Annotated in this window: 52 protein-coding genes (1 of these 52 only partly in view); 27 read left to right on the forward strand and 25 right to left on the reverse strand. The window is 52.9% G+C overall.

Annotated features, from left to right (window positions below):
• A protein-coding gene (locus tag F7231_RS09025) for a PepSY-like domain-containing protein (protein ID WP_166691680.1) crosses the window boundary here: on the forward strand, nt 1-734 show its 3' portion. 91 nt of this gene lie to the left of the window's left edge; only the last 734 of its 825 coding nucleotides appear in the window; the start codon falls outside the window, past its left edge; it ends in the stop codon at nt 732-734.
• A 64-nt stretch (nt 735-798) separates the two neighbouring features.
• Here F7231_RS09025 and F7231_RS09030 read toward each other — a convergent pair whose 3' ends face one another.
• The 4 genes from F7231_RS09030 to F7231_RS09045 form a co-directional block, all read right to left on the reverse strand.
• Nucleotides 799-2,658 (reverse strand): family 10 glycosylhydrolase, encoded by a 1,860-nt coding sequence (locus F7231_RS09030; protein ID WP_166691681.1) that lies wholly within the window; start codon nt 2,656-2,658, stop codon nt 799-801.
• A gap of 89 nt (nt 2,659-2,747) precedes the next feature.
• Complete coding sequence (locus F7231_RS09035; protein WP_166691682.1) at nt 2,748-3,629, reverse strand: bifunctional 5,10-methylenetetrahydrofolate dehydrogenase/5,10-methenyltetrahydrofolate cyclohydrolase; 882 nt, start codon at nt 3,627-3,629, stop codon at nt 2,748-2,750.
• Between the two features lie 122 nt (nt 3,630-3,751).
• Entirely contained in the window at nt 3,752-5,197 is a 1,446-nt protein-coding gene (locus tag F7231_RS09040) for an ATP-binding cassette domain-containing protein (protein ID WP_166691683.1), read from the reverse strand.
• Between the two features lie 42 nt (nt 5,198-5,239).
• On the reverse strand, nt 5,240-5,725 hold the full coding sequence (locus F7231_RS09045; RefSeq protein WP_085410744.1) for a DUF4385 domain-containing protein: 486 nt from the start codon (nt 5,723-5,725) through the stop codon (nt 5,240-5,242).
• 218 nt (nt 5,726-5,943) lie between these two features.
• Between F7231_RS09045 and egtB the strand changes: the two genes are divergently transcribed.
• The 3 genes from egtB to F7231_RS09060 all read left to right on the forward strand — a co-directional run bounded on the left by egtB (nt 5,944) and on the right by F7231_RS09060 (nt 9,225).
• Nucleotides 5,944-7,122, forward strand: coding sequence for an ergothioneine biosynthesis protein EgtB (gene egtB / locus F7231_RS09050; RefSeq protein ID WP_166691684.1), 1,179 nt, complete (start codon nt 5,944-5,946; stop codon nt 7,120-7,122).
• Between the two features lie 17 nt (nt 7,123-7,139).
• A complete protein-coding gene (egtD, locus tag F7231_RS09055; RefSeq protein WP_166691685.1) occupies nt 7,140-8,135 on the forward strand; it encodes an L-histidine N(alpha)-methyltransferase in 996 nt (331 codons plus the stop codon).
• 67 nt (nt 8,136-8,202) lie between these two features.
• Nucleotides 8,203-9,225 (forward strand): SDR family NAD(P)-dependent oxidoreductase, encoded by a 1,023-nt coding sequence (locus F7231_RS09060; RefSeq protein WP_229369756.1) that lies wholly within the window; start codon nt 8,203-8,205, stop codon nt 9,223-9,225.
• Between the two features lie 6 nt (nt 9,226-9,231).
• Here the strand turns inward: F7231_RS09060 and F7231_RS09065 are convergent, their stop codons facing one another.
• Nucleotides 9,232-9,732 carry a c-type cytochrome gene (locus F7231_RS09065; RefSeq protein ID WP_229369758.1) on the reverse strand — a complete coding sequence of 167 codons (501 nt, stop codon included), beginning with the start codon at nt 9,730-9,732 and terminating at the stop codon, nt 9,232-9,234.
• Between the two features lie 179 nt (nt 9,733-9,911).
• On the opposite strand from F7231_RS09065, the gene F7231_RS09070 reads away from it, so the two are divergent.
• The 8 genes from F7231_RS09070 to F7231_RS09105 all read left to right on the forward strand — a co-directional run bounded on the left by F7231_RS09070 (nt 9,912) and on the right by F7231_RS09105 (nt 15,625).
• Nucleotides 9,912-10,550, forward strand: a complete 639-nt coding sequence (locus tag F7231_RS09070; protein ID WP_166691686.1) for a Crp/Fnr family transcriptional regulator — start codon at nt 9,912-9,914, stop codon at nt 10,548-10,550.
• A gap of 108 nt (nt 10,551-10,658) precedes the next feature.
• Nucleotides 10,659-10,871 (forward strand): YgaP family membrane protein, encoded by a 213-nt coding sequence (locus F7231_RS09075; RefSeq protein ID WP_166691687.1) that lies wholly within the window; start codon nt 10,659-10,661, stop codon nt 10,869-10,871.
• 287 nt (nt 10,872-11,158) lie between these two features.
• Entirely contained in the window at nt 11,159-11,395 is a 237-nt protein-coding gene (locus F7231_RS09080) for a hypothetical protein (protein ID WP_166691619.1), read from the forward strand.
• Nucleotides 11,364-11,687, forward strand: coding sequence for a thioredoxin (gene trxA / locus F7231_RS09085; protein ID WP_085410751.1), 324 nt, complete (start codon nt 11,364-11,366; stop codon nt 11,685-11,687). The genes F7231_RS09080 and trxA overlap by 32 nt, the downstream gene beginning before the upstream one ends.
• A 107-nt stretch (nt 11,688-11,794) precedes the next feature.
• On the forward strand, nt 11,795-12,775 hold the full coding sequence (locus tag F7231_RS09090) for a c-type cytochrome (RefSeq protein ID WP_166691688.1): 981 nt from the start codon (nt 11,795-11,797) through the stop codon (nt 12,773-12,775).
• Between the two features lie 268 nt (nt 12,776-13,043).
• Nucleotides 13,044-13,616: a YeeE/YedE family protein gene (locus F7231_RS09095; protein WP_166691689.1), complete on the forward strand. Its 573-nt coding sequence runs from the start codon at nt 13,044-13,046 to the stop codon at nt 13,614-13,616.
• A gap of 12 nt (nt 13,617-13,628) precedes the next feature.
• A complete protein-coding gene (locus tag F7231_RS09100) occupies nt 13,629-14,114 on the forward strand; it encodes a YeeE/YedE family protein (protein WP_166691690.1) in 486 nt (161 codons plus the stop codon).
• A 98-nt stretch (nt 14,115-14,212) separates the two neighbouring features.
• The gene (locus F7231_RS09105; RefSeq protein WP_166691691.1) at nt 14,213-15,625 is read left to right on the forward strand and encodes an MBL fold metallo-hydrolase; all 1,413 of its coding nucleotides are present in this window, start codon (nt 14,213-14,215) and stop codon (nt 15,623-15,625) included.
• Between the two features lie 72 nt (nt 15,626-15,697).
• Here F7231_RS09105 and F7231_RS09110 read toward each other — a convergent pair whose 3' ends face one another.
• The 4 genes from F7231_RS09110 to F7231_RS09125 all read right to left on the reverse strand — a co-directional run bounded on the left by F7231_RS09110 (nt 15,698) and on the right by F7231_RS09125 (nt 18,200).
• Nucleotides 15,698-16,003 carry a rhodanese-like domain-containing protein gene (locus F7231_RS09110; RefSeq protein ID WP_166691692.1) on the reverse strand — a complete coding sequence of 102 codons (306 nt, stop codon included), beginning with the start codon at nt 16,001-16,003 and terminating at the stop codon, nt 15,698-15,700.
• Nucleotides 16,004-16,254: 251 nt separating this feature from the next.
• Nucleotides 16,255-16,623, reverse strand: a complete 369-nt coding sequence (locus F7231_RS09115; protein WP_229365012.1) for a hypothetical protein — start codon at nt 16,621-16,623, stop codon at nt 16,255-16,257.
• Between the two features lie 152 nt (nt 16,624-16,775).
• On the reverse strand, nt 16,776-17,486 hold the full coding sequence (locus F7231_RS09120) for a head GIN domain-containing protein (protein ID WP_166691693.1): 711 nt from the start codon (nt 17,484-17,486) through the stop codon (nt 16,776-16,778).
• Between the two features lie 12 nt (nt 17,487-17,498).
• Nucleotides 17,499-18,200 carry a head GIN domain-containing protein gene (locus F7231_RS09125; RefSeq protein ID WP_085410758.1) on the reverse strand — a complete coding sequence of 234 codons (702 nt, stop codon included), beginning with the start codon at nt 18,198-18,200 and terminating at the stop codon, nt 17,499-17,501.
• A 331-nt stretch (nt 18,201-18,531) separates the two neighbouring features.
• Between F7231_RS09125 and mltG the strand changes: the two genes are divergently transcribed.
• From mltG to F7231_RS09150, 5 genes are all read left to right on the forward strand, one after another.
• Nucleotides 18,532-19,575 carry an endolytic transglycosylase MltG gene (gene mltG / locus F7231_RS09130; RefSeq protein ID WP_166691977.1) on the forward strand — a complete coding sequence of 348 codons (1,044 nt, stop codon included), beginning with the start codon at nt 18,532-18,534 and terminating at the stop codon, nt 19,573-19,575.
• A gap of 67 nt (nt 19,576-19,642) precedes the next feature.
• Nucleotides 19,643-20,065, forward strand: coding sequence for an acyl-CoA thioesterase (locus F7231_RS09135; RefSeq protein ID WP_085410759.1), 423 nt, complete (start codon nt 19,643-19,645; stop codon nt 20,063-20,065).
• 53 nt (nt 20,066-20,118) lie between these two features.
• Nucleotides 20,119-21,060 (forward strand): YihY/virulence factor BrkB family protein, encoded by a 942-nt coding sequence (locus tag F7231_RS09140; protein ID WP_310589190.1) that lies wholly within the window; start codon nt 20,119-20,121, stop codon nt 21,058-21,060.
• Between the two features lie 278 nt (nt 21,061-21,338).
• Nucleotides 21,339-22,310, forward strand: a complete 972-nt coding sequence (locus tag F7231_RS09145; protein WP_166691694.1) for a glycosyltransferase — start codon at nt 21,339-21,341, stop codon at nt 22,308-22,310.
• A gap of 122 nt (nt 22,311-22,432) precedes the next feature.
• A complete protein-coding gene (locus F7231_RS09150) occupies nt 22,433-23,071 on the forward strand; it encodes an L-threonylcarbamoyladenylate synthase (RefSeq protein WP_085410762.1) in 639 nt (212 codons plus the stop codon).
• An 18-nt stretch (nt 23,072-23,089) separates the two neighbouring features.
• Here the strand turns inward: F7231_RS09150 and F7231_RS09155 are convergent, their stop codons facing one another.
• The gene (locus F7231_RS09155) at nt 23,090-23,848 is read right to left on the reverse strand and encodes an HpcH/HpaI aldolase family protein (protein ID WP_166691695.1); all 759 of its coding nucleotides are present in this window, start codon (nt 23,846-23,848) and stop codon (nt 23,090-23,092) included.
• Nucleotides 23,849-23,947: 99 nt separating this feature from the next.
• Here F7231_RS09155 and F7231_RS09160 point away from each other — a divergent pair, with 99 nt between their 5' ends.
• Nucleotides 23,948-24,922 carry a DUF6624 domain-containing protein gene (locus F7231_RS09160; RefSeq protein WP_166691696.1) on the forward strand — a complete coding sequence of 325 codons (975 nt, stop codon included), beginning with the start codon at nt 23,948-23,950 and terminating at the stop codon, nt 24,920-24,922.
• 75 nt (nt 24,923-24,997) lie between these two features.
• Nucleotides 24,998-25,879, forward strand: coding sequence for a sugar phosphate isomerase/epimerase family protein (locus tag F7231_RS09165; RefSeq protein WP_166691697.1), 882 nt, complete (start codon nt 24,998-25,000; stop codon nt 25,877-25,879).
• A 72-nt stretch (nt 25,880-25,951) separates the two neighbouring features.
• Here the strand turns inward: F7231_RS09165 and F7231_RS09170 are convergent, their stop codons facing one another.
• From F7231_RS09170 to F7231_RS09185, 4 genes are all read right to left on the reverse strand, one after another.
• Nucleotides 25,952-27,190 carry a 3-phosphoshikimate 1-carboxyvinyltransferase gene (locus F7231_RS09170; RefSeq protein WP_166691698.1) on the reverse strand — a complete coding sequence of 413 codons (1,239 nt, stop codon included), beginning with the start codon at nt 27,188-27,190 and terminating at the stop codon, nt 25,952-25,954.
• A gap of 90 nt (nt 27,191-27,280) precedes the next feature.
• Nucleotides 27,281-27,718, reverse strand: coding sequence for a response regulator (locus F7231_RS09175; RefSeq protein WP_085410767.1), 438 nt, complete (start codon nt 27,716-27,718; stop codon nt 27,281-27,283).
• A 143-nt stretch (nt 27,719-27,861) separates the two neighbouring features.
• Nucleotides 27,862-28,503 (reverse strand): hypothetical protein, encoded by a 642-nt coding sequence (locus F7231_RS09180; RefSeq protein ID WP_085410768.1) that lies wholly within the window; start codon nt 28,501-28,503, stop codon nt 27,862-27,864.
• Nucleotides 28,504-28,581: 78 nt separating this feature from the next.
• Nucleotides 28,582-29,136, reverse strand: coding sequence for a DUF502 domain-containing protein (locus F7231_RS09185; protein ID WP_166691699.1), 555 nt, complete (start codon nt 29,134-29,136; stop codon nt 28,582-28,584).
• Between the two features lie 124 nt (nt 29,137-29,260).
• On the opposite strand from F7231_RS09185, the gene F7231_RS09190 reads away from it, so the two are divergent.
• Together F7231_RS09190 and F7231_RS09195 are read left to right on the forward strand one after the other, a co-directional pair.
• On the forward strand, nt 29,261-30,328 hold the full coding sequence (locus tag F7231_RS09190; protein ID WP_166691700.1) for an Ldh family oxidoreductase: 1,068 nt from the start codon (nt 29,261-29,263) through the stop codon (nt 30,326-30,328).
• A 319-nt stretch (nt 30,329-30,647) separates the two neighbouring features.
• Complete coding sequence (locus tag F7231_RS09195) at nt 30,648-30,965, forward strand: hypothetical protein (protein WP_166691701.1); 318 nt, start codon at nt 30,648-30,650, stop codon at nt 30,963-30,965.
• A 612-nt stretch (nt 30,966-31,577) separates the two neighbouring features.
• Here the strand turns inward: F7231_RS09195 and F7231_RS09200 are convergent.
• The 3 genes from F7231_RS09200 to F7231_RS09210 all read right to left on the reverse strand — a co-directional run bounded on the left by F7231_RS09200 (nt 31,578) and on the right by F7231_RS09210 (nt 36,657).
• Nucleotides 31,578-33,992, reverse strand: coding sequence for a penicillin acylase family protein (locus tag F7231_RS09200; protein ID WP_166691702.1), 2,415 nt, complete (start codon nt 33,990-33,992; stop codon nt 31,578-31,580).
• A gap of 113 nt (nt 33,993-34,105) precedes the next feature.
• On the reverse strand, nt 34,106-35,362 hold the full coding sequence (gene fahA, locus F7231_RS09205) for a fumarylacetoacetase (protein WP_166691703.1): 1,257 nt from the start codon (nt 35,360-35,362) through the stop codon (nt 34,106-34,108).
• Nucleotides 35,363-35,487: 125 nt separating this feature from the next.
• Nucleotides 35,488-36,657, reverse strand: coding sequence for a homogentisate 1,2-dioxygenase (locus F7231_RS09210; RefSeq protein WP_166691704.1), 1,170 nt, complete (start codon nt 36,655-36,657; stop codon nt 35,488-35,490).
• Nucleotides 36,658-36,770: 113 nt separating this feature from the next.
• On the opposite strand from F7231_RS09210, the gene F7231_RS09215 reads away from it, so the two are divergent.
• Nucleotides 36,771-38,141: a T9SS type B sorting domain-containing protein gene (locus F7231_RS09215; RefSeq protein WP_166691705.1), complete on the forward strand. Its 1,371-nt coding sequence runs from the start codon at nt 36,771-36,773 to the stop codon at nt 38,139-38,141.
• 47 nt (nt 38,142-38,188) lie between these two features.
• On the opposite strand, the gene F7231_RS09220 is transcribed toward F7231_RS09215, so the two are convergent.
• The 7 genes from F7231_RS09220 to F7231_RS09250 form a co-directional block, all read right to left on the reverse strand.
• Nucleotides 38,189-38,569, reverse strand: coding sequence for a response regulator (locus F7231_RS09220; protein ID WP_085410777.1), 381 nt, complete (start codon nt 38,567-38,569; stop codon nt 38,189-38,191).
• 92 nt (nt 38,570-38,661) lie between these two features.
• Nucleotides 38,662-40,074 carry a sensor histidine kinase gene (locus F7231_RS09225; RefSeq protein ID WP_085410778.1) on the reverse strand — a complete coding sequence of 471 codons (1,413 nt, stop codon included), beginning with the start codon at nt 40,072-40,074 and terminating at the stop codon, nt 38,662-38,664.
• A 15-nt stretch (nt 40,075-40,089) separates the two neighbouring features.
• Nucleotides 40,090-42,303, reverse strand: a complete 2,214-nt coding sequence (locus F7231_RS27375; protein WP_229369761.1) for a sensor histidine kinase — start codon at nt 42,301-42,303, stop codon at nt 40,090-40,092.
• A 121-nt stretch (nt 42,304-42,424) separates the two neighbouring features.
• Complete coding sequence (locus tag F7231_RS09235) at nt 42,425-43,360, reverse strand: phosphatase PAP2 family protein (protein WP_166691706.1); 936 nt, start codon at nt 43,358-43,360, stop codon at nt 42,425-42,427.
• Nucleotides 43,361-43,378: 18 nt separating this feature from the next.
• Nucleotides 43,379-44,668, reverse strand: a complete 1,290-nt coding sequence (locus F7231_RS09240) for a DUF4833 domain-containing protein (RefSeq protein WP_166691707.1) — start codon at nt 44,666-44,668, stop codon at nt 43,379-43,381.
• A gap of 307 nt (nt 44,669-44,975) precedes the next feature.
• Entirely contained in the window at nt 44,976-45,437 is a 462-nt protein-coding gene (locus F7231_RS09245) for a phosphatidylglycerophosphatase A family protein (protein WP_085410781.1), read from the reverse strand.
• Between the two features lie 3 nt (nt 45,438-45,440).
• Entirely contained in the window at nt 45,441-46,766 is a 1,326-nt protein-coding gene (locus tag F7231_RS09250) for an inositol-3-phosphate synthase (RefSeq protein ID WP_085410782.1), read from the reverse strand.
• A gap of 793 nt (nt 46,767-47,559) precedes the next feature.
• Between F7231_RS09250 and F7231_RS09255 the strand changes: the two genes are divergently transcribed.
• From F7231_RS09255 to F7231_RS09275, 5 genes are all read left to right on the forward strand, one after another.
• Nucleotides 47,560-49,902 (forward strand): TonB-dependent receptor, encoded by a 2,343-nt coding sequence (locus F7231_RS09255; protein ID WP_085410783.1) that lies wholly within the window; start codon nt 47,560-47,562, stop codon nt 49,900-49,902.
• Nucleotides 49,903-49,907: 5 nt separating this feature from the next.
• On the forward strand, nt 49,908-51,098 hold the full coding sequence (locus tag F7231_RS09260; protein WP_085410784.1) for a PepSY-associated TM helix domain-containing protein: 1,191 nt from the start codon (nt 49,908-49,910) through the stop codon (nt 51,096-51,098).
• A gap of 326 nt (nt 51,099-51,424) precedes the next feature.
• Entirely contained in the window at nt 51,425-54,598 is a 3,174-nt protein-coding gene (locus F7231_RS09265; RefSeq protein WP_166691708.1) for a cyclic nucleotide-binding domain-containing protein, read from the forward strand.
• Nucleotides 54,599-54,833: 235 nt separating this feature from the next.
• Nucleotides 54,834-55,589 (forward strand): glycosyltransferase family 2 protein, encoded by a 756-nt coding sequence (locus F7231_RS09270; protein ID WP_085410786.1) that lies wholly within the window; start codon nt 54,834-54,836, stop codon nt 55,587-55,589.
• Between the two features lie 7 nt (nt 55,590-55,596).
• The gene (locus F7231_RS09275; protein WP_166691709.1) at nt 55,597-56,808 is read left to right on the forward strand and encodes a glycosyltransferase family protein; all 1,212 of its coding nucleotides are present in this window, start codon (nt 55,597-55,599) and stop codon (nt 56,806-56,808) included.
• Here the strand turns inward: F7231_RS09275 and F7231_RS09280 are convergent.
• Nucleotides 56,805-57,599: a Rossmann-like and DUF2520 domain-containing protein gene (locus F7231_RS09280; RefSeq protein WP_166691710.1), complete on the reverse strand. Its 795-nt coding sequence runs from the start codon at nt 57,597-57,599 to the stop codon at nt 56,805-56,807. The two genes, F7231_RS09275 and F7231_RS09280, sit on opposite strands and share 4 nt — an antisense overlap.
• Nucleotides 57,600-57,671 lie beyond the last annotated feature (72 nt).

Below are 57,671 nucleotides of genomic sequence, written 5' to 3' on the forward strand. Positions count from 1 at the left end.
CGATTTCGTCTGCCCGATTGGGTGGCGACACCACCGGTTTCCACTGCCGTAAGAACATCACCAAGATCGCCGTAACCGAGTTACCCGCCGCGATTACGTCGGTCATCAGCGCATCGTATGCCGGTGCTACCATCGACTATGCTGCGAAAGATGACGCGGGGAATTTCCTGGTGGCCATTACGCAGAACTCGGCCCGCACCACACTGCTCTTCAACGCCGATGGTACGTTCAACAAAGAACTGGCCTTACGCGATGGTCCGGGAGGTAAAGGCCCCGGCGGACATGGTCCCGGTGGATTTGGACGTGGTCGCGATAGCCTGGCTCAGGTAGCCGTAGCCGATCTGCCCGCCGCAATTACGTCGTACATCACGGCGAATTATGCGGGGTCAACGATCAACGTAGCGGGCAAAGACGCCACACGGGGGTACATTGTCATGGTTACGCTGGCTGACGGCACAACCCGTAAGGCGCTGCTGTTCAACGTAGATGGTACATTTGCGCAGGAAGTAGTCCGCGGTCTGAAAGGTAATTACAGCGTGGTGGATGCCGCTACTCTACCCGCCGCCATCACTAGCTACATTACGACCAACTACGCCGGGTCAACAATTAAACTGGCGGGCAAAAACCCAACAGGCCAGTTTAAAGTGATTATCCAGCAAAGTAGTGGCCAGATTGCCGAACTGACTTTCGCTGCCGATGGCACATTTATTCAGGTTCGGAAAGGCCGGAAGTAACGAAATGGAGTAAACAAGGCCTGGTTAGACGCAACGGCAGACCGCCGGGGTGTTTAACCAAGCCTTAGTGCGTTACCAAGAGTCGCCGGGCCAGGCGTTGGCCGTCGGCTTGCAGCACCACATAATACACGCCGTTGGGCAACGCATTGGTGTTGTAGAAAATGTGATACGAACCGGCTTCCTGTTGCTGATCAGGCAATTGAGTGACCACCCGGCCCGATGCATCGCGAATGAGCAGCGTCACGTTGCTGTCCGTTGGCAGCTCATACTCGATCTGCACCCGGTTCGACACGGGATTGGGCGATAAACGCAAATCAAGACGGCTCATGACCGGCTCGGTAGCCAGCAGTGGATCGGCGGTAACCAGGTTCGTTGCCGGACTTTCGGCATGCAACCGTGTCAGAGCCGTAACGAAGTAACGCACCACCTGCCCCGCAGGTACGTTGTTGTCCGTGAAAGCCGTGGTGTCGTTGACCGTTATCGCCCGAATCGCTGTAGCATCTTCTGTCGACGCAGCCTGTCCGTTGTTGAAGCGGTAAATCACGTATTGCCAAACACGTTCCAGTTCGCCGGAGCCGGTCGTCGGTTTTTGCCAGCGAAGCTGAACGGTGTTTCCCAGCCGCTGGGCGATCAGCTGCGTTGGCGCCGGCGGTACCGTACCCAATTTCCAGGGCATGGCGGGTTGCAGGGCTGGCCGACCGTAGAATGCCGTTGTCTGGAGACTATCGCGCAGGCCGAGGGGATTTCTGTTCAGGGTCGTGGTATTGTAGAAAATACTGCCCTGCACACCCACCGTCCGGCGGTTGAGCCGAAGTTGCGCGGGCATATGCCCCGGTTGATTCCAGGTAGCATTTTCGGTAGGCACGCCCACCCGGTACGCCGCCTGCCCAATGTACAAATGCCGATTGATTCCCGCCGTCGACGGACTTCCCTGCACTACGGCCGACCACCACGGCACCAGCACGTCGTAGTTGGCCGCGGCCAGTCCGATGTTCCAGTACAGTTGCGGGGCAATGTAATCGAGCCAGCCCGCCTGCACCCATAGCCGCGCATCAGCATAAATGTCCGAATAACTCTGCAGTCCGCTGGTGGCCGAGCCAAGTGGTTGCGCTGTGCTTTTATTCTGCCAGATGCCAAACGGTGAGATGCCGAACTTCACCCAGGGTTTCACCGCCCGAAGGCTGTCAGCCACTTGCTTTACGAACAGATTGACGTTGTCACGCCGCCAGTCGGCCCGGCTGGTTATGCCCCGGTTCAGGGCCGTATAGGTCGAATCATCGTTGAACGATGGGCCGGAAGCAGGTGGGTACGGGTAGAAGTAATCGTCGAAATGAACGCCGTCGATGTCGTAGCGGCGAACCACATCCATGATTACGCTCGTGACATAGTTGCGCACAGCCGGCAGGCCGGGGTTCAGCACCCGCAACGTACCCTGCGCCAGCAACCACTCCGGATGTTTCCGCACCACATGGTTCGGATCAAGCTGGGCGATCTGAACGTTCGACACGGCCCGGTAGGGGTTGAACCAGGCGTGAAACTCCATACCCCGTTTACGGCACTCGGCCAGCATAAACGCCAGCGGATCGTACCCCGGCGATTGCCCCTGCTTACCCGACAGCACCTCGGCCCACGGTTCCAACGCACTTGGGTACAGGGCATCACATACGCTACGTACCTGCACTACTACGGCATTGAGCCCAGCCTGCTGGTGCTGATTGAGAATTGTGATCAACTCAGCCCGTTGCTGATCGGCCGTCAGCCCCGGCCGCGACGGCCAGTCGATATTCGATACCGTTGCAATCCAGGCCGCCCGAAACTCCCGCTTTGGTGGCGTTTGAGCGATGGAAAGCGTGGAAATAAGCAGGACAATCTGAAGAAAAATGAACAGGTAAAGAAAAGCAGCTTTCCGGAAAGGTATTTTCATACACGTTGAGAATGAATCCACATGGCTGATCAGCGTATTACGTCTGCGTGCTAATTTGCTTTGGCGAGTGAGCGATCAGCGGGTCAAATTTACCCGTACACTTCGCGGCGGGCGGCTTTAACGGTGTTTTGCATTAGTGAGCAGATTGTCATTAAGCCAACGCCTCCGGGAACGGGGGTGATGTAGCTGGTTTTGGGTGCTACCTCGTCAAATTTCACATCGCCTTTCAGAGCAAAGCCGCTTTTCTTGCTCGCGTCGGGTACCCGTTCGAGGCCCACGTCGATGACCACGGCACCGTCTTTCACCATATCGGCAGTAACGAATTCGGGCTTGCCGAGGGCAGCGATCAGGATATCGGCGGTCCGGCAGATTTCGGCCAGATTCTGTGTTTTCGAGTGGGTCAGCGTGACGGTGCAGTTACCGGGATAGCCGTTGCGCTGCATCAAAATGCTCATAGGCAGACCCACAATCTGGCTGCGGCCTACCACTACGCAATGTTTGCCGCTGGTTGGAATATCGTACCGTTTCAGCATTTCCAGAATACCCTGCGGTGTGGCCGATACATAGGCAGGCAGGCCTTTCGCCATGCGACCCACGTTGGTTGGGTGGAACCCGTCGACGTCTTTGGCGGGGTCGATCGCTTCCATCACCTTGTCGGGATCAACCTGCTTGGGTAGTGGCAATTGCACGATCAGGCCATCCATGTCGGGGTTCTTGTTGACACTATCAACGGCGGCGAGTAGCTCGGCTTCGGTCACGTCATCATCGAACCGGATCAGCGTCGAGTGCATACCGACTTCTTCGCAGCTTTTCATTTTGCTGGCCACGTAGGTTTCCGACCGTCCGGCGGTGCCGACAAGAATCGCCACGAGGTGCGGAATTTTACCGCCATTAGCCTTAATCTGTGCGACCTCAGCCGCTATTTCCTGCTTGATCTGCGCAGAAAGGAGTTTACCGTCTAAAAGAATCATGGGATGTTGTCTGCCGGTTGAAGCCGCAAAGGTCGCAAAGAATAGATCAGGTAACTCACATACCGCGGCCTTCAGTCAGCATTTGTTAGTAAAATGCTGACTGAAGGCCGCGGTATGTGAGTTCACACAATTCGTCCAGCATCAAGGCGAAGGGTATGGGTGATTGGGGCCGGCAATTCGTCGAGGTAATGCGTTACATAAATCAGCGTTTGATCCGGATTCACGGCGCAAAGCTGCTCAACGAGCGAACGGAACTGAGCCGTTTGTTCGGCGTCGAGGCCTTGCGTGGGTTCGTCGAGTACCAGTAATGGTGGATTTTTGATGAGCGCGCGAGCCAGCAGCACCCACCGCTGCTGCCCTACCGACAGGGCCGCCAAGGGTTGATCGCGCAGGTGATCGAGGCGGAGTTGCCGGAGTTGGGCTTCGATTTGGGTACGTTGCTCGGGCGTCAGTTTCCGAAACAACCCCATCGTGTCGAACAGGCCCGATGCCACCACATCCCACACCTTTATCTGGCGGGGGAAATACAGATGCAGTTCGGGCGAAACGAACCCGATTTTCGCTTTGATCGACCAGATGCTTTCGCCGGTACCGCGCTTCCGATCAAACAGGTCGAAATCATTGGCATAAGCCTGCGGATTGTCGGCCGTTATCAGGCTAAGTAACGTGCTTTTCCCGGAGCCATTGGCGCCCAGCAGCGCCCATTTTTCGCCCCGCTGCACTGTCCAGTCAATGCCGTGCAGCACCGTTTTATCACCGTACCGAATGGTCACGTTCCGCATCCGCACGGCGTAGGTAAAGGGCGGGGAGCTTGGGGCAAGGGGCACGGGGCTTGGAGTTTGGGGTAACTCCAAGCCCCGTGCCCCTTGCCCCAAGCTCCCCGCCCCAAGCACCAGCCGGTTGGTAATACACGCAGGTACGTCGCGCTCATCGACTACCATTACCAGAGACACCCCAGATTGCGCCACCCGGTTAATAATGGCGTGAAGCTGAGCACGGCTATCGGTATCGAGTCCTACAAACGGATTATCGAGCAGCAACACGCGGGGTCGTTTCAGCAGGGAACGTGCCAGCAGCGTCCGGCGGGTTTCGCCGTTAGACAGCGACGTTAGCCGCCGGTCGAGCAGGTACGTTATGTTGAGTTGCGTGGCAATATCGGCCATCCACGCTTCGCTGTAGGCGGGTGGCGGTACGGGAGCCGAAGCCAGGTCAATGGTGCCGGTGGGACGGACCTGCCCCTGCAAGACGTCGCGGACTGTTGGGGCCGTATCGACGGTTTGGGTATTGTAGCGTTGCTGGTAAAACTGAGCCGCACTGGCAATGCGCCAGTCGAACGAATAATCACGCGCAACCAGTTCGACCGTAGTTTTAAGTGGGCCAACCGGATGAAAGAGCTGACCACGCTGTAACGTCATCCGCCCCGCCAATACATCCAGCAACAGGCTTTTTCCCGAGCCCGACGGACCCATGATGGCCCAGTTTTCCCCGCCGGCAAGAGTAAAGTTGACGGGTGGGTACGTTGTATTTTTCGGATTGCGGAAGCTGGCGTTAATAAGTTGGATGAGCATGAGAAAGAAGTACGACGGAGCGATCCACAAACATCGGAACCTTCATCCATATTTTTCCTGCCATTCCTTTTTTTGACGTTTATACTCGGGGTCTTCGCGGGCTTCGAGGTATTTGGCGTAGAAAATCCGGGCCGATTCTGCTTTCACCGGGTCTTCTTCACTCCGCGGAAGCTGCGCCCGGCCATGCGCGCCCGACTGCCCTTTTTTATCATCAGGTACCGGGCCGTCATACTTCTTCCCGCCCTTATGGTTCGCATACCGCCGTGATCGGGTATAGCCCATCTGTAGAAACTTCCGGGCCATGTCCATGCCGATGAAATCGTTGTTAGCCTTGTAATCCAGAAAGAGCTGGTAAATTTTCTCTGACGATTCGCGGGCTACATCCGGGTCTTTGAATCGCCAAAACGGTAATATCTCAGCCTTGTATGGCATAGCCGTAAGAACCCCCATTTCACCTACACTGACCCGGTATTTTTCGGGTTCCTGCCGGAAGTCGATGTCGTAGTAGTTGGGTTTTGGGGTTGGCATGTCGTTGTGGTGGTCGTATCAATAACTTCATAACGTGGCTGACTCTGAACGGTTATCTCATCTGCGCGTGTGGTCCGCTCCGTATTATTTTTTTGCTTTCTGCATACTATCCAGGCCGCCTGTAGTTTGCAGTATAGCGACCAGGCCAGCTGGTGCCACAATGTACGCTGGCCCTCACCCATCATAAAGCCGCCACGGCTCTTTTAGCCGCTTACAGTATGCTACAGGAAACAAGCACAACGCCCCTGACCCGGGCTTTCCATCAGGTACGTGATCAGTCGGTGCGACTATGTGCAGGACTGGAAACCGAAGATTTTGTGGTGCAGCCCATGGCCGATGCCAGTCCACCGAAATGGCATCTGGGCCATACGACCTGGTTCTGGGAAACATTCGTTCTGATTCCGAACCTACCTGGCTACCAAGTCTTCAACAACCAGTTCAACTTCGTTTTCAACAGTTATTACGAAACCGTTGGCCGGCGTACGCTACGCACGATGCGGGGCAACCTGAGCCGCCCAACCGTAGCCGACGTGTACCGTTACCGCGACTATGTAGACGAGCACATGGCCCGTTTCCTGACCGACAATGAGCTGTCTGCCGAGTTGGAATCGTTGATCGTGCTGGGCTTCGAACACGAAAAGCAGCATCAGGAACTGCTGATTACCGACATCAAATATACGCTGGGCCATAATCCTCTTTTTCCGGCGCTTGACATCCCCGTTTTCGAGCACGAACCAGAGCAGTCAGGCAAGGCCATCGTGACGCCCGAAGGGATTTATACCATTGGTTATCAAGGCGATACCTTTTGCTTCGACAATGAATTGGGGGTACACAAGGTTTACCTCAACGACACCACGCTGGCGGGTAATCTGGTGACGAACGCGGAGTACCTGGCCTTCATGGAAGCGGGGGGATACAAACAGTTTCAGCACTGGCTGGCCGATGGCTGGGCCTGGGTGAATGCCAACAAGGCCGAAGCGCCGCTATACTGGCACCACACCGACGGAACCTGGCATCACTACACCTTCGCCGGTTTGGAGCCAATTAACCTGGATGCACCGGTCAGCCACGTCAATTTCTACGAGGCCGACGCCTATGCCCGCTGGCGGGGCATGCGTCTCCCGACAGAGTTTGAGTGGGAAACCGCCGCGTTACAGGGCAACCTGAACTGGGGACAACGCTGGGAGTGGACCTCATCGGCCTATCTACCTTATCCCGGTTTCAAAACGGTGCCAGGGGCGGTTGGTGAGTACAACGGCAAGTTCATGAGCGGCCAAATGGTGCTGCGGGGCGCCTCAGTAGCTACCCCGCCCGGCTCGTCAAGACCAACGTATCGTAACTTCTTCCAGCCCGATAAACAGTGGCAATACACCGGTATCCGGCTGGTGAATCTATAGTCACCCCCTTCGACAATATGCTTACAGACCATACCGAAACAACATCGCTGATCAGCACGGCCCTGGCCGCGGAGGTACGCACAGGATTGACCCAACAACCCAAACGGTTGTCATCGCGCTTTTTCTACGATGCCGAGGGAAGCAGGCTCTTCAGCGAGATCATGCACCTACCCGAGTACTACCTCACCCGCAGTGAGTACGAGATCATCGATAACTACAAAGATCAGTGGCTCAGCCTGTTCACCGCCGGTAACCGCCCGTTTGATCTGATTGAACTCGGCGCAGGTGATGGCCTGAAAACAAAAGTGCTGCTCACCCATTTTGTAGCCCAGAATGCCCGCTTCACCTACTCGCCGGTCGATATTTCGGACACAGCACTGGATGAACTAACGGAAGATCTGGCCCACAAACTTCCTTCGCTTGCCGTCACGCCCCAACATGGCGACTATACCGACGCGCTGGCTAGTATTGCGCAACGTACCTACACGGGCACGAACCCACCCCGGAAAGTTGTTCTTTTCCTGGGATCGAACATTGGAAATTTCACGCCTGATGATGCCGTAGCCTTCTACGCTCAATTGTCGGCCTCGTTGGCCCCCGGTGATCTGCTGCTGACGGGCTTCGACCTGCAAAAACATCCCGCCGTAATTCATGCCGCCTACAACGACCGGCAGGGCCTGACCAAAGCGTTCAACCTGAACCTGCTCCGCCGAATCAATCGCGAGCTCGACGCTGACTTCAATCTGGTCAACTTCGACCATTACGAGGTGTATGACCCCGAGCGGGGCGAAGCGCGTAGTTACCTGGTGAGCCAGACCAGGCAAACAGTCACTATCGGGGCATTGGACATGGCCATATCATTCGATTACGGCGAGATTATTCACACTGAAATCTCCCGGAAATTTACCCGCGAAGGCATCGATCAATTGGCCGAACAGACCGGATTCTCGCAATCGCACTGGTTCACCGACTGCCGCCATTACTTTGCCGATGTTGTGTATACAAAAAACTAACGGGCCGCTGAGTCACTTCCCGCGCCGCTACTCAACAGGGGTTGTTTCCCTGTAAACAGCTGAGGTTATGGCAAAGAATACATTGCTCTGGAGTGCAGTCGGTGTGGGCGCTCTTATGGCCGTCCGGGCCTTGCAACGCCGCAATCGGAAAATCGATTTTCGAGATAAAGTTGTGGTGATCACGGGTGGGTCGCGCGGGCTGGGGTTGGTACTGGCCCGGCAACTGGCGCGCGAAGGAGCTCGACTGGCGATCTGCTCCCGCACCCAGGAAACGCTCGACGCCGCGGCACTCGAGCTACGTGCTTATGGCGTTGACGTCTACATTCATCGCTGCGACCTGACCAACAAAGAGCAACTAATCAGCTTCTTTGACGCCGTAGGCCAACAACTCGGCCCCGTCGACGTGCTGATTAACAATGCGGGTGTAATCATGGCCGGGCCTTACGCCAACACGACCGACGATGATTTTCACGATTCGATGAATACCAACTTCTGGGCGGCTTATCACACCACCAATGCCGTATTGCCCGATATGCAGGCCCGACAGGCGGGACGGATCATCAACATTGCCTCATTTGGAGGTAAAGTAGCCATTCCGCACCTGCTGCCTTATTCGGCTAGCAAATTTGCACTCGTCGGTTATTCGGAGGGGCTACGTGCCGAAGTGGCCCGTGACAATATTTTCGTCACCACCATTTGCCCCGGCCTGATTCGCACGGGCAGCCCGCGGCAGGCGTTGGTTCGGGGACAGCATGAGAAAGAATATGCTTGGTTTAAGATCGGCGATTCGCTGCCCGGCTTATCGTTGAGCGCCGAAAAAGTAGCGTCTGAGATTATCGAAGCAGCCCGGTATGGCGAAGCGGAGCGCATTGTATCGTTGCCCGCCAAATTTGCCGGGGCCGTGCATGGGCTTTTTCCCGGCCTCACCACCGATGCCCTCGCCTTTATCAACGCATTACTTCCCGACCCATCGCCCGATGGCCAGAATAGCCTGCGCCGGGAGGGTAAAGATCTGGAAACACCGCTAACGCAAAGTGCGCTGACCACCCTTACCGAAGAAGCTGCCCAGCACAATAACGAATTGATCTAACGAAGTTCATTGTACCATCAGGACGACCGGTACATTTTGCGAATCGACGTAGTCCAGCACCTGCTTGATCTGGAGATCAGTCAGGGAGGCGAACGAAGTCATCTGAATTTTGCCGTTGTCGTTGAAAATCTTGACGGCATACACATCTCCGCTAGCAATTACGGCCGACGAATTACGAATCCATTTCTGCAACCAGGCTTCGCCCGGCGCCCGCAGACGGACGCCCGCGAGTCCAGGTCCCAGCAGCTTGTCAGAGCCAACGCTATGGCAAGCTGCGCAATTCCCCTCGAAAACAGCCTTACCCGCCAGTGCATCGGCTGAAAGTACCTTGGGCGCTGAGGTCGGCACTGGAGTACCACCGGCCGACGCTCCAACCTGCGCTACCAGTTGGTCACTCGCCGGCATGTGCCAGGCAAGTAAAATCATCATTAAAAACATAAGTGCCACAGTAACGGCCAGTCCATACAGGACCATGAGCAGCGTTCTAAGTTGGTTATAATCGAGCATCGGATGAGAGGTTTATAGCCTACAAGTACGCAAATGTAGGCGGCAACTTATAGCACAACCTGACAAAAATCAGCAAGCTATCCTCCTTTTTGGCCTGCCCGTGTAGCGCCTTGCCAGCAACTCGACTGACCGGTTTTGTGTTGTTGAGCAGACTCCGTAATACAGATCGCAAACAAGGCATGAAACCAACCGTTGATTTTTTACAGGCAACCCTCAAAGGCCAGTTCGAGTATGCATTGCTTCAGGAATTGGCGGAGGTTGGCCAGCACAAAGTTGCCCCGGTTGGCACGTACCTGATTCGGCCAGGCGAGTTCATCCGGTCAGTCCCCATCATCATCAGCGGCTCAGTCAAGATCATGCGGCCCGACCGTGATGGGCGCGAAGCCTTACTCTATTACCTGGGTGATCTGGACGCCTGTGCCATATCACTCACCTGTTGCATGGGTAGCAAGCCAAGCGAAGTTACAGCTGTTGTGGAAGAGGAAACCGAATTTATTGCCATACCTGTCGCTAACGTTGACAGTTGGATGTGTCAATATTCATCCTGGAAGCAGTTTGTTTTCCAGACGTACCAAAAACGGTTCGATAATTTGCTTGCGACCATTGATGAAGTGATTTTTCATAAGCTCGACGATCGCCTGACAACTTACCTACAGAAGAAAACACAAAGCTGTCAGTGTACGGTTTTGTCAATTACCCACGAAGAGATCGCGCAGGATTTGGCCACGTCCCGTGAGGTTATTTCCCGCTTGCTGAAACAGTTTGAGAAGGCAGGGCAGGTCAAGCTGATGCGCAATAAAATCACTGTGCTCACATAGCTTATTCCAAGATTGCCTATTGTAAGCTGTTGACAGACAGTGACGTGTGTGATTTTTATCACAGACTGAGGTAAAGAAACCTCGTTTCTTCGTAGAAAAAAGACCGTCATGATAAAGAATATGGGTTCACTTGACCGAGCAATTCGCGTCGTCATCGCTATCGGCCTCCTGGTTTTGTTCGCTACTGGCACTACGTCGGGCGTATGGGGCATCGCAAGTCTGGTAGTGGCTGGGGTGTTTCTACTGACCAGTCTGGTTGGTACTTGTCCATTGTACCTTCCCTTCGGTATTCATACAAATTCGCAGCAGAAAGTATCGTAGCACTGATTGGTTAGCTCTAACCGGCTTATTCCATACAGCTATAATTAGTTGCCACAACTATGACATGAGCACAATTAACAAGAAAAACGGGGGAGTTATGCGTATTATCCGGCTTGTAGCTGGCATTGGCATTATCTGGAGCGCATTTGCAGATCAGCAGCCATGGCTAGGCCTTGTTGGTGGATTTTTGCTGCTTCAAGTCGTTACCAATACAGGTTGCGGCGCAGTTGGTTGCGGTGTTTCCGTCTCGCGAAGATCCACACCCAATGAAGCCAGAAAGGTTGAGTATGACGAAGTACGCTGACTGGCTCAAAGCGACCGGTGTAGTGGCTGGCGCACTTGGCGGTTACCTGTATTGGCACAAGATCGGTTGCCTTACGGGCCACTGTCCCATTCAGTCACATTGGCAAACGATGTTGGCTTGGGGTAGTATAATGGGTTTCCTGCTTGTCGATTCAGGACTTGAACTGATACTAACCATCTATCGCCGTTATGGAAACGCAAAAAAGACAACCCTTCAGTGAGCTTATTCAGGGCGAAACGCCGGTGCTCGTCGATTTCTTCGCCGAGTGGTGTGGCCCCTGTAAAACGATGGCTCCCATTCTTAAAGAATTTGCTTCACGCATGGGTGATCGGGTACGTGTGCTAAAAATCGACATCGATAAAAGCCCTGCTGCGGCCAGCACGTACCGAATTCAGGGAGTACCCACGCTAATTCTCTTTAAAAGAGGCCAGATCGTTTGGCGGCAATCGGGAGTGGTATCGGCTAAGCAACTAGAGCAGGTGCTCATGCAGGCTGGTGCGTCTATGGCCTAAGTTTTGAACACAGATAGCCCAAATGCCTGGATCAGTTAGTGGTTTGTGCTGGGAAATGGTTAATTATGACTGTTAAAGCAACCATTCTAATTAACCATTTCCCAATTATGCTAACAGACGGTCACATTGACAGAAGTATTGGGGCGCTGCGCCGCATTTCAATGCTGCTTGCTGGCCTGTTCTGTACGGCTACCCTGGCTGGGTTATCAACTACCGGAGATAAGCCGCGCGGTAAAATGCTTGCCGCAGCCCGGCATTCAAGTTATAACGACCCGGCCCTCGTTCAATATGGTAAAGAGCTAGTCACCCATACGGCAACGTACCTGGGGCCGCGGGGAAAAGTAGCCCGCCTGTCGAACGGCATGAATTGCCAAAACTGCCATCTGGATGCTGGCACCAAATTCTGGGGAAATAACTACCGGGCTGTGGCGGCTACCTATCCTAAATTCCGCGAACGATCAGGCAGCGTTGAAAACGTAGTGAAGCGGGTAAATGATTGCATTGAGCGTAGCCTAAACGGAAAAGCCCTCGATAGCAACAGTCGGGAGATGAAAGCTTTCGTTGCTTACATTATCTCCGTGGGCCAGGATGTACCCAAAGGCGACCTGCCCAAAGGAACGGGTATCTGGCCCCTTCCCTACCTAGACCGGGCGGCCAGCCCTGCGCTGGGTAAGCGGCTTTACAAACAAAAATGCGTGACCTGCCACGGTGCTACCGGGCAGGGAGTCGTGGCTCCTGATGGTACTGAATATACGTACCCACCATTATGGGGATCCAAGAGTTACAATCAGGGGGCAGGCCTGTTCCGGATCTCGCGGCTGGCGGGGTACATTAAAACCAACATGCCGTTGGGTGCCAGTTGGGAAACGCCTCTACTAAGCAACGACGAGGCTTGGGATATTGCTGCCTACATTGAATCGATGCCCCGCCCGACTAAAGATTTACGGCACGACTGGCCAAACCTGGCTGGCAAACCCATCGATCATCCATTTGGCCCCTACACAGATCCATTTCCGGAGGAACAGCATAAGTACGGGCCGTTTGCCCCCATAAAAAAGTGGCAGGATCAGCACAAGGCCAGTCGATAGTCATTGGTTATGTACCAATTGTCACACAGGGGCGGTTTACGGCAGCCTAATTTTGTGACAGCTGGTTAATTATGCCGCTTGCTGGTCGTTTAGAGCGCCGCTTAGCGGCCACCAGGTATACCCTCATTTTCCAGCGCGTATGTACCAATTCCTGAACGGATTCGGTACACAACTGTTATGTATTATTAGGCACGTTGCCCGCGCCACCTGTTGCAGGCAATTACTGCGCTTCAAGACTGGGTTTGTACCTATTGCTTTATCTGACCAAATGGATTTTATTGACCTTATCCGTAAGCCTTGGCCCTGGTATGTGGCTGGGCCGCTGATTGGACTAACTGTACCAACTTTATTGCTGATCGGCAACAAATCATTCGGCATTTCTTCATCATTACGACACATCTGTGCGGCCTGCCTGCCGGCCCATATTCCGTTTTTCCACTACAACTGGCGGAAAGAAATCTGGAATTTACTTTTTGTACTGGGTACGTTGATTGGCGGCTTTGTGGCAACCTATTTTCTGGCAAATCCCTATGCCTTCCAGCTATCAGCCGCAACAATGGCCGACCTACAGGCGCTGGGCATCCGGGACTTCTCGGGATTGATGCCAGCAGACCTGTTCGCCACCGAAAACCTGTTCACCATTAAGGGACTGATCTTCTTCGTCTTTGGTGGCTTTCTGGTTGGCTTCGGCACACGCTGGGCTGGTGGTTGCACCTCGGGACATGCCATAATGGGTATCTCGAACCTACAGTGGCCGTCGGTAGTGGCAACCTGCTGCTTCATGATCGGTGGGTTTGCCATGACTTACCTGCTTTTACCGGTTATTCTGAAGTACGTTTAATTACCGCTCGTTATGCAACAGATTAATGAATTCCCCGATGTGCTGGCGTGCGATGCACCCAACGACATAAAAAAGCCCGAAACAGGTTTTGCCAATACGAAATACCTGGTTGTCGGCATCCTGTTTGGCATTGTCTTCGTAAAGGCCGAAATCATTTCGTGGTTTCGAATTCAGGAGATGTTCCGTCTGCAAAGTTTTCATATGTACGGGGTAATCGGCTCAGCTATTGTAGTTGGCATGACCTCAATCTGGCTGATCAAACGGTTCAATATTAAAACGCTGGCGGGCGAGACGGTAGAGTTTCACCCTAAAAAATTCCATAAAGGGCAGATCTACGGCGGGCTGCTTTTCGGACTGGGTTGGGCTATTACCGGTGCTTGCCCGGGTCCGCTATTCGCACAGATCGGTAGTGGGCACGTTGCCGTACTTGCGACCCTGCTAAGTGCCATTGCCGGTACCTGGGTATATGGGTTAGTTCGCGGTAGGTTACCACACTAAAACCTGATGATAATCAACTGCAGTTTGTAACATATATCACGGAACCAGCATAGCCAGACTACCACTTTTGACCTATCAATTTAACACCCGATTAGGTCATGAACATAGAACAAATTTATACCGGTTGTCTGGCTGAGGCCGCTTATTACATCGAATCAGAGGGCGAAGCAGCGATCATCGATCCACTCCGCGAAACAAAACCCTACCTGGAACGGGCCGCCAAAGACGGAGCCACGATCAAGTACGTTTTCGAGACGCATTTTCACGCCGACTTTGTATCGGGCCATCTGGATCTGGCGGCAAAAACAGGGGCAATCATTGTTTTCGGCCCTACGGCTCAGCCCGGCTATACGGCACATATTGCCGCAGACGGTGAAAGCTTCGCCATTGGTAAGCTAACGATCAAGGCCTTGCATACCCCTGGCCACACGATGGAGTCGACCACGTACCTGCTACTCGACGAGGCCGGTAAAGAAACAGCCATCTTTACCGGCGATACCCTCTTTGTCGGCGATGTGGGTCGCCCTGATCTAGCTGTAAAGACCGACCTCACGCGCGAAGACCTGGCGGGTTATCTCTACGATAGTCTGCATACTAAACTAATGGGGCTACCCGACGAGGTCATTATTTATCCCGGCCACGGTGCCGGATCGGCCTGCGGTAAAAACATGAGTAACGAAACGACGGATACCCTGGGTCATCAGAAACGGGTCAACTACGCACTACGCGCCCAAACCAAACAAGAGTTCATTCGGAAAGTAACCGTTGGTCTGGTGCCACCACCCCAATATTTCCCTAAAAATGCGGTAATAAATAAAATGGGGTACGGCAGTGTCGATGCGGCCATTCGTCAGGGAACACAGGCGCTATCGCCCGCTGCTTTTGAAGCGGCCGCCAACGAGGAAAATGCCCTGATTCTTGACGTTCGGCCTGGACAGACATTCGGGCATGGCTATATTCCAAACTCGATTAACATCGGGCTGGATGGTCAGTTTGCCGCTTGGGTCGGTACGCTTATATCTGATCTGAACCAACCCATTCTGCTCGTTACCCCCGAAGGCAACGAAGAAGAGGCTGTTTTACGACTGGCGCGTGTAGGGTACGATAACTGTATAGGCTATCTGAAAGGCGGCTTCGAGGCCTGGAAAGCCGACGGTCGGGAGATCGACCGTCTTCAGTCGATTTCTGCCGATGAGTTTGCCAGGTTAGCGACAGAAAACCCGGAGTCTCTTCTTCTCGATGTCCGCCGCAAAAGCGAGTTCGACTCAGAACACGTACTTAATGCGGTAAGCTTCCCGTTGGATTTCATTAACGAAAATATGGTACGCATCGACCGCACCAAGTCGTATTACGTGTATTGCGGCAGTGGATACCGCTCAATTATAGCCATCTCCATACTGCGGGCACGCGGTTTTACCAATCTGATTGACGTAGCAGGTGGCTTTGAAGCGATTAAGCAAACCGATAAGCTACAACTAACCGATTATGTGTGTCCAACAACGATGTTGTGATGATGTCACAGATGGTCATTGGGTAGTCATATGGTGTACGACGCATAACTACCCAATGACCATCTGTACCAATTAGCGTAGGGTACGCCAGCTACCGGCATCATACAACCCGGTGATTCCCTGACCCGTTAGTAACGCCTTAGCCCTTGCGCTTCGCACGCCTGACGCACAACACAATACAAGCGGCTTTTTATAACTTTTGATCTGCGACATCTTCGCCTCCAACTGGTCGAGCGGAATATTTATGGCCCCAAAGGCGTGGCCGCTGGCAAACTCACCCGGTGAGCGCACGTCAATAATCACACCTCCCTGCGCGATCACATCTGTGATCTGGCTGTTCTTTCCACTGCCAAAGACAGCTTTGATTAAATTCATCATCTGGATTGCTCGTTAAATTGATGATGTAAATCTCACTGGCTGCCAGTTTAGTATCTGTGATATTTATCACGCAACGGGGTACTGGTAGGTTTTCAGCGACGTGTAGCCTGGATCAATTGCCTGAAGAGACAAACTTAGTTCTGACCTACGTCAGTTGTTCGCTTAGTTGCCATTGTACCTGCATCGTTAAGCACTATAAACGAATAAGCATTGATGAGTCGGCCTATCAGCGCGAAAGACGGTGAGAGAAATTAACCCATTGCAATCAGATGAGCCAGTTGCTGGCTTGCCCGATCAATGTCGGCCCGTTTGGTTGCAGGCTGATCGAACCGGTTGAACGGGCGTAGTTCAAGTACATAGGTTTCTTCAACGGTCTCCTCGTCAATGGGCGTAAACAGCTTATATCCCACCGCTGTAACCGGCATAATGCCGTGCCGGGCTTTGAACCGAGCCAGTAACGTACCCAGCCAGGTATCGATAAGTTGACTACCGGCAGGCAGGTCCGCTATCGCAGGCAGGAATCGAACTTCTGCATGGTTTCGGTCGCGCATCCGTTGCTCGTCGGGGGTGAAATGCCCTTCGCAACTCGAAAATGTGTGTATTAACCCAGTTCGATTCATTGCCTCAACTATGGGCAAAATACCGGGTTCGATGTCAGTCAGCCCCACTGCGTTCTTGGTAGAAAGATACTATGTATGGCTATAAACGCAGTTACCACAGAGCCAAGCCGCTGCGGTAACTGCGTTTACGCGACTCATCAACGGGACTTCTGTTAATTGGCACTGCCACCGAGCGACGTTTTGCGGCTCACGATGCGGCCGGGGCCGCTGTGGTTGACGCTACCCCCCGTAGATGCTTTCAGAAAGAGTTCGTTTTCGGCGTACACCCGCACGCTGGCACCACTGGTCGCTTCAGCCTGGCAGGTCGCCGTAATTAGTTTGTTGGCTTCGATCGTTGCACCACCTGAGGCCGAGGCACTAACCGTTTTTGCCGACCCGGTCAGGGTAGCTGTGGATCCGGCACCTGAACTTAATTCTATATCTGTTGCATTCAGTGCCAGTGTAACCGTTGCTCCTGATTTTGCGGCTACGCCAATTTTTTCTGCTTTGAATGGGGTTTCGCCAGTCAGTTGTGCCCCCGACGACACAACGATGTCGCTTAGTTGCCGGGCTGTTAGGTAGGCTTTTATGTACCGATTCGTGTTTCGATCGGCTTTATTATTACCTAACCAGCCTTGCAGCTTCACGCCAAGTTTTAACTCACCGCCCTCAACGTCGGCAATAATGTCTTCCTTATCAAAACCCCGCGCTTCAATACGCAGCGCTTCCGCATCGCCCTGTGTCAGAAAAACCTGCACGCCTGTGCTTACCTTCAGCGCCGAGAAGTTCGACACTGTTGGATTCAATGTGATATCCTGAGCAGCCAGTTGACTGGCTACTGAGACAAAAAGGGCCACGATCAGGCCAGAAAATGAAGTTTTCATAGGTTCACGCAATTAATCCCGGTTAATATCACCTCCACCGGAGGTTTTACGACTTACTAACTGCCCGGGGCCGCGATAGGTTACGTCGCCCCCGCCCGATGCCCGCAGGTAAAGCTCTTTCTGTCCATATACCCGCGCATCGCCCCCGCCCGATGCGTCAGCATAACAGATGTCGGCAATCAGTTTGTCGGCATTCAAATCGGCACCGCTCGATGACGAAGCGGTTAGCTTACCCGCCGACCCACGCAGCGTTACATCGGCTCCGCTGCTGACTGACACCGTCAGCCGGTTCGCCTTCACGTCCAGTTCCACGTCGGCGCCACTGCTGGTATGTAGCGCCAGATCATTTACAACCAGGTTGGTTTCACCCTCTAGCTCGGCCCCCGACGATACGTCGATGTTGGTCAGGTTTTTCACCGTCACATAGGCCTTGACAGAATTTTTGCCTCCCAGTATACCTTTCCAGCCGTTTTCCCGTCGAATCGAGAGCACAAGTTTATTGCCACGCTGTTCAGAGATGATCTCGTCTTCTTCCAACCCTTTGGCTTCTATGCGTACCGATTCGGTGTTGCCCTGAGTTAGGTACACGCTGATACCCGCACTCACATCAAGGGCAGAAATACCCGCAAAGGTTTGGTCTCGCTTTACACTTTGCGCCGACAGGCATGAAGTAAGGCTTATTGCCAGGTAGGTAATCAGTAAAGGCGTTTTCATGAGTTGTCTGGATGTCTGTAGCCGTAAGATGCAGGACTGCTCTGAAAGGTTGCAGTCATTTATGACAAACGGCCCATTGCGCTGAAAAAGGTCTTCTTGACGGGGTAAACGTAATCTACGAGCCTTTGCCACCTTATCCCTCCGCCAACTCTTGCCGCTGACTGATCCTGTTCCTATCGTTGATCCTGCCAGAAAACTTTTACGGACTAATTGGATCAAAAAAATGGCTGTCGGTACAATGTTGCGTTAGGGCCGTACCTTTGCAGCGTTGTTATACCGAGAACCGTTTTTGGTCCGGCATGACGCATCAGCCCTCTTACATTCAATGACACTGTCGCGCAACACCAAAATCGGCCTGTACATTGCCTTTACGGTACTGTTTGTTTCGTTTACGTTCTACGGCTGGCAACTGGCCAAAACGCCAAATATTAACGCCCATACCGACGACGCAAAACCGTTTTCGCTGTATATTCCCAAGGGAGCCACTTTTGAATCGGTGATCGATACCCTGCAAAAGCACCAGGTTCTGGAGAATGAAATGACCTTTCGGTTTGTCTCGAAATTGATGAAGTACCCTGAGCGGGTAAAGGCGGGGCACTACCGCATGAAACCGGGAACGGGTAATTACGACGCCATCAAGAAGCTCCGCAGTGGTAGCCAGGACCCGATTGAACTGACATTCAACAGCAGCATTCGGCTGAAGAGCGAACTCATCAACAAGGTAGGCAGCAAGTTCGCGTTTGGTCCCGAACCACTGCGCGAACTGCTCGACAACCCCGATACCTGCAAACGCTACGGCCTGGATACAACCACGATTATCTGCCTGTTTATTCCGAACACGTACGAACTATTCTGGACAGCCAAACCCACGGCCCTGCTGAGTCGAATGGCCGATGAGTATAAGAAGTTCTGGACACCCGCGCGAAAGGCCAAAGCCGCCGCCCTGGGCCTGAGCCAGACCGAAGTGCAAACGCTGGCTTCGATCGTACGGGCCGAGACCATCAAATCAGATGAGCAGCCCCGCGTAGCGGGTGTGTACCTGAACCGCCTGAAACGTGGCATCAAGCTGGAAGCTGACCCAACGGTGGTTTTCGCCAATAACGACTTCACGATCCGGCGCGTGCTGAACAAACACCTGGCGTACAACAGCCCATACAACACCTACATGTATGCCGGTCTGCCCCCAGGTCCGATCAATCTGCCGCCGCCCACAGCTATCGACGCTGTACTGAATCCAGAACAGCACGACTATCTCTTTTTTGTTGCCAAAGCTGATTTCTCAGGTTACCACACTTTCTCGCGGAACATGACCGAGCATATAGCCAACGCCCGCATCTACCAGCGCGCGCTGAACGAGCGAAAAATCATGAAGTAAAAAAAGAGTCGTCAGTCCCAAACCGACCGTGCAGACTATCGACTCAGCACTGTCGACGTCCTCCCCTATGTTTACTTTCCTTGTTCCACCTGTCCGGGTGCGGTATGCTGATACCGACCAGATGGGGTACGTGTATTATGGCAACTACGCCCGGTTTTATGAGATTGGGCGGGTAGAAGCGTTGCGGAGCCTGGGCTTTTCGTATAAAGAGATGGAGGCGTCGGGGATTATGATGCCGGTGTACGAAAACACCTCGCGCTACCTGAAGCCCGCCCGCTACGACGACCTGCTGACGGTTGCGGTTACTATTCCTGAACTACCCCGCGCCCGGATCGTGTTTCAGTATGCCATCAGCAATGAAGCAGGTGAACTGTTGCATATGGGACAAACCACGCTGGTCTTCCAGCGGGCCGATACCGGTCGGCTGACGGCCGCCCCGGCTACATTACTGGAGCACCTCAAACCTTTTTTTGCACCGGGCGTTGCTTAACCATAGGTAACCGTAAGCAATGCAGAAAGGCCAGGTATATGTTTGAAAAACTAATGACCCTCAAATCCCTCTCAGGGACTCGGGTTTGGCTACGTACCCACAACGCCTTCAATTCAAAGAAAGATTGGTATAGTTTTCTGAGCCAAATCAGCGATAAGCTGTTCGATAACGACCTTAGCGAACGGGCAGCATCGGTAGCCTACAACCTTATTCTGGCCATTTTCCCGACCGTTATCTTTCTTTTTACGCTGATTCCATTCATTACGTTCATACCTGACCTGGAGCGGCAAATCATGGAATTTTTCGCTCAGATGCTCCCAATCGGGGCGTTTGATACAGTTGGCACAACCCTCAAAGATATTATCAGCCAACCCCGCGGGGGCGTACTTTCTTTTGGTTTTCTGCTGGCTCTGTATTCGGCCACAAGTGGCATGGTGGCGCTGATGAATGCGTTTAATTCATCGTACAAAACGTTCGAGCATCGTAGCTTTCTGGCTAAGCGGGGCATTGCCGTAGTACTGACCGTAGCACTGGCCATCTCGCTTTTTCTGGCCATTGGCCTCCTGGTTGTGGGCGGTGTAGTAATTGACTACCTTCTGAAATTCGGTGTATTCAACAACATCATTTCGTACTATGTGCTCAAGATTGCGCGGTACCTGCTCGTGTTCGCTGTTTTTGTTGGGGTTGTATCGCTTATTTACCGGTATGGACCCGATGTAAATATGAAGTGGACCTTCGTGTTTCCCGGTTCAATAACAGCCTCTGTACTGATTGTGCTGACAACGCTGGCCTTCTCTTATTACGTTTCCAACTTCGGCTCATACAATAAAGTTTATGGCTCCATTGGCACCCTTATCGCCTTGATGATCTGGACCAACCTGATCTGTCTACTAATGGTGCTCGGTTTCGAGATGAACGTTGCCCTGTTCGATCTGGCAGGCGACCGCAACCCGTCTGTTGCCAAGAAAACAACAAATGCCACCTCCAACATGTGAAGTGGCATTTGCGAACCCTAACCCATAAATGTGATCGCAGTCGGCAGGCAGGCACTTTGGCACACTTGCCGACATACGTATACAGTTATATCGAAAAATTGTGCCAAACATTAGTTCGCTTCCAAAATAAATTGGCTATTTCCGGTTACTCAAAAAAAAGCGGTATACCTTCCGCTAAGTGTTACTTTCATATCCAACAGTATTCTTAAGGACTTTCTCCAACATGAATTCACAATATGGATGGGCAACGGATCACCCAAGCAGGCGTCAGCACTCCAATGGCGCCATTTCTGAATAAGCATAAACCCTGGGTATCAGTAATTTGCACTAGTTTTAATCAGGTTACATACATCCAGGATAGTCTCCATTCGGTGGTTGGGCAAACGTACCCAAATGTGGAACTGATTATTGTTGATAATGCCAGTACAGACGGGTCAGCTGAGCAGATCAGATCATTTTGTAAAAAGTACCCGGCCACCCAATTTATTCACAATATCACGAACCGAGGCCTTTGCCGCGCGTTCAATCAAGGGCTGGCGAGGGCAGTTGGCGAATACGTCATCGACCTGTCGGCTGACGACGTTATGTTACCAAATCGAATAAGTCGTCAAATCGAACAATTTTTATCGCTACCTGCCTATTACGGGGTTGTCTTCTCAAACGCGACCTACATAAATGAGTCAGGTGAATTCCTCCGGCATCACCATCCTGTGCGCCCCGACGGGCGCACTACCGAACGTGTTCCGACGGGCGATGTCTTTCAGGAGGTGTTAACACGTTATTTCATCAATACGCCTACTATGATGATGCGGCGTGATATGCTGACCGCGCTGGGCGGTTATGATGAGTCTCTGGCGTATGAAGATTTTGATCTATGGGTCCGTTCGGCACGGCATTACCGATACGCTTACATAGATGAGGTACTAACACAGAAGCGCCTGTTAGCCGACTCGCTGGGCCAGCAGGTAGTCAGGGTAGACAATCAACTGCTCGACTCTACCTGGCGCGTTTGCCAGAAAGCCTACGCACTCTGCCAAACCACCGACGAGTACAAAGCATTAGCCGACCGCCTGAGGCAGTTTATCCGGAAGTGTTTTTATGCCGAGCAATATGAACTGGCTTCTAAATTCGGGCGGCTTCTTGGCAAAATTGAACCCCCTGGTTTGGCCTCGCGGGCTATTCTTCTGCTCTGCCGCATGCATCTGCCTGTAAACGGGATGTATAGACGCTACCGGTTAGCCACCAAATGAAAGTTAGTGAACAATTCTCGATGAACAGGCAGCAATTATCAAGTCTCAATTGTTGTGTACAAGACTAAAGAACGCACCCAAGCGACATTATGCGTGTCGATTGATCATTGATCGTTGTCTGTATGCCTGCTGAACTCATAAAACTATACCCTAAAAACCCTGACCTGACCCTGATTCGGAAGGTGGCGAAAGCCCTGCGCGACGGGGCCGTGGTCATTTACCCAACTGATACCATCTACGGGCTGGGCTGCGATATTCATAATGCGCGGGCGGTTGAGCGCGTAGCGCGCATAAAGGGAATAAAGCCGCAGAAGAACGATTTTTCGTTTATCTGCTACGACCTCAGTCATATCGCCGACTATGCCCGGGTTAGCAACTCAGCCTTCAAGCTGATGAAACGGCTCCTCCCCGGCCCCTACACGTTTATTCTTGACGCCAACAACAACGTCCCCAAACTGTTGAACTCCAGCAAGAAAACGGTAGGTATACGGGTGCCCGACAATGACATTCCCCGGCTGATTGTGCAGGAGTTGGGCAACCCGATTATCACCACGACCCTGCGCGAGGGTGGTCCCGAAGACCTTCCAGAAGGCATTGCCTACAGTACCGACCCCGAACTGATTTACGAAACCTATCGCCACGACGTCGATATCGTAATTGATGGCGGTTACGGCGGTTATGCGCCCTCAACCATCGTCAACGCCACCACCGACGATTTTGAGGTTATCCGGCAGGGACTTGGCGAGGTGGATTGGGAATAGCCATTCGCACCCGATTACTTAGCTGGCCAAGGCCGCTTTGAATGCAGCCAGTGTACGTTGAGCGCCACTCCAGACAAAGAACGTGTCAGTGCCAACGGCCATGAATCGTGTTCCACTGGCTAGCTCGGCGGCAATTTGGTCGGACTGCTGCATGAACAGGCCAACAGGGACACTTTTTCGCGAACAAGCTAACTTCACCGCGCGGATAGCCTGCTGAACAACCGGATTGGCCACATCGCCTAGCTTGTTCATACTGCCCGACAGGTCATAAGGGCCAATAAATACGCCATCGATGCCATCTACGCTCAGGATGTCATCGAGGTTGTTGACTGCCTCCTGGTGCTCAATCTGGATGATAACGGCCACCGACTGATTAGCCGATTGAAGGTATTCCGAAAACTGAAGGCCATACTGATGCGCTCGGGCAATGCCAACGCTTCGTTTTCCCAATGGCGGATACTTCGCAGATTCGACCGCTTGGCGCGCTTCGGCAGCCGTATTTACCAGCGGGACAATCACGCCATCAGCGCCACTGTCCAACGCTTGCTTAATCAAAATCGGGTTGTTGTCAGCCACCCGAATAATGGCGCTACAGTCATTCTTTATAGCTTGCAAGATGCGTTGAGCATCATTGATGGAAAGCGCTCCGTGCTCCATATCAATAAATAGCCAGTCGAACCCGGCTAGTGAGAGTAGTTCGCTGAGTTCGGGCGACGGCAATGAAACTAACGTACCCAGTAATGGCTGGGCACCACGGAGCTTTTCTGCAAATGTCATCTTCCAGGGATAAAATCTAACTTACCTACGTCTTCAAATCAGTGTCACGTTGCCTGCAACGATAGCAACCAACCTAAACCGCTTAACTGCATCTACACCATGAGAATCTTTCTTTGCCTTAGTTTTTGCCTTGGCACCGCATACAGTGCATTCGGGCAAAATGCGACTTATCTGGCACTCGCCAAAAAAGCGGACTCCCTTTATCAAGCAAAAGACTACAAAAATTCGGCCCTCACCTATTCTAATGCGTTCAAAGCGAATGGTTGGGTAGGCCTATCAACGGATCGATATAACGCTGCCTGCTCCTGGGCCCTTGCTAATAATGCTGATAGCGCTTTTTTTCAGCTCAATCGAATTGCTACGAAAGCGGGTTACGCCAATTATAACCACATCACTACAGATGCTGATCTGGTATCGTTACACCGCGACGACCGCTGGAAACCACTACTGGTACTTATAAACCAGAATAAAGAGAAAGCAGAAGCTAACTTCAACAAGCCGCTGGTAGTACAGCTAGATTCCATTTACAAGGACGATCAACAGTATCGGCAACAACTGAATGATGTTGAAAAACAGTATGGCTTGGAGTCAAACCAGGTAAAAGCACTTTGGGCGATCATCACAAAAAAGGACGCGGCTAATCTGACCAGGGTGCGGGCAATTCTGGACAAATATGGCTGGCTTGGTAGTAACGTGATTGGCCAGCAGGGCAATTCAACGTTATTTCTTGTCATTCAGCACGCCGACCAGCAGACCCAGGAGACGTACCTGCCTATGATGAGAGACGCGGTGAAGAAAGGAAACGCAGCAGGCAGCGCTTTGGCGTTGCTGGAGGATCGAGTGGCGCTGGGGCAACACAAACGGCAGATCTATGGCAGCCAGATTGGTAGAAACACCCAAACAAAGCAATATTACGTCCTGCCTTTGGAAGACCCCGATAACGTCGACAAACGAAGAGCCGACGTTGGACTTCAACCGTTGGCTGAGTATGTCAGTCGCTGGCAGATCAAATGGGATGTGGAGCAATACAAAAAAGACCAGCAAGCCAACGAACCGAATCAGGAGCACAAATAGCTGGTGCACAAAGCCAATAAGTAGTCTGTTGACTCGCAGCGCTTTGGCAATTACAGAACGTCCTGCCTATTAGCCATGCCCTCCATCGACCGGAACACATTCCTGAAAGAGATTTCCCTGCTGGCTGGTGCCTCCCTGCTGACGGGACCACTGTTTGGCGCGCCGCCCGTTGTGAAAAAAGTGGCTTATAAGCTGGGTTTTGTTACGTACCTGTGGGGAAAAGACTGGGACTTACCCACGCTGATTACTAACTGCGCCGACGCCAATATATTGGGTGTAGAACTGCGTGTGGAGCACGCCCACAAGGTGATGCCCGACCTAAGCGCGGCACAGCGGCTGGCCGTAAAGAAGCTGTTTACCGACAGTCCCGTTAAGTTGCTTGGTCTGGGCACAAACCAGCAGTTCGATTACGTGGATCAGGCACAAGTAAGGGCTTCGATTGAACGCACGAAAGAATTTATCCGGTTAAGCGCCGATGTGGGCGGAACAGGCGTGAAGGTAAAGCCCAACGCCCTGCATAAGGGAGTACCCGCAGAGAAAACACTAACCCAGATTGGAGAGGCATTGAATGAACTGGCCAGTTACGGCGCCACATTAGGGCAGCAAATCCGGCTGGAAGTACATGGCGAAGAAACGCAGGAGCTACCCAATATCAGGAAAATTATGAACGTGGCCACCCATCCCAACGCTACGATCTGCTGGAATTGCAACCCGCAGGATCTGAACGGCAACGGTTTTCAGGCCAATTTTAATCTGGTCAGTCATCGGCTGGGGGCCACCTGCCATGTGCGCGAACTCGACCGGACCGATTACCCTTATCAGGATCTACTGACCAATCTGGCCAACCTAAACTACACGGGCTGGGTATTGCTGGAGTGCCACACTGATCCAGCCGACAAGGTTGCATCGATGAAGGCGCAACGAGTCGTATTCGACCGCATGACGGGCCGGGTATAATCCACCTAATCGACCGTCAGACTGACTATAAGGCACTTTTCCACAAATGAGTGTGGAAAAGTGCCTTATAGACTAAACTTCGTCTACTGTCGCCACTTTTTTGAAATCGTCCCAGAAAGAGGGATATGATTTAGCCACAACGCCGGGTTCATTGATAATGACCGAACGAAGCATAGCAATAGGCGCAAACGCCATTGCCATTCGGTGATCATCGTATGTGTCAATTTGTACGGGCAAATTACTGATTGGAGCCGTTACTGGCCGCACTTCATACCGCTCGTTTGTCACTACGTCAACCAGATCAGCCCCAAACTTGCGCAATTCGTTTTGGATAGCAACAACTCGATCCGTCTCTTTAATCTTCAAACTTTCGATGCCTGTAAACGTGGCTGGAATTCCTTTCAGCGCGCAACAGACAGCCACGGTCTGAGCCAGGTCAGGGCAGTTTGTGAAATCGACGGTTAGCCGGTCGGCAGCCTCTTTTTTAGTTAGGCGGAACCCCCTACCCGTATACGTTGCCTGCACTCCCAGTTGGTCCATAATACCGACGATAGCACTATCGCCTTGTAGTGATTGCTCTTTCAGACCAAGCAATTCAATGTCGGCATCGGCGGCGAGGGCTACGGTACTGAACCAATAGCTCGCTCCCGACCAGTCAGACTCGATAGCGTAGGCGGTTGGTGTATACGTACCTGCAGGAATCTGAATAACCTGCGCTGCCCAGTCGGCGGTGGCGTTTACACCAAACGCGGCCATTTGCTGCAGCGTCATCGTCATATAAGGCACCGACCCCAGGGCACCCGTCAGGTGAAGGGTCAGGCCAGATGGCAGATATGGAGCCACCATGGCTAATGCCGAAATATATTGGCTGCTCACATCACCCCTAATACTCAGCTCATTAACACCCGTAGACTGAAAACCAGCCGTTTGCAAGGGAGGATATCCCTCCTGCCCCAGGTACGTTACGTCGGCACCCAGGGTGCGGAGTGCCTCGACCAGCAAGCCAATTGGCCGCTCACACATCCGGGGCGTACCGGTCATGATTTTGGTCTGACCCGTCAGCGCAAAATAGGCAGTCAGGAAACGCATGGTTGTACCCGCGTCAAGCACATCGGCCGTAGGCGCATCGGTATCGCGAAGGAGACGAATCATCGTTTGCGTATCGCGAGCCGTCGAGAGGTTATCGAGTTGGCAACGAAATCCGGTCAGTGCATCAAGAATAAGCGCGCGGTTGCTTTCACTTTTCGATGAGGCGAGGGCTATAGTGGCCCGAACGGGCTGATTAGGGGGCGTCAGTAAGAGGGCATTCATGCCGCAAATGAACGCAATTTTCAGCTACGACCCGGCCATTTTTTGACAGTACTGGTCAAACAGGCTAGTTTGGCAACTACGTCCGGCACGTTAAGCAACAGGCCGTTTTTCCTTCGAGAGTTGTGGTATACTGGCTGTAGACAACCAGAACTGCTGGAGCTGCTCAACCGTACGAGTCAGATCTGCATACTGATGTGGCTTGGTAATGAACGAATTAGCGCCCATCGAATAAGCTCTCGTTACATCCTCACGCTGGCTCGACGTAGTCAGTATCAGCACGGGCATCGTTCGGTACGCTTCGGTGTTTCGCAGGTGACTCAACGTCTGGAAACCGTCCATGATGGGCATGTTCAGATCCAGCAGCACCAGCGTAGGTCGCTTTTCGGCTACCGTCAATTCGTTAATCAACTCTTCGCCGTTGGTAAAAAAAACAAGATTGCACGACAAACCCGTGGAGGCAAATGCCGTTTGGAGGAGAAATTGGTCATCCTCGTCGTCTTCAGCCACAAAGATGGTATGCTCGTTCATCTCCCCTTACTTTATCGGTTAACTATCTACGTATAAAGGTACCGTCACCTTCTTATAAATCCAAATTCTATCAAACGGCTATTAATTAAAGTCACAATTGGTTAACATAACCGTTTACGTAGAAACGTGATCGGGCGTTGAAACTACTTAGTCCAGAGCACCTTAATTCGATGGCGATCATTGATTGTATACGTTCGGTGCGATAATTTGTAGCAAATTCCACCGCCTAGCAATAAGAGACCACCGGGTACCAGCGACTTTTTATCGAACTCAAAGCGGCCAGTCCGTCCATCAAGGCTTCGGGGGTTTACAAAGTCAGCAACCATAAACACGACAGCTGCGGCAGGTAGCAGATAGCCCAGTTCGGTAACAAACGGTATCCGGCGTTTCAGATACACACGCTGCACATCGGCTAGTGGAAACGAGAGTGCCTGCGGCTGATCGTATAGTTCATTTTGAAAAGCAATTGTAAACGCAGTATCGCTGACGGCCGTCAGCGGATACCGGTATTTATCGCCGTCTGATTTTACCCGAAAAGCCATTGTTTCGCCAGGGAAAATGCGGTAGCGCCTGAAATGACCAAACATACCGGTAGCATCAATGGCCAGATAACGATTTCGCACAACAGAGGCGGGCTGCCCATCAACAGCCGGGAGCGTATCGGCCACGGCGCGCTGTTCTGGTTCCTGCATACGTACTCCCGGAACGGTAGCAGGCTGCGCTAAACATACACTGACGTTCAGCCACACAACATTGACAAGAAATAGAAAGCGTAGCGTGTTCATACCATCATACCATTTTTATACCTGCTCAACGCGTTGCATGAAGGAAAGGTTATATTAGTACCAGCCCAATGCTACCCCCTACTTGCTGACTCCGCCCGACACGATCAGCTTCATAGCCTCTGAACTAGACATGGTTAGCAACTTAACATTATCGGCAGGGACCAGATAGAGCTCACCCGAAAAAGCGTAAGAATGTGGACAGTAAACCATAACTGCGTCATCGAGGCCGAGGTTGCTTATGTCCGTTTGGGTAATGAAGCCAATCTTACGAATTCCTGACTCGCGATTCATCAGCACCAGAACGGGCTGATTAAACTTCTTTTTATCGCCGACAAACGCCGAAATAAGGTCCTTGACCGAAAAATAGATCAGGCTGACCAGCGGTAAATGCCGAATAGAGCCTTCGAACAGTGAGGCAAACGACTGGGGTATTACGGTTGAAATCAGCAGACCAGACCCTAAAATAATACCGGTCATGATCAGAAAGCCAATGCCCGGAATATTGACGGGTACCAGCCCATCTACCCATACAAACACGCTATAAATGACATAGATGGTCAGGCCCAGCGGAGCAATGGCCAGTAGCCCGCGTCCAAAATAAGCCACCAGCCGACTGATAAATAGGTTAGTCATGCGGTAAAATTAAGTTTCGTGTTCCAGGTTTCAAGATTCAGGTATGTTGTTGGCTGTACGTATGAGGTAAGTGAGCCGTACATCTGAAATCCGAAACTTAACACTTGACCCTTATTTTTACCCCATGATTCATGCCAAGCAATTACGCTCGTTTACCGAGCAGATTTTTCAGGCCATTGGCTGCTCGGAAACCGATGCCCAACTAGCCGCCGATGTATTAGTATCAGCCGATTTGCGGGGCGTCGATTCGCACGGTGTAGCCCGACTGGCCGGGTACGTCCGGCTGTACGATAATGGTCGACTAAATCCCACCCCCGCCATAAGCATCGTACACGAAACTCCTTCTACCGCTGTGGTCGATGGAGACCGGGGCCTGGGCCTGGTAGTGGGGCCGTGGGCCATGCAGGTAGCTATAGAAAAGGCACGTATAGCTGGCACGGGCTGGGTGGCGGTTCGCAACTCCAACCATTTCGGCATCGCGGGCTATCATGCCCTGCTGGCGGCCAAACACGATATGATCGGGCAGGCTATGACCCATGCTGCCCCGCTGGTTGCCCCCACTTTTTCACTCGACAAGTTGCTCGGTACAAATCCAATTGCCGTGGCAATTCCGGCTCAGACCGAGCCGACCTTCCTAGCCGACTTCGCATCGACGGCGGTAGCCTATGGCAAACTGGAGATTCTGCAACGGAAAGGACAGGACATTCCACTTGGCTGGGCGCAGGACGCTAACGGAAACCCAACTACTGACGCCAATGCCGTGAAAAATGGCGGTGCCTTATTGCCGCTGGGCTCTGATCGCGAACACGGCAGCCATAAAGGATACGGGTTAGGTGCCATTGTCGATATCTTCTCGGGTGTATTGTCAGGAGCTAACTATGGCCCTTGGGTACCGCCCTTCGCTACGGCTGGTTTCATGCAGGCTAACGAGGGCGTTGGGTCAGGGACCGGTCATTTTTTCGGGGCTATGCGCATCGACGCGTTTCGCCCGGCCGACGAGTTCAAACAGCATATGGATACCTGGATTCAGCGGTTCCGTTCAGCCAAAGCGGTAGAAGGGCAGCACGTCCTGGTGCCCGGCGACCCCGAGCGAATGCTGGAAGCAGAGCGGCTGCAGAATGGGATTCCCGTGCACGAAACGGTGCTAAAAACGCTTCAGGAATTGGGGGAACGATTTGGGATTAGTTTGTAGGAAAGCGTATGCACTTCCATTAATATAGCATTAAAATAGGTAGAATTAAGGACTTGTCTAGCTACATCAGTAAAAAAAAACTGGGCCGTTGAATCAAGTTCAATATTGTATCTTTTGAGGAACTCTTATTTCCTTAACTAGACAAAAACAGCGAATACAGGCTGTTTTTGGCTTTTTTACTTAATATACAGATTTTATAGAGAATAATTTTTTTTCAATAGTGTCAAAACAACTCGCAATAACAAATTCGGACGGTCACCGTTTTAAATCCAAGAAAGCCTGCCAGACAGGTATTTTTATCACTATATCACTAATCGTTATGAAAAAGTCAATCGTAGTTGCCGCCCTAGCCTTTCTTTGCGCCTCACAGGCCGGATTTGCCCAAGCTGTTCAAAAAGCGAAAGAGGTAAAAAAAGAGATGAAGGCTGAGAAGAAAATGGAGAAAGCCGAAGAACATCGGGAGAACGCCAAGACAGGTAAAGGCCTCGAAATTGCTGGCATTTCCGACAAAAAAACCCGCATGGCAAAAGCTGAACGGAAAGAAGAAAAAGCAGAGAAAAAAGCAATAAAAAGCGACGCAAAAGCGCTGAAAGCAGTGGCCAAACGCAAAACAAAAGTTGCCGCTGGCGTAAATTAGTAAATACAAAGTCCACCATTCGCTCTACAAAAAAAGGCGATCTGCACATATGCAGATCGCCTTTTTCAATTAGCTCTTACAGCACTGCCTCAACCCATAAAATGAGGCCATTCATAGAATATGCACCGAGGTGTTTTGGGGCATCCACTGAAGCTCAGGCATCATGTATGTTGTATTAATCGACAGTGTGGTTTTCAGCGCGTTGGGAGTTTGGCCAGCGCCAGGCTCGGTGGGCTGTATCGTGTTCGGCAGCCTAACGGGCCATACCGCTACGTGACTTTTAATCGTGAACGTGGGGCTGTTCAACAATATGCCATGGTGATAAGCCTGAGTAGTTAGGGGAATGCCGGTTTGGGGTTATAGAAATACGAATGCATGTTCTCCCCCCGGCCCCTGCATAACTGACGGGATACCAATCGAACTACAGATGAACAAGACCATTGATGCACTGAGTGTATACAATCTATTTTTACTGAACCTAGCGGCATAACGCGTTACTGCACCCGCGATGCCAACAATCAGAAGTAAATTAATGAAAGGCCAGATAATAAGTAGTGTAGCTTGCATGCCCTCGATATCGACAAGAAAGTCACCAAATCAAGCTACGACCAATTACGGCTTCAGTACCATCGTTGCTTCGGTAACCTGCTCGATGCGTCTCCGGGAAAAGAAGACCGGAAAATAGCCGTTTTCAGCCCATAGCGGAAACAGATCGCGGTAGTGCGGGCTATCCGGATTAGCCGATTGGCCAGGGCTATTGATCCCCATTGTGCGGTCCCAATCTTCGGTATCGACCACAATGCGGAAGGTGGCTCCGTGCTCCTGATTCAGGCTGCCGCCGGTTGCGTTTACGGTTTCGGCATAGCCACCCCGAACTACCGGACCAATGTTGATTCGCCGTCGCTGCTCATTACTGACGAGCCCGCTTAATGCGTGAGTAAGCTGACTGTGTTTATTTTTTCGCTGGCCGTACACCCAGGTTTCCATGTCGGGGCCAAGCCGTTCGGTCAGGTCAGCCACTGCGCGGGTAACACAGGCCAGGAGCAGGCTATCACGCCAATTCGAGGAATTTATGGGTCGGTTGATAGCCAGTTGCGGCGAAACAGCCCAGTCGAGTATACGCTTCGTGGGAATACTTTTCAGGTACGGCCGGGCATCGGCCGGCACCGCCAGCGTCATGAAAGCCCGGCGAAGCTGGGTTTCGAAACCCACGTAGATCGCCGCTGCTACCGATGACGTACCCAGCTCATAATTCCATTTGCGCAGGTACGTTAAGGCCTGCTCGGTAGGGAGGTCTTCCGACGACAGCGGCTCCAACAAAGGCACCAGCGTGCGGGCAGGCAGCGCAACGTAATCAGCCTGTAGCCGCATAAAGTCGCTCAGGGTTTTGCGTTTACCGTCGGCCAGCACCTCTTCAATCCGATGTGTCCGCGACGGCGATGACCATACCCAGCCAATGGCATTACGGTAAGGGTAGTTGGCCGGTGTCATGTTATTGTTGGCCGTTACGATATAGCCCGACGCTGGGTTTTCGCTATGCGGCAGCTTGTCGATGGGCAAATACCCCGCCCATTCATAGCGCCCATCGCCTGGCACGGGTACCAGTCCCGTCCAGTTTTTGCGGATCGGAGCCAGCCCTACTGCCTGCCAGCCAATGGTACCTTTCGGGTCTGACCAAACCATATTTTCGCCGGGAATACGACTGTACAGACACGCCTGCCGAAACTCGGCCCACGAACGCGCCTGGTTCATGCGCAGGCTCGACAGATAGGGTGAGCAGCCGGACTCGAGCCAGCCCACCCGCATGGCGTAGGCCCGGTGCGCTTTTCCGTCTTCAAACACGACCGGCCCGTGGCGCGTGTATTTCAGCGTTACCGTTTGCGCCGCCATGCCCTTTACGGCAATTGTTTCGCGTCGCATGCGCATGGTTTCCCAACGCCCTTTATAGCGGTACTGATTCGGGTTGGCGGGGTTGGTTTCGTACACGTACAGGTCTTCATTGTCGGTGTCGAAAATCGTCAACCCCCAGGCGCCGTAGTCGTTGTGTCCGATTGAAATACCCGGCAAGGTGGGTTCACCGGCCCCGATCACGTTCCAGCCGGGGGCATTCAGGTGGGCCCAGTACCGCAACGAGGGGGTGCCAACAGCCCGGTGAGGGTCGTTGGCCAGCATGGGATAGCCACTTGCCGACTTTTCGCCCGAAATAACCCAGTTGTTTGAGCCGACAAAGTGTTTTTCGGCCTCGAACCAGTCATTGGCGTCGTCGCGTTCACGGGCGCGCAGTTTTGCTTCTTCCTCATCCGTTGCGCCAAGCGTTTGGTCGGCCGCACTAAAGCGGATAGGCAAGCGGAAGGCTTCATACAATTCCAGAATAGGCTGCATGAGCCCCGCCCCGTCGACGTGCAGGGTCAGATCGGGCGTGGCCTGTTTCGTTGGCGAAGCGTTGGGCTGCGGGTGAAACCATTGCAGGGCCCGCAGGCTATCGGCCCCGATCAGGTGCACCAGCCGTCCGTAGTTCAGTTCGTCGCGGATGTTACTCAGTAAGCCCTGATGCCGGCTGATCACTACCTCAGGGGTCCATAGTCCGGGTTTGGTATTCAGTGTTTTAAATTCGAACGGCAGTTTCTCCGGCGTCCGGTTGATCTCGGTCACGTAGGCGTTGATACCTGCTACAAATGCCCGCACAATCAAGCTACCGTGGGGGTGGTAGTGATTCAATTCAGCGTCGAGATTCTGCGGCCGGAATCTGAACAGCCGGGTGCCTATGTCGCGCTTCAGTTCGCGGGGGCCAAGCAATTCGGCCACGGTGCCGGTTGCCTGTCTACGCCATAGTTCGAGCTGAAACAGCCGATCCTGCGCTGCCAGGTACCCCTGCGCAAAAAACAGATCATGCTCGTTTTTGGCGTAAATATGATTTACCCCCCATTGATCGCGTAAGACCTCGACGGGCTGTTTTAGCCCTTTTACGTTCAGGTCCTGCGTGCAGGCGGTAGTGGCAATCAGTACAAACAGAAGGATAAGGCGCATACGAGATTAAGTTGGACCAAGGTTGGCAGAAGCAGCAGGCGCTACGTTTGCGCTGGAAACAACCGGAAAACCTGTTGATCGCGACAGCAAACACAAACTGCGTTCTGCCGGCTCTAGGAGACAATTTGGCCTGAAACGGTCCCGAAACCAACCCGAATGCCTTCTTTTTCGGCGTAACCGCGGAAAGTTACCGTATCGCCATCCTGTAGAAACGTCCGGGTTTCGCCTGTCGACAGGGTAATCGGTTCGGCACCACCCCAGCAGAGCTCGAGCAACGACCCCCAGGCCGATCGATCTGGTCCTGAAATAGTCCCTGACGCTATCAGGTCACCCACCCGCACGTTGCAGCCGTTGATGGTGTGATGCGCCAGCTGCTGCGCCTGTGACCAGTACAGAAACCGCTGGTTCGACCGTGAAATGATCGTTTCTTTCGAATCGGCGGTGCCGTTTGCCGGCGTCAGGCTCACCTCCAGCTGAATGTCGAGATTGGGTACCAGGCTGGTTTCGCTCAGGTAGGGCAAGGGGGCAGGCTCCTGCACGTACCCAGCCACCCGAAACGGGGCAAGGGCTTCCATCGTAACCACCCAGGGCGACATCGACGAGCCAAAGCTTTTGCCCAGAAATGGCCCCAACGGCACGTACTCCCATTGCTGTATATCCCGCGCCGACCAGTCGTTGAACATCACCATACCAAACACATGCTCGTCGAAATCGGCGGTGGTCAGTGACGTACCCAGCTCGGTATCTTTTCCGACAATAAAGGCTGTTTCCAACTCGAAATCAAGCCGTTGCGACTGACCAAAAACGGGTTGCGTCTCCCCTTTCGGTAACCGCTGTCCGTTGGGCCGCTTAATGGCTGTCCCCGACACCACAACCGACGAAGCCCGGCCGTGATAGCCAACAGGCAGGTGTCGCCAGTTGGGCAGCAGCGCATTGGCCGGGTCGCGAAACATGGCCCCCACGTTGCTGGCATGGTCGATGCTCGAATAAAAATCGGTGTAATCGCCAATCTGAACGGGCAGATGCATGATAGCCTCAGCCTGCGACACAAACGCCTCGTCGGCCAGGCCATGCAGCAGAGAGTTGTCGCTGGTCAGTTCGGTTTGCAAAGCTCGACGTACCTGCTGCCAAACGGGGCGGCCCAGCCGGATAAAATCGTTCAGGTAGTTGCGCCGAAATACGTCGCGCTGTTTGTAGGGCAAAAATGCATCGAAAACAGCCATATCGGCGGCAAAAGCCAGATCGAGGATCTGATTGCCGACAGCCACCCCTACGCGGGGCTCGGGCTGTTGGGCGGTACTGAAAATACCAAAAGGCAGGTTGTAAATCGAAAAATCGGAATCAGCCGGAATAGTGAGCCAGGAAGTCATGTAACAGAACGTATGAAAAATAAGGAGCAAGCGATTGCGGACCCGCTGACTTCAGCCAACGGCAACTGATAAAAAGTCTCAACAGGACTTGTAGTTTTTGCCGTTGGGGTCAGCCAACGGAGTCCTTACTCCCGCCAGGATTGAAAATAAACGCCATCGTCGATGCCGAGCGCCTGATTGGTTAGTTTGAGTGGCCGGAAGGTATCGACCATGACGGCGAGTTCGTCGGTTTTGGTTTTGCCGATGCTTCGCTCCATGGCGCCGGGGTGCGGCCCGTGCGGAATACCACCGGGATGCAGCGTCAGGATGCCGGGCGAAATGCCGTTACGACTCATAAAATCACCATCCACGTAGTAGAGCACCTCGTCGGAGTCGATGTTGCTATGGTTATACGGGGCCGGAATGGCCTCGGGGTGGTAGTCGTAGAGACGCGGCACGAAGGAGCACACCACACACGATTTGGTCTCGAATGTCTGATGCACCGGCGGTGGCTGGTGAATACGTCCGGTAATAGGTTCGAAGTTGTGAATTGAAAACCCATACGGAAAATTATAGCCGTCCCAGCCCACTACGTCGAACGGGTGGGTATCGTATACAAGCGTGTGCAGGATTCCCTCTTTTTTGATCTTCATGACAAAATCGCCGCGCTCGTCATGGGTTTCCAGATTCTGCGGCAATTTGTAATCGCGCTCGCTATAAGGCGAATGTTCGAGCTGCTGACCAAAGTGATTGCGGTACCGTTTAGGCGTGTAGATTGGCGAGGTCGATTCCAGATACAGCAGGCGAGTGCCCTCAGGTACGTCGGTGACGTCGAAATTGATCTGATAGATCATGCCGCGCGGAATGAGCAGGTAATCGCCGGGTACAAAAGCAATGGTGCCGAGCATAGTCCGTAACGTACCCGCCCCCCGGTGCACAAACAGCAATTCGTCGGCATCGGCATTCTTGTAGAAATAGTCGGTGAGCGACGCGCGCGGAGCGGCCACACCCAGCACCACATCGTTATTGAACAGCAGCGGCGTACGGCTTTCCAGGTAATCGTTGGCGGGCGGCACATCAAAGCCAATCAGCTTGCGCGACATAATGTTATGATCGACACCCGCCGTTGGGCGCAAATCAACTGAGTCGAGCACGGCCTTCACCTGCGTGGGGCGGTGAAGGTGATACAGCAGCGATGACATTCCATCGAAGCCGATGGTGCCAAACAGCTGTTCGTAATAGAAGGCCCCCTGCGGACTACGAAAAATCGTATGCCTTTTGGGAGGCAACTGACCAAGACGATAGTAGATAGGCATGATTTGTGATGAAGTAGTTAGCAAGTAAACGCAAAAAGACACGTGTATGGCAAAAGCCGGAGCGTGAATTTCCTTACTGATGCCCATCGAGTGGGACCTTTACGTCCACCACTATGCAACCCATAACAGCCGCTATCTCCCTTTTAATCAGCTTACTACTCCTCTCTTTTAGCCTCGCCAACGGCCAAAGCAAACCAGTTCGCCAGCGCCAGAAAACCAGCCAACCGGCCCTGGCCAGGAAAGCCTGCTTACCGGCCCAGATTACGGCCTCAAAAACGGTACTGTGCACCGGTGAGACAATCGATTTACGGTCTAATATCCTGCCCTCCTACCGTTACCGCTGGTTCAAAGATGGGGCGGTGATCGTGGGCGAAACAACCTACCTGCTTACCATCGACATGCCCGGTATGTATAAACTGGAAGTGACCAACACAGCCGATGTAAACTGCGTGCAAACGGACGAGATCGTGATCAGGCAGAGCCCATTGAAAAAAATATCGATCCTGCCGTTGACCCAGCAAGTAGCTTGCGAAGGCAGTTCACTGGTGGCAGCCATCGACGCCGGAACCGCTACTCCTACAACCGCCAGTCTGACCTACACCTGGCAGCGCAACGGATTCGCCCTTCCGGGCGGTGGGCCAACGCTTCTGGCTGGTGTACCCGGCGTATACACTGCTTTCGTACTCGACGCTGACTGTGCCGTTAGTTCAGCGCCGGTGGAAGTGTTTGCTACGCCTAAACCGACTTTCTCTACCGTACAGCCCCTTTGCAACGGGGTTGATCCGGTTACCCTGAGCGTTACGCCTGCCGGCGGCATCTTTTCAGGAAAAGGCGTTCAGAACGGGCGCTTCAGCCCACAACTGGCCGGTGGAGGTCAACATACCATTACGTACTCGGTCACCAGCACGCAGGGTTGCCCGGCATCCGTTGATCAGACAATCCAAGTTATCGACGTACCTCAACCTGATTTGGGGCCTAACCAAACCATTATTGTTGGCAGCCGCGTGGTCCTGCAAGGGCCAGTTGGCCCAAACCTGGCTTATACATGGGACCCCATTACCAGTCTGTTAATCGACGGCTCCACAATGGGCGGTGGCGGTTCCCGGATTAACTTGCCGCAGGTAACGGCCAAACCCAACGTAACCACTACCTACCACCTCACGGTCAGCGCAGACAGCGAGTGCCCACGGAGCAGCAGCGTGACCATTACCGTATTACCGGGGCTCTTTTACCCGTCTGCCTTTACGCCCAACGGCGACGGCCAGAACGACGTCTGGGCCATTCTGGGTGCCGAAGCGTTTCCGCTCTGTTCAGTACGGATCTACAACCGCTGGGGTGAGCTAATCATGAGTCAGTCGCCCTACGCCCACCCCTGGGATGGGCGCGTTCGGGGCGAGCGCGTGGCTCTGGGACCGTACAGGTACGTTATCAGCCCCGCCCCCTTCCTGCCCGATCGCACAGGTACGTTAACCGTGCTGGATTAGGCTGGTCTTAGGGAAAGGCCAGGGTACAGCCGCGCCACTATGCTTTTTTACACCGGCAGATTAGCTAGCTTCTCCTTTAACGAGTTGAAATCCAAAGGCTTGGCTAGAAAATCATCAGCCCCAAGGTCCATAGCCTGCTGATGGCTTTCGGCATCGCCATAGGCCGTAATCATCATCACCACGGGCGGGCGATCGGGCGTTACCGTACGGATATGGCGCAGTAGCTCCAGCCCACTCATGCCGGGCATATTGATATCCGACAGAATCAGAACGGCTTCGTGCGGGCGGGCATTGAAAATTTCCAACGCCTCTTCGCCCGACGACGCAAAGGTCATGTGCACCGTGCCACTCCGAATTTCGCGCCGGAACCGCTGCTCAAACAAAGGCTGTACATCGGGTTCGTCGTCAACGACAAGAATATGTGTCATGGGAAGGTTGGGTTTGATGTTTGTCGTTTGCCGTTACGCTGTTAGTTCACTGTAATCCGAAATAGCAGCGCAACGACAAACAGCAACCCTTTTCAAGTTGCTGGTAATAAAATGGTAAACGTTGTGCCGACACCGTCTTTACTATCGAGCAATAGAGAGCCACCGTGGCCTTTTGTGATGATGTCGTAGCTTAAACTCAGGCCGAGACCTGTACCGGAGCCAGATGGCTTGGTCGTAAAAAATGGCTGAAAAATCTTTTGTTGCACCTCATCCGACATTCCGGTACCGTTGTCACGTACCTGAATTTCGACGCCAACCGGCGTTTGCATTGTGGTTACCACGACCGTTGGCTGATAAGCAAACCCCTTCAACGTACCCGACTGCCTTTCAGTTACTTGCCGCTGTTGAACGGCATAAAAAGCGTTGTTGAAGAGGTTAAGCAGCACCCGGCCAATATCCTGGGCCACCAAACTAACATTGGGTAAGTTAGGGTCCAGCTCGGTACGGAAGCTGGCGTTGAAGCTCTTGTCTTTCGCCCGCAGACCATGGTAGCTCAGCCGCAGGTACTCGTCGGCCAGGGCGTTCAGGTCGGTAGGCTCCCGCTGGCCGGTGCTGGCGCGGCTGTGCTGAAGCATGTTGCGCACAATGCCCGAAGCCCGCTGGCCATGATGACTGATCTTGGTCAGGTTTTGGCTCAGGTCGGTCAGGAGTTCTTCTTCCAGTCCCGCATCCCGCTCGGCAAGCGGGCGCTGGCGTTCTTCCAACAGTTCATTAACCAGGTCGACCGATACGTCGGAGAAGTTATTAACGAAGTTGAGCGGGTTCTGAATCTCGTGGGCAATCCCCGCCGTCAGCTCACCTAATGAAGCCAGTTTTTCGCGCTGAACAAGTTGCGCCTGAGCGGCCCGAAGTTCGGTGAGGGCCATTTCCAGTTCTTCTTTCTGACGGGTAATTTCTGCCTTCTGTTGCGTCAGTTCCTGGGTACGTTCCTGCACCAGCCCTTCCAGCACTTGACGTTCGCGGCGTTCGGCTTCTTCCCGATCAATGCGGGCCTGGTGTTCTTTGCTGTACGATTTTCGCTGGCGGGCGGCGTAGCCAAATAGCGAGAAAACCCAGATGTAAGCGAACCCGACCGATGTTTCGAACACTTCGCTATAGGGCACGTAGAGTGTTTTCTCCATGAAGCTCCGGATAAACGATGTCGACGCCAGTACCAGCAAAAACGGAATCAGCGACAGCAACAGGGCACGGGCGGGCGGGTAACGTCTGGCACCTACATTGACAACATAGATGTCGAAAGCCAGGGCGACGTAGCAAACCCAGGTTGCTTTCAATTCATACGTTCCGTTGGCATCCAGTATTTGGTCGATCACAAACAGACCGGCCAGCACAATAGCCGCACCAATCAGCCCCCGATCCCAGGCGGGCATCTTCTCCTTGGTAGTAAGGAAGTTGCGCGTCTGCAGCAGAAAGAAGATAGTGACGACTAGAACGGGGACATTCATAGCATTGGTGGTGGCTTAGGCAGCCTGCAAAGGCAAGGTAATACGAAACTCGGTAAACTGCCCCGCTTCTGAGGCTACGTTGATTGTACCGCCATGCCCTTTTGTAATGATGTCGTAACTCAGGCTAAGGCCCAACCCCGTACCCGACCCGGTAGGCTTTGTGGTGAAAAATGGCTGGAATATTTTGCTGCGCACCTCATCGGGAATTCCGATGCCGTTATCCCGTACGCGGATTTCGACCTGCTTGCCAATCTTCGTTGTCTGAACAGTGACTGTGGGCGCATACCCCGCCTCGCCAAGCAAAACGCGTTGCTGAACAGCATAAAAGGCGTTGTTGAAGAGGTTGAGCAGCACCCGGCCAATATCCTGAGCCACCAGCCCCACCTGCGGGAGTTTAGGATCCAGTTCGGCGCGGAAGCTGGCGTTGAAGCTCTTGTCTTTCGCCCGCAGACCATGGTAGCTCAGCCGCAGGTACTCATCAGCCAGGGCGTTCAGGTCGGTGGGTTCCCGCTGGCCGGTGCTGGTGCGGCTATGCTGGAGCATATTGCGCACAATGCCCGAAGCCCGCTGGCCATGATGACTGATCTTGGTCAGGTTCAGATTCAGGTCGGTCAGCAATTCTTCTTCCAGTCCCGCATCCCGTTCGACGTCGGGGCGCTGGCGCTCCTCAAGCAGTTCATTAACCAGATCGACTGACACTTCCGAGAAGTTATTGACGAAGTTGAGCGGGTTCTGAATCTCGTGGGCAATGCCCGCCGTCAACTCACCCAACGAGGCCATTTTCTCTTTCTGAACAAGCTGGTTCTGGGTCGCTCGCAGTTCATCCAGCGACTCCTGCAACTGAGCCGTTCGTTCAGCCACCTGCCGTTCCAGCGTTTCCTTCTGGCGAGCCAACAACGTTTGACGTTCTTTTTCCTGCTCAAATGACTGCCGCGATAAGCGCTGCACTTCCAGCAGTTGCCCCGCCATCCGACGTTGCGTGAACACGAACGAACGGGCAATATAAAGCGAGATCGATAGGGGTATGAAAAGTACAGCGAGGTAATAGATGACCTGCTGCGTAAAATCTGATAGCGGCAGGAGTCGGAGCGGGGTCAGCTGGTCGAATGAATAAATGCAGAACACGGTAAACAACACCAGCGCGCTGAGCATCCCGCCAATGATGAACTCGCCACCCCACTTTTTACGCCCCAACAGCATGATACGGCTGCACTCGGCCGTGCCCAAGAGTGCTGGCCCAAACTCGGCCCAGTCGGCACCGGTGTGAGGAACCAGGAAGACCATAAAGCCGAAACACGCTATTGCCGCCGCGATCAGAAAATAGATCAGCCCAAACGGTTTTTCGTAGATCGTATAGATGGCTGTCACCAGAGCGATATACCCCACCGGATACGCCAGCGTACCCATCAGCGCCCAATTAACGTATGAATCATAGGTCTCGATGATACCCAGAATCTGCATAATGGCCAGAAACGCTATGGCAAAGGCCGCACAGGCCAGAGCCAGCGCACCGTTGGCTCTATCGTTGGTGTTATACGCGAAGAACATGCCGTGCAGCAGCGCCAGCATCACGAATAGGCCGGTCGTGAACGTAGCGATGAGCCGCTGCCAGCGCACGGTAAACGGCTCTACTATCGGTTGATCGCCGTCGCGCAACTGAGCCAGTAGCAGCGACTGGCTGGGGGGCTGATAATTCCCCCAATGAGCCTCTCCACTCACGGCAAACCGAATGGCCAGCACGATGTTTCCGGCCGAATCGGGCTGAACGACCAGGGTGTGTCTGACCGACGAGGATGTAGGTCCGGCAGGGCGGCTCTCATCGGGGAACGTACCTGTCAGGCGCAGCCGCCTGCCGTTTACAAAGAGTTCGGTAGCCGCCGTTTGCCGCCACACCAGCGCCAACCCTTTCTGACGAAACTCGGGTTTTAGATAGAGCCTCAGGCGCAGCCACCCAAGTTTCTCCGGCAGTTGAGGGAGCAGGGCCGAAACAGGCTGGGCGGGGTCAAGTCGCTGCCACGTTGAATCGACCAGATCAGCACGGCTCCACTCCGGGTCGTCGCCCGCCCGAAACGCCCAGCTACTGGTTGGCTTTCCTGCTAGTGTCGCACCAGATTTGGCCGTGCCTGTAAGCGGAAACCCGGTTTCGGGTAAGCTATCAACGACGACGACCTGACCTATCGCCAGCGAAGCAACGAGCCAGCCAATCAGTACGAGCACTAAGCGGGACATAAGATGGGGTTTCAAACACCTAAAGAAACGCCTTTAGGCGCAAAGCGACAAGTCAGATAGTCGCGGAGTGTGCCAGCATTCCATATACGGTCGGGAAGCAGGCCGTGCGGAGGGGCGTTTGTCAAGCTGTCAGCTTTGTCAGGCGTCGAATAAAATTCTGTAGCCAATTGGTTTTTAGCAACAAGCCAAACAGTACGATGCCCGTTAAAGCACACGCAACGCCAGCCAGTACATCAAGGAGGTAGTGGTGGCTAGTGTAGACAGCTGAAAACCAGACACCTACCATGATGACCGCAAAGCCGACGTTTATAGCGCCTAATCTGTTTTTCAGGCCGTAGTATAGCACGATAACCGGGTACGACGAATGAAGCGAGGGCATGGCTGCAAACACGTTTGAGCTCTTAGCATAGATCGCGTTGAAGACCGACAACCCCGTTAGCTGATCGAACTGAGCCAGCCCAGCCGTGTTACCGGGCGTGTTAGCATGAAAAACGAAACCATGCAGCTGTACGTACCAGGGCGGCGCGGCCGGATATAGGTAATACACGACAAAACCTAGCAGGTTGACCAGCACAAACGTAAGGGCGAATGGGAAAAACTGAGCCCGGTTCCGAACAAACAAATAGGCCGCGAAGAGCAACGGAATAGGCACCCAGGTTAGGTAAAACAGACCGGTGGCAAGGGCCAGCGAGTTGGTCCGGTGCCGCAGCCAGTACTCGTTCGGCGTCAGCAGCGCTGCGCCGTCACGGATACCGAACAACTGCTTTTCCAGGTTATACAGCGACTCGATATGAACGGTGGTATACCGGTAGTTCGGGAACGCCTTCATGTAGTCGAAGACGATCCAGTACACCACGAAAATAGAGAAGCCAATGATAAACTTCCGGCTTGGCTCAGACGCGTAGTATAGCCCATTGATCAGGGCCAGCAAGACTAACTGGTCAGTCTTGAAACCAACCAGTTTATACGAAACGAACAGGTACGTTAGCGAGGCCAGGCTGAGCCACAATGCCCCTTTGCCGGGCCCGGAACGGGTAATATCGGTGGGTTGGCTCATGAAACAGGTACGTGCGCGTTACACCGGAATCCGTTCCACCAGCGCTTCTCCCGTCGACGCGTTGGTGCCTTCAAACTGAATGTATTTTACGTTGGGCACCCACATTGTTCCGCCCTCTATGCGCAGGTACACCCGCTTCACGATCACCTTTTTCTTGTTCACCGTAGTGTACACGTAGTAGGTGTTCTGCGCCGTTTTGGCCAGGTGAAAGGGTAGCTTTTTGTAGGAAACAAAACTGAATTCGTACTCCTCATTCCGGAGAGGGCGCGCCTTGATTCCATAGGCAAACGTGCGCTGCACATAGGTTAACTCTTCCTGCTGACTCTGTTCGCCGTACCGAATCCAGTACGCTTTGATCGGATCATCTTTGTCTATTTGCCCGTTCTTCAGGTTCAGCGCATAGATAACTGTATTTGTGTTCGGGTCGCGCTGTAGGTAGAACAACTGATTGGGTACGTTCCTGGGAACCGGAAACGAGGCTGGCACCTGTTGTGGCTCCCGGTTGCCTGCCGGAGGGGTGACAATCCCAACTGACTGACCAGCTATAGGCCCCAGCAGAAGCAGCGCTACCAATAGGGCGGTAGGTGGGGTGGTTCGTTTCTCTTTTTCATCAAGGGCCGCCTTCGAATCGAGCAGCCGGTTGTAGGCGGTAATATTGGTCATCACGGCCATCACGGCCAGTGGAAGGGTAAAAATTGACATGGTTTCAAAGATATGCACCGGAACGCCCGGGACGGTTATCCTGAAGTCGGGACCAAGCAGAGGAGCCAGACAACCGCAGGCCAGGGCCGACACCCCAATGGTGATGACCCGTTCGGGTCGCTGCATCAGTCCGCTTTTACATTCGATGCCCAACCCCTCCGCACGGGCACGGGTGTAGCTAACCATCATAGAGCCAATAAGGGCAATGAATGCGAACAGGGAACTGAAAAAATAATGCTGGGCGATGAGGTAGTAACAAATCCCCAGAAACAGGATGAGTTCGCTGTACCGGTCCAGCACCGAATCGAAAAGAGCACCGTACAGCGAACTCATCTTCCCAAGCCGTGCTACCTGACCATCCAGCATGTCGAATAAACCAGCGAACAGCACCAACGCACCTGCCCAGCCGATGTAGCTAAAATCGCCCCGATGTTCTGGTTCGCCACCAGCGATAAAAATCAGCGCCACGCCAATGTTCAGCACCAGCCCGATCGTGGTGACCATATTTGGAGTTAACCCCAGCCGGATCAGGAGCCTGACAAATGGATTGATGAGTGCATAAATACCCTGTTGAATTTTGGTTCGGAATGGAAGTGCCTGTGACATACCCGGAAGGCGTTAATCATTAAGAGTCTAAAGTGGCGTGGGTACGTATGTTCCACTGCGACACGCTGAAATGAAGGAGGTGATTGAGCCGCTCACCCAGACCGACCCGAAAGCATGTAAACACAGTAGCTTTCGGACACATGCCTGCTTGCGGCGCGTTTGACCCTGCGTAGAGGTAAATAGAACTCCGAAGGCACCTACTGAGAATTGGTACAACGCTGAATTCGGCTTCGGATTGTTGGCATGAGGTCAGTAGCAGCTATAAGGAGTACAGGCCGCTTCGCTGCTGAGAACCTCGCTGTATAGCTCATAAAATGCTGTAGGCCACCACGGTTCGTAGTACTAAATTGGCGTAAAGGCCAGCCAACAGGTCATCGAACATTACCCCCCAGCCGCCACTTAATTTTTCCAATTTTCGAATCCCAAGCGGCTTGGCAATATCGAAAAAGCGAAAAAGAACTAAACCCAGTAAGAGGCTGGTGGCCGTAATTGGAATAAAAAGCAGCGTAAGGCACATGCCCGCCAGTTCGTCGATCACCACCCGGTAATTGTCTTTACCCCAGTACTGCTCAACTACATTAGCCGACCAGATGCCGACAGCCGTTAGCGCAACAGTGACCAGCACTGGTGTATGAATGAGATAGCCACCGGGAGAAACAGCACCCGGCCGGGTCAGGTACCAGACCGCACAACACACGACCGACGCTACGGTGCCCCCGCCTTTGGGGACGTAACCGATACCCAACCCGGTGGCTATCAACTTATGCATAATTTATACCGTCTGAGACAGGTTTTCGAAATCTTCGAGTCCCAGCGGCGTGATCAGATCTTCGCCCATCAGGAAACGAAGTGTGTTTTCAAGTTTGGTCAGTTGCTTGAAGATGTCGTGTTCAGGAGCCTGCCCTTCTTCCGTCTGTGGCGACTTGAAATAGAACGACAGCCATTCCTGAATACCACTCATCTCAGCCCGTTTCGCGAGGTCCATAAACAGGGCGAGGTCAAGTACCAGCGGCGCGGCCAAAATAGAGTCGCGGCAGAGGAAGTTGATCTTGATCTGCATCTGGTAGCCCAGCCAACCAAAAATATCGATGTTGTCCCAACTCTCTTTGTTATCGCCATGAGGCGGGTAGTAATTGATCCTGACTTTATGGTACATATCACCGTAGAGTTCATGGTTCTCTTCAGGCTTGAAGATTTCGTCCAGTACGCTCAGCTTCGACACTTCTTTGGTTTTGAAGTTATCGGGATCATCGAGTACCAGTCCGTCGCGGTTACCCAAAATATTGGTTGAGAACCAGCCCGTAACGCCCAGCGCCCGCGCATGCAGACCGGGAGCCACGATTGTTTTCATCAACGTCTGGCCCGTCTTGAAATCCTTGCCGGCAATGGGCGTATTGGTCAGGTAGGCCAGTTCATGCAGGGCCGGAATATCGACCGTCAGGTTAGGTGCACCATTGGCAAACGGAACCCCACATTTGAGGGCTGCGTAGGCGTAGAGCATACTTGGCGCAATGGCGGGGTCGTTGTTACGCAAACCCGCCTCAAAACTCGCCAGACTGGCATGCACGGCACTTTCTTCGAAATATATTTCGGTTGAGCCACACCAGATCATGACCAGCCGACTGCACCCGTTAGTTGCCTTAAACTGCTCGATATCGTCGATCAGCGCCTGAGCCAGTTCGTAGCGCGTATCGGCTTCTTTCACGTTGGTACCTTCCAGATTCTTCGCGTACCGTTTATCGAAAGCGGCTTTCATGGGCACGATCGTTTCCAACTCGGCACGAACAGCATTCAACAAGCCCGGTTCCAGTACTTTTGCTTGCAGGGCAGCTTGGTATACATTGTCGGAATATACATCCCAACCGCCGAAAACCAGGTCATCCAGATCGGCAAGCGGAACGAAGTCCTTAATGCGAGGGCTGTTGTTGTCTGAGGGCTTACCCAACCGAAGACTCCCCATCTGAGTAAGCGAACCTACGGGTTTCGACAGTCCTTTTTTGATCGCTACCACACCAGCGATCATCGTTGTTGCCACAGCTCCCAATCCGGGAAGCAAGACACCCAATCGGCCATTGGGTTGCGTAATAGATTGTTTCATCCAGGTAACGTTAACTATTTCATATTGATGCTCATGACCGGACCAGGTACGTTGCCCAGTACGATTGTTCAGGCTTAATGTACTTCATACCCACTTTTTCTATGGGATACATCTTCTGTAAGCATACAGAAAAGGATGTTACACCAAATTGTTTTGGTTTGTACGCTGTAAGTTCCTGAAAGGCAAATTGATTAAGCTACTCTCCACCAAACGGACTGCCTGACGGGTAACCGATACCAATGCAACCACAGACGGGTCAATAGACGCGACTTGTATATGCAATCGAATCCAGCCAATTCATAAAAAGTTCGCACCGTAAGCAGCACCTCGACCTTATTAATCGAGTGGTCACGTTCCCCTTATTTTAATTTAGAATTAACCTGCAATAGTCATACAACGTGGTAGTTGACCCGCTTGTTCGTCCGGTTTCTTACACAGAAACCTGGCAGCTAATTGGGTTTCCCTATTGGCCAAGCTATGCATTCAACCAGCTGTAATCAGTCTATTATTTATATTTTTTCTAAATAATCACGATGCTTATTTGGATACAATATAAACAAGGCCTAGGTTTGCAGCGCACTTTCTGATCTACTCAACGATGTTACTGACTTTACGCTACTTGTGGCCCTAATGGGTCCCTACCCAGCCAGCTGATTCAACGCAGCTTTCTTAACTACCTACCGCCACTCACAGGCCCTGCAGCACGCTGGCACATTGCCAACATCTGTCCTCATGATTAGCCAGCCCTTGAGGCCCGTGGCTACACTCGATTAGTTTTAACAATACAATCTGAATGAACCGTTTATTGACTTTATCGCTCCTGCTCGTCAGCTTTTGTTCTATTGCACAGAACGCATCCGTAAAAGGGCGTATTACTACCTCTGATGGCCAACCCGCCGAGTTTGTCAACGTTGTTATAAAGGGCACCAGCAAAGGCGTCATTGCCGATGCCGACGGCAATTACCAGCTACTGAATCTGAAGGCGGGTAGCTACACTATACAGGCCAGTTTTGTGGGGCTGAAAGCTGAAAACAAGCAGGTTGTCCTGGAGGATGCCCAGACCCTTACACTTGATTTTGCGTTAGAAGCCAATGCCAAACAACTTCAGGAGGTGTTGGTAACCGCCAACCCCAGCAAGTATGTGACAGACTATCCGTCGATCTCCCTACGCCTGAAAACGCCTCTGCTCGAAGTACCCCAGAACATACAGGTTGTTACGGCTCAGACAATCAAAGACCAGCAGATTTTTGATATGTCGGAGGGGGTAATCCGTAACGTAAGTGGGGCTACCAAATCAGAACACTGGGAGACATACACCCGCATTGTGATGCGTGGTTCGCGGATTTCTGCTTTCCGGAATGGCATGAATGTGCAGGAAACCTGGGGGCCGCTCACCGAAGACATGAGCATGGTAGAGCGGATCGAGTTTGTCAAAGGCCCGGCCGGCTTTATGCTGGCGAGTGGTGAGCCAAGTGGCTTCTACAACGTGGTTACGAAGAAGCCGACTGGTATCACCAAAGCAGAAGTTGGCATGACAGTGGGCAGTTTCGGGACGTACCGCAATACGCTGGACCTGGACGGCAAACTGAGCAATGACGGGAAATTGCAGTACCGCCTCAACCTGATGGGGCAATTGAAAGGCTCGCACCGCGATTTCGAATACACGAACAGGGTGTCGGTTGCACCGGTGATCAAGTACCAGATTAATCCAAGAACATCCCTCACAGCTGAGTACACGTACCAGTACGTCAACATGTCGCCCATTGGCTCCAACTACGTTTTCTCGCCGAATCGGTTAGGCGATCTGCCGTACGATTTCTCGATTCTGGAAGGCAATATGAAGCCCAATATCGTGAAAGACCAATCGCTCTTTGTGACGCTCTCACACAGCATCGACGATAACTGGAAACTAACCGGTCAGCTTGCCTACCTGCATTATGATCAGTTGGGTTCTAGTCTCTGGGCGTCTGGTTTCCGGGGTGACACCCTGCAACGGACCATATCGAGTTGGGATATTTTAGGCATGACCAAAGTAGGCCAGTTTTTCGTGAACGGTGATGTACAGACCGGCTTCGCAAAACACCGCATTCTGGCGGGCATCGACATGGGTGATAAAGATTATTACCATGACTTTGCTCAGGGCGGACCCATCAACGGCAGCGTCGGATTCAATGTCTACAATCCTGTATATGGCAACGTACCTGGGAGTGCTTACCCTAAGTATGACCGTAGTCTGGACATACGGGAGCGGGCCGTTCATTACAACAACGCCTACTCGGCCATCTATGTACAGGATGAGATCAGGCTGTTCAACGAGAAACTTCGCCTGACGCTGGCGGGCCGGTACACGACCACTAACGACGAAGACCCGTATGCTGGTGCTGTAAAAGCTGACAAGTTTACGCCCCGGCTGGGTTTGAGCTACTCACTGGCCAGAAATACGAGTCTGTACCTGGTGTATGATCAGGCCTTTGTGCCACAGGCTGGAGCAAGCTTTAGCGGCCGTAAATTTGACCCGATCACGGGCGACAACAAGGAAATTGGCTTGAAGCGGGAATGGTTCGATGGCCGCTGGATGACGTCGGTGGCGGCCTATCGCATTACCAAAAACAACGTGCTGACGCCTGATCCCCAAAATCAGTTTTTCTCTATTCAGTTAGGCCAAACTCAAACGCAGGGTGTTGAATTCGATATTCGCGGGCAGATTTTTCCCGGCCTTGACGTAACAATGAACTATGCGCTAACAGACGGCAAAGTAACCCGCGACACGGAGAACCAGCAAGTAAACAAACAGCTGCCCGGCACCGACAGGCACATTGCCAATGCGTGGTTGAGCTACCGGGTGCAGTCGGGTAAAGCAACGGGACTGGGCGTTTCGTTCGGGGTTCAGCGGGCGACTGGTCGTACGGCCTGGTATGGCCAGTATGACCGGGCTCTTGATGCTACCATGCCGGATTATACCCGCTTTGATGGAGCCGTCTCGTACCAGTTTGGCAAGTTTGGGGTGGCGCTCAACGTTAATAACCTGTTCAATGCCAGTCTGCTTTCTGGTGCCTATTACTCATTCAGCAATTTTTATTATTGGCAGTCAGAAGCCATGCGAAATGCTCGTTTAGGTATCAATTACAGATTCTAAGGACTATGACGGGTAAAAAGATCATCCGACAGCTTCACCTCTGGTTTGGGTTAGCCTCTGGTATTGTGGTGTTCATTATTAGCATCACGGGCTGTCTGTATGCCTTCCAGGAAGAAATCCAGAACGCAACACAACCCTTCAGGTACGTTGCCGCCCGACAAGCCGCTTTTTTGCCACCGTCGAAGCTGCAGGCTATTGCCACGGCCCAATTGCCTGGTAAGCACCTACACGCCGTGATGTATTCGGGGCCTGAAAAAGCGGCGCAGGCTATTTTCTTCCAGTTCGACCCGTCCTATTACTTTCTGGTGTACTTGAACCCTTATACTGGTGAGGTGCTGAAGGTGAAGAACATGGATGAGGATTTCTTCCGGATCGTGCTTGATGGTCATTTTTACCTCTGGCTCCCACCCGCCATTGGCCAGCCCGTTGTTGCCTATACCACCCTGGTCTTTCTGTTTATGCTCATGTCCGGCATCGTGTTGTGGTGGCCCAAAAACAAGGCGGCCGCGAAACAGCGGTTCTGGATCAAGTGGCGGGAAGGCCTTAAGTGGAAACGCAAAAACTATGACCTGCACAACGTTATCGGATTCTATTCGTCGTGGGTCGTTATTATTCTGGCGCTGACGGGGCTGGTGTGGGGCTTCGAGTGGTTCTCCAAATCGGTGCACACACTGGCGGGCGGCACCAAATCGACCATATTTACAGAGGCCGTTTCGGCGCATCCACAGCAGCCCATTGCCACCAACCAGGCGCCCGCCATTGACCGGATCTGGCACCGGATGCAGACCGAGAATCCGGCGGCAAAATCGATTGAGGTACACGTACCTGACACCGACACGGCCTCGATTGCGGTGAATATAAACTCGGAAGAAGGTACGCTCTGGAAAATCGATTACCGGTATTTCGATCAGTACACGCTGGCCGAGTTGCCGGTGAATCATATCTACGGCCGATTTCGGGAAGCCCAGTTGGCCGACAAGCTGCTGCGCATGAATTACGACATCCACGTGGGCGCTATCCTGGGGTTACCCGGTAAAGTGATCGCGTTCTGCTTCAGCCTGATGGCCGCCAGCCTGCCCGTCACCGGTTTTCTGATCTGGCTGGGTCGACGAAAAAAAACGAAAATGTACAAGATCGTTGCGCCAACAGTAACCGGGCCAATTCGAAACACATCGGTCAACCAGCCGACGCAATAAAATAAACCGGCTGCCTTTTACTCACTGCGCCCGAGCCAGTTGCATAGCTATTGCGCAACTAGCTCAGGCGCAGTGAGTAAAAGGCACTGAAATTCTGTTCCGTACACTGCGCCTGTCAGGCTTAATCAATCAAACAATGATCGGGTTAGCTGACCCACTCTGCAACGGATTCCCTCTTTTGGTACGGTACCGTGCAACAATGAGCATTAAGTCTGGTCATCCTCTTGCCCGTAGGCAATCCGTATAGGTTATTACCTGATTATTAAGTCGGCCGGCGTGCAGGGAGAAAGTCACGATGGTTAATCGTTTTTGGCTTTATTTGCTTTATGGTCGAAACGGGTTCAGCACAACGGGTCAATCGCTCCCTCGGCATCCGGGCTGAGGAAGGAAAAACCGTTCGGTTATTTTTCTCTCACAACTTCCTACTAGGTATTGGCACCGTTCTGGTCTACGTAGCGGCCAACGTACTGCTGCTCGAAAATCACCCCGAGGCCAGCCTGCCCATCGCCTATATCGCCTCGGGCATTGGCATGGCCGTAGTGGGTCGTATCTATGCTCATTTCGAACACCATCTCGCTCTCCAACAACTGGCTACGCGGGTGCTGTGGTCGGTCATTGTCCTGACGGCTGTTATTGCAGCCTTCGTCGTTTTTGGCCGTTCGGTAGGTGTTGCTATCACCATCATGGTTGGCTACCGCATCATTTACCTGCTCACCAATTTGGAGTTCTGGGCGGTGTCGGCCCTGGTGTTCGACGTGCGCCAAAGCAAACGCCTCTTCGGCGTTATCAGCTCGGGCGATATGCCTGCCAAAGCGCTCGGTGCCCTCCTGGCTGCGCTCATTCACGGGCACGGGCCGCTGGTTTGGCTGTTGCTGCTGGCATTCGGTTGCTACGGCGCTGCCCTGTTCATCACCAACCGAACCATTCAACTCCATAATATTGAGGCTACTACACGCCCCGTTCGCTCAAATCGACGCACAACACGTCCTTGGGTGGAGCAGTTATTTGGGGGAAGCGATCTGATTTCGGCGGTCTGTCTGACGCTGGTGCCAGTGGCAATGATTGCCGCTGGCATTGAGTACGAGTTCTTTATTAACGTAAAACATAAATTTCACGACCAGGGCAATGTGATGCAGGCACTGGGCAAGGTGCTGGGGGTAACGTACCTGCTGGCTATGGCCGTAAAAGCCCTGTTTTCGCGCCGGGTGCTCGATCAGTTCGGTATCATGCCCACCCTTGGCGGACTGCCGGTATTGGCGGCGGTTGGCTTTTCGGCCTACGGACTGATTGCCTGGCGCCCCTCCAGCGAAACGGCCCAACTTCTTTATTTCAGCCTGTTATACATCAGCTTTGAGGTGGTCAGGCGCGCTATTTTCGATCCGGTGCTGTTGGTTCTGTTTCAACCACTCCCCCCGCAGCAACGTCTGAAAGGGCATACGCTGGCTAAAGGTCTCTACGAACCAATGGGCATCGCCCTGGCGGGAATTGCCCTCTGGCTGGTTTACACAATTGGTGAATCATCATACCAATGGTTATTGCTGACTGGGTTTGTATTGAGTGTTTTACTATTCGTGTTTGTGCAACGTACCTACCGACACTACGTACATACACTTCAGGATGCTCTCAGCCGACGCTTCATTGCCCCCGACGAAGTAACGCTCCGGGGAACGGCCGCTACGTTTGTTGAGCACGCGCTGGACAGTACAAATCCCGTCGACGTAATCAACGCGTTGGACTTCGCCCATGCTTTACCCACCGACATTCTGCACCAACGGACAGAGTCGCTTCTCAGCCATCACGAAGCGGCAGTTCGCCAACGGGCCCTGAGCATAGCTGATCCGCTACACATGCCGTCGCTGATGATAATGCTGGGCAATCTAGCCCAGCATGACGCCGATGCCGGGGTACGTCAGGAAGCTGCCGAACAGCTTACCAGAACGGCATTGGGTAATGTATCGCTCATGCCAGCCCGCTCACTGGAGATTGCCCGTTTACTGCTAAGCACGGCCGATATGCCCGCCAGAAAAGGAGCTGTTATTGGCCACCTACGCATAGATAAGCAGAATAAAGCCGCGCAGAAGAGCTTGTATGACCTGGCGCTTTCTGCTAGTACGGAACAGCAGGTTGCCGCCCTCGACTGTTTGGCGGCCCTGAGTACAGCAGGCATGTTACTTCCTGGCCTAACCCCGTTTATAGCCAACAGTTTACGAGGAACTGATCCTGCTGTAATTGAAGCGGCACTGCAAGTGGCAGGAAGGCAGCCTGATCCATCACTCCACCATCAACTCGTCAATTTTCTCTCACACCGTCGTTATGGCCGAACGGCGATAATGAGCCTGACGGCGCTTGGCGATCAGGCATTACCCCTCCTGCCTTCACCGAGCGAGGTAACAGGGCAGCCATTATTGATCAAGCGTATCGCCAGCGTGGCCGGAAAAATAGCGACCGAGTCGGCACGTACCTGGCTACTCGACCAGCTTGCTGTGGTCACGCCCGGCCTGCGCAAGCCACTCCTCGATGCGTTGAATACGTATCCCCCTACAGACCGTGATAACGTGTTGTATGACCGTCTGCTAAGCGATGAACTGGCATTGGCTCACCGACTATTATACGGCAAATCAGAGGAACCTACCCCCTTACTGTCTGACTCACTGGACTATGAATTGACTGTAGTGGCCGATCGGATTTTATTGTTGCTGATGGGACTATACGATCGCGAAACCGTTCGAAATGTACGTCAGAGTCTAAGTCATCAAACCGCCGAACGCCGCGCTAATTCGCTCGAGTTACTGGAGAACATGACTGGCGCAAAAACGTCGGGCAGCCATTCCCGGGCCATTTATGCGGGGTTGCTGGCCCTTTCCGACACAGCGCTTTCTCTTCCCGACCGATTGGCGCTTCTCAGCCCCCATGTAGAAACGTCGGTATACGGGCAATCCATTCAAGCCTACATCTGCCAACAGCGTAACGCCACATTTACCGACTGGACAGTTCAACTCTGCACCTCGCCCACCGACCTGCCTTCAGACCCAGATTTTTCACCGGCTATGCATCATCAATCCACCACAGCCTCTACATCGACCATTGAGCGGGTATTTCTGTTGAAAAGTACCAGCCTCTTTGCCGATACGCCTGCCAACGTACTGGGCAGCATTGCCCCAATCATGAAGGAAGTACCATTTACCGACGGCCAGGAAATTGTGCGCAAAGGCGAGCTGGGTACCAGCCTGTTTATCATATTCGATGGTCGGGTGGGAATTTACGATGGGCAGCAGGCACTCGCTGAGATGAGCAAAGGGGATGTATTTGGCGAGCTGGCACTGCTTGATGCAGAACCCCGGTCAGCTACCGTTATTGCTCACGGAGATGTGCTGCTGCTCCGGATTGATCAGGATGATTTCTACGACCTGATGGAAGAACGTGACGAGTTGCTACGGAACATCATTCGCCTCTTGAGCCGCCGCATCCGCACCCTGAACCAGGGGCTCAGTAAAGAATGATTAACACCAGACTAGCCAACTAACAAAACCAGTCTGCCTAAGCTGATTAGCCGCTCGGAAACCAGCCATCACAAGTAATTATACTTATTTGTGTGAACGGTATATTATCGCGCTCTTCAACGATGTAATTCCAATTATTAGTATGTATTTTTGCTGATACTCCAATTATTAATACTCTGATCTTATATACTCTTCGTATCCATGAATAAGCAGTGATTTCGTAACCACGATCTATATGACCTCGCAACAAACGACCGGTTGCCTGTACAATTCAATCTCGCTCGACTTACCAACGCTTACCGTTATAATACCCGTTTATAACGAGATACATACCATTAGGGCCCTGATTGATCAGGTGCTTCAAACACCATCGGTAAACGAGATTCTGATCGTAGATGACTGTTCTACCGACGGAACCCGCGAATGGCTGATGAGCGCCGACTTACCCGACCACGTGCGGGTTTTTATGCACGATCAGAACAGAGGCAAAGGAATGGCTATTCGAACGGCCATTCACAAAGCAACCCAGGAGTATACCATCATACAGGATGCCGATCTGGAGTATAACCCTGCTGATTACACCCTGCTACTTCAGGTAGCGCACTTCCAGAATACCCCGGTCGTGTACGGTTCACGCTTCATGAACCCACATAACCGCCACTCACACCAGCGGTTCTATTGGGGTGGCCGGTCGGTTACGCTTGTCACCAATGTTCTCTTTCGGCAGCGCCTGACCGACGAGCCAACCTGCTACAAATTATTCAAAACGTCTTTCCTGAAGCGTATTCCACTCAACTGCGAGCGGTTTGAATTTTGTCCTGAAGTAACAGCTAAAGTAGCTATGTCAGGAATCAAGATCATGGAAGTTCCCATCCGGTATATGCCCCGCAAATTATCGGAAGGAAAGAAGATCGGTTTTATCGATGGACTGGAGGCTATATACACCCTGGTTCGCTATCGATTTACACCTTTCCGCCTGGCCAGTCTCTAGTTAGTTTATGCGCTTCTGGTATATCATCGCTGGTATTCTTGCCCTGAGTCTGGGATTGTATCTGGCAACGAATGGCCTGACACACCCCATCTACAACGACGAGGTGCATTTTTGGAATGCGTCGATGCTATTTGCCTATACAGGCTGGCCCACGAGCACGTTGCTGTTTTCATATGGCGAACTGAATACGCCGCTGCCGTTCATGGTGTTTGGCTGGGTTGAGAATCTGTTTCACGGCAAAATTCCGGGTGGTCGACTGGTTAATTTGTGCTGTGGCATGGCCCTGCTTTTGCTCATTGCGTATACTGGACGGCAACGACCACGACTGGCCGGTTTAGCCGTTTTAGGGTTAGTTATGAACCCCTATTTGTACGTCACCTCACTTTGCCTATACACCGACTGCATTCCTATTTTGCTGGTCTTGTTAGGCCTTTTTGCTTACAGCCGGGGCTGGTACGGACCCATGGCGCTGGCTTTTAGCCTTGCCATCTGCGGTCGTCAGTTTATGGTTGTCTTTCCGGCAGGTATCCTGATCTGGGAAGGGATGGCCGGTTTGCGAACCGTACTGCGAACCCGCCGCCTGCCCTCGACAGGCGTGCTCTGGTTATTGGGAGCCAACGTATTGGCTTGCTGTACGCTACTAGCCTGGCGCTTATTTTGGGGTGACTGGGCTCAGCCCTTCGAGGTAGCCAACCAGAGTATTGCCACAAAGAAGTGGCATCCAGAGTTTGGCTTCTACGCACTGGCCTGCATTGGCCTCTATTTCGCTTTACCAATCGAACTCCTGCAGCTAGTAGCTAAACCACTGCGCAAACATATTCCAGCAGCTTTACCGTTGCGTACACTGCTGATGATGACAGGTGCCGTTGCCGTTCTGTATAGCCTGTTCAGCATTGTACCGGGTCGGGATGTGATCGACATGGGGCCACTCGAACGAGTGTTAAATCGGTTGCTGGGCAGCAACAGCTACGCTCAGCCCATAAAGCAAGTTGTTTATGCGGCTTTGACACTCGTTGCCCTTCGGCGGTTTAAACTAAACAGCCTGCAAGGCATCTGGCTGCTACTCCAGGTGGTGCTCTGGGCCAAATCGCATGTTGGCTGGGATAAATACACCTACCCGCTCGTAGTAGCCTACTGGTTCATGCTAGTCTTGCCGGTACGCGATAAAGCTTCTGAAGAAACTAACCAACGCCAGACCGAGGCGCTGTTGGCAGCTTAGTAACGGCGCCGAATGTGGTCTGTAAGCACTTCATAAAGACGGGCCACATCGGGGCGGGGGCGTAAGTACGCCAGATGATTTTCGATCACCTGCGTATCATGCCGGCGGGCGGGGCCGGTTTGTACGTTGGCCGGATGGTCGGCGTCGAGGGCTTTGCGCACCGTTTCGCGGATTAGTGGTTTCAACAGGTCGAATTCAAGGTCTTCTTCGTCGGTGACATCTTTAGCCAGCGCCATCAGGTGGTTGGTAAAGTTACAGGCCAGCACCGCTGCCACGTGTAACGATCGCCGCTCGGCTGAATTGACCAGATACACAATCGTGCTCATCTCCTGCCCCATCGTTACTAACTGGGTCTGCGTGTCGAGATTATCCGCTTCAATGCAGAGTGGAATCTGCTCAAAATCGAGCAGGGCGCGCCCCCGCGAGAAAGTCTGAAGTGGATAGAACACCCCCGTTTTTACAGGCACATCGCTATAAACGCTCATCAGCTTCTGCAGCTTTTCCAGCGACAGGCCACCCGACGTGTGGACAAGTGTAGCATTTTCGGGTAATACCAGCCGGGCACACACGTCGTCGAGGGCATTATCGGGCACAGCTAGAACAAATAACTGCGATGGGTTGTCGGCTAGATTCAGGTCTGAGATGGGACGGGCATCATACAGCATGCTGGCCAATTGTCGGGCGTGCGTCAGTTGCCGGCTATAAACCGCCAGAATATGATGGCCTGCATTTTCCAGAGCGGGGGCCAGATGCCAGGCCACATTTCCTGCGCCGATAACGGTGATGGTCATAAGTAACGAGTTTCAGGGTCCAGGTTTTGGGTAGCTGATGCGAGAGTATTATGGTGGGGCCGCTTAAGACCG

Source organism: Fibrivirga algicola (genome assembly GCF_011742925.1).
Classification (GTDB): Bacteria; Bacteroidota; Bacteroidia; order Cytophagales; family Spirosomataceae; genus Fibrella; species Fibrella algicola.

What these genes read in the sequence shown, in the direction of transcription:
- F7231_RS09030 (WP_166691681.1), bottom strand. Translation starts at nt 2,658, where the DNA reads ATGAAAATACCTTTCCGGAAAGCTGCTTTTCTTTACCTGTTCATTTTT.
- F7231_RS09035 (WP_166691682.1), bottom strand. Translation starts at nt 3,629, where the DNA reads ATGATTCTTTTAGACGGTAAACTCCTTTCTGCGCAGATCAAGCAGGAA.
- F7231_RS09040 (WP_166691683.1), bottom strand. Translation starts at nt 5,197, where the DNA reads ATGCTCATCCAACTTATTAACGCCAGCTTCCGCAATCCGAAAAATACA.
- F7231_RS09045 (WP_085410744.1), bottom strand. Translation starts at nt 5,725, where the DNA reads ATGCCAACCCCAAAACCCAACTACTACGACATCGACTTCCGGCAGGAA.
- egtB (WP_166691684.1), top strand. Translation starts at nt 5,944, where the DNA reads ATGCTACAGGAAACAAGCACAACGCCCCTGACCCGGGCTTTCCATCAG.
- egtD (WP_166691685.1), top strand. Translation starts at nt 7,140, where the DNA reads ATGCTTACAGACCATACCGAAACAACATCGCTGATCAGCACGGCCCTG.
- F7231_RS09060 (WP_229369756.1), top strand. Translation starts at nt 8,203, where the DNA reads ATGGCAAAGAATACATTGCTCTGGAGTGCAGTCGGTGTGGGCGCTCTT.
- F7231_RS09065 (WP_229369758.1), bottom strand. Translation starts at nt 9,732, where the DNA reads ATGCTCGATTATAACCAACTTAGAACGCTGCTCATGGTCCTGTATGGA.
- F7231_RS09070 (WP_166691686.1), top strand. Translation starts at nt 9,912, where the DNA reads ATGAAACCAACCGTTGATTTTTTACAGGCAACCCTCAAAGGCCAGTTC.
- F7231_RS09075 (WP_166691687.1), top strand. Translation starts at nt 10,659, where the DNA reads ATGATAAAGAATATGGGTTCACTTGACCGAGCAATTCGCGTCGTCATC.
- F7231_RS09080 (WP_166691619.1), top strand. Translation starts at nt 11,159, where the DNA reads ATGACGAAGTACGCTGACTGGCTCAAAGCGACCGGTGTAGTGGCTGGC.
- trxA (WP_085410751.1), top strand. Translation starts at nt 11,364, where the DNA reads ATGGAAACGCAAAAAAGACAACCCTTCAGTGAGCTTATTCAGGGCGAA.
- F7231_RS09090 (WP_166691688.1), top strand. Translation starts at nt 11,795, where the DNA reads ATGCTAACAGACGGTCACATTGACAGAAGTATTGGGGCGCTGCGCCGC.
- F7231_RS09095 (WP_166691689.1), top strand. Translation starts at nt 13,044, where the DNA reads ATGGATTTTATTGACCTTATCCGTAAGCCTTGGCCCTGGTATGTGGCT.
- F7231_RS09100 (WP_166691690.1), top strand. Translation starts at nt 13,629, where the DNA reads ATGCAACAGATTAATGAATTCCCCGATGTGCTGGCGTGCGATGCACCC.
- F7231_RS09105 (WP_166691691.1), top strand. Translation starts at nt 14,213, where the DNA reads ATGAACATAGAACAAATTTATACCGGTTGTCTGGCTGAGGCCGCTTAT.
- F7231_RS09110 (WP_166691692.1), bottom strand. Translation starts at nt 16,003, where the DNA reads ATGATGAATTTAATCAAAGCTGTCTTTGGCAGTGGAAAGAACAGCCAG.
- F7231_RS09115 (WP_229365012.1), bottom strand. Translation starts at nt 16,623, where the DNA reads ATGAATCGAACTGGGTTAATACACACATTTTCGAGTTGCGAAGGGCAT.
- F7231_RS09120 (WP_166691693.1), bottom strand. Translation starts at nt 17,486, where the DNA reads ATGAAAACTTCATTTTCTGGCCTGATCGTGGCCCTTTTTGTCTCAGTA.
- F7231_RS09125 (WP_085410758.1), bottom strand. Translation starts at nt 18,200, where the DNA reads ATGAAAACGCCTTTACTGATTACCTACCTGGCAATAAGCCTTACTTCA.
- F7231_RS09135 (WP_085410759.1), top strand. Translation starts at nt 19,643, where the DNA reads ATGTTTACTTTCCTTGTTCCACCTGTCCGGGTGCGGTATGCTGATACC.
- F7231_RS09140 (WP_310589190.1), top strand. Translation starts at nt 20,119, where the DNA reads ATGACCCTCAAATCCCTCTCAGGGACTCGGGTTTGGCTACGTACCCAC.
- F7231_RS09145 (WP_166691694.1), top strand. Translation starts at nt 21,339, where the DNA reads ATGGCGCCATTTCTGAATAAGCATAAACCCTGGGTATCAGTAATTTGC.
- F7231_RS09150 (WP_085410762.1), top strand. Translation starts at nt 22,433, where the DNA reads ATGCCTGCTGAACTCATAAAACTATACCCTAAAAACCCTGACCTGACC.
- F7231_RS09155 (WP_166691695.1), bottom strand. Translation starts at nt 23,848, where the DNA reads ATGACATTTGCAGAAAAGCTCCGTGGTGCCCAGCCATTACTGGGTACG.
- F7231_RS09160 (WP_166691696.1), top strand. Translation starts at nt 23,948, where the DNA reads ATGAGAATCTTTCTTTGCCTTAGTTTTTGCCTTGGCACCGCATACAGT.
- F7231_RS09165 (WP_166691697.1), top strand. Translation starts at nt 24,998, where the DNA reads ATGCCCTCCATCGACCGGAACACATTCCTGAAAGAGATTTCCCTGCTG.
- F7231_RS09170 (WP_166691698.1), bottom strand. Translation starts at nt 27,190, where the DNA reads ATGAATGCCCTCTTACTGACGCCCCCTAATCAGCCCGTTCGGGCCACT.
- F7231_RS09175 (WP_085410767.1), bottom strand. Translation starts at nt 27,718, where the DNA reads ATGAACGAGCATACCATCTTTGTGGCTGAAGACGACGAGGATGACCAA.
- F7231_RS09180 (WP_085410768.1), bottom strand. Translation starts at nt 28,503, where the DNA reads ATGAACACGCTACGCTTTCTATTTCTTGTCAATGTTGTGTGGCTGAAC.
- F7231_RS09185 (WP_166691699.1), bottom strand. Translation starts at nt 29,136, where the DNA reads ATGACTAACCTATTTATCAGTCGGCTGGTGGCTTATTTTGGACGCGGG.
- F7231_RS09190 (WP_166691700.1), top strand. Translation starts at nt 29,261, where the DNA reads ATGATTCATGCCAAGCAATTACGCTCGTTTACCGAGCAGATTTTTCAG.
- F7231_RS09195 (WP_166691701.1), top strand. Translation starts at nt 30,648, where the DNA reads ATGAAAAAGTCAATCGTAGTTGCCGCCCTAGCCTTTCTTTGCGCCTCA.
- F7231_RS09200 (WP_166691702.1), bottom strand. Translation starts at nt 33,992, where the DNA reads ATGCGCCTTATCCTTCTGTTTGTACTGATTGCCACTACCGCCTGCACG.
- fahA (WP_166691703.1), bottom strand. Translation starts at nt 35,362, where the DNA reads ATGACTTCCTGGCTCACTATTCCGGCTGATTCCGATTTTTCGATTTAC.
- F7231_RS09210 (WP_166691704.1), bottom strand. Translation starts at nt 36,657, where the DNA reads ATGCCTATCTACTATCGTCTTGGTCAGTTGCCTCCCAAAAGGCATACG.
- F7231_RS09215 (WP_166691705.1), top strand. Translation starts at nt 36,771, where the DNA reads ATGCAACCCATAACAGCCGCTATCTCCCTTTTAATCAGCTTACTACTC.
- F7231_RS09220 (WP_085410777.1), bottom strand. Translation starts at nt 38,569, where the DNA reads ATGACACATATTCTTGTCGTTGACGACGAACCCGATGTACAGCCTTTG.
- F7231_RS09225 (WP_085410778.1), bottom strand. Translation starts at nt 40,074, where the DNA reads ATGAATGTCCCCGTTCTAGTCGTCACTATCTTCTTTCTGCTGCAGACG.
- F7231_RS27375 (WP_229369761.1), bottom strand. Translation starts at nt 42,303, where the DNA reads ATGTCCCGCTTAGTGCTCGTACTGATTGGCTGGCTCGTTGCTTCGCTG.
- F7231_RS09235 (WP_166691706.1), bottom strand. Translation starts at nt 43,360, where the DNA reads ATGAGCCAACCCACCGATATTACCCGTTCCGGGCCCGGCAAAGGGGCA.
- F7231_RS09240 (WP_166691707.1), bottom strand. Translation starts at nt 44,668, where the DNA reads ATGTCACAGGCACTTCCATTCCGAACCAAAATTCAACAGGGTATTTAT.
- F7231_RS09245 (WP_085410781.1), bottom strand. Translation starts at nt 45,437, where the DNA reads ATGCATAAGTTGATAGCCACCGGGTTGGGTATCGGTTACGTCCCCAAA.
- F7231_RS09250 (WP_085410782.1), bottom strand. Translation starts at nt 46,766, where the DNA reads ATGAAACAATCTATTACGCAACCCAATGGCCGATTGGGTGTCTTGCTT.
- F7231_RS09255 (WP_085410783.1), top strand. Translation starts at nt 47,560, where the DNA reads ATGAACCGTTTATTGACTTTATCGCTCCTGCTCGTCAGCTTTTGTTCT.
- F7231_RS09260 (WP_085410784.1), top strand. Translation starts at nt 49,908, where the DNA reads ATGACGGGTAAAAAGATCATCCGACAGCTTCACCTCTGGTTTGGGTTA.
- F7231_RS09265 (WP_166691708.1), top strand. Translation starts at nt 51,425, where the DNA reads ATGGTCGAAACGGGTTCAGCACAACGGGTCAATCGCTCCCTCGGCATC.
- F7231_RS09270 (WP_085410786.1), top strand. Translation starts at nt 54,834, where the DNA reads ATGACCTCGCAACAAACGACCGGTTGCCTGTACAATTCAATCTCGCTC.
- F7231_RS09275 (WP_166691709.1), top strand. Translation starts at nt 55,597, where the DNA reads ATGCGCTTCTGGTATATCATCGCTGGTATTCTTGCCCTGAGTCTGGGA.
- F7231_RS09280 (WP_166691710.1), bottom strand. Translation starts at nt 57,599, where the DNA reads ATGACCATCACCGTTATCGGCGCAGGAAATGTGGCCTGGCATCTGGCC.